This window comes from Ancylobacter lacus, assembly GCF_018390635.1.
Classification (GTDB): domain Bacteria; phylum Pseudomonadota; class Alphaproteobacteria; order Rhizobiales; family Xanthobacteraceae; genus Ancylobacter; species Ancylobacter lacus.
The window spans coordinates 1-54842 of the sequence record NZ_JAHBGE010000008.1; the positions used below are offsets into that span (position 1 = coordinate 1).

57 protein-coding genes and 1 tRNA gene (1 of these 58 running past the window's edge) are annotated in these 54842 nt (G+C 70.3%); 24 read left to right on the top strand and 34 right to left on the bottom strand.

Annotated elements, in window-relative coordinates; all coding sequences use genetic code 11:
* The 8 genes from KHC27_RS01390 to hisB all read right to left on the bottom strand — a co-directional run.
* On the bottom strand, positions 1–531 hold a 531-nt coding region (locus tag KHC27_RS01390; RefSeq protein ID WP_213334128.1), incomplete at its 3' end, for an alpha-ketoglutarate-dependent dioxygenase AlkB family protein.
* The gene (gene coaA, locus KHC27_RS01395; RefSeq protein ID WP_213334131.1) at positions 528–1487 is read right to left on the bottom strand and encodes a type I pantothenate kinase; all 960 of its coding nucleotides are present in this window, start codon (positions 1485–1487) and stop codon (positions 528–530) included. The genes KHC27_RS01390 and coaA, both read right to left, overlap by 4 nt.
* Positions 1488–1586: 99 nt before the next feature.
* Complete coding sequence (locus KHC27_RS01400) at positions 1587–1937, bottom strand: phosphoribosyl-ATP diphosphatase (RefSeq protein WP_213334134.1); 351 nt, start codon at positions 1935–1937, stop codon at positions 1587–1589.
* The gene (gene hisF / locus KHC27_RS01405; RefSeq protein WP_213334137.1) at positions 1934–2722 is read right to left on the bottom strand and encodes an imidazole glycerol phosphate synthase subunit HisF; all 789 of its coding nucleotides are present in this window, start codon (positions 2720–2722) and stop codon (positions 1934–1936) included. The genes KHC27_RS01400 and hisF overlap by 4 nt, the downstream gene beginning before the upstream one ends.
* Positions 2723–2733: 11 nt before the next feature.
* Positions 2734–3468, bottom strand: a complete 735-nt coding sequence (gene hisA, locus KHC27_RS01410) for a 1-(5-phosphoribosyl)-5-[(5-phosphoribosylamino)methylideneamino]imidazole-4-carboxamide isomerase (protein ID WP_213334140.1) — start codon at positions 3466–3468, stop codon at positions 2734–2736.
* Positions 3465–4115, bottom strand: a complete 651-nt coding sequence (hisH, locus tag KHC27_RS01415; protein WP_213334143.1) for an imidazole glycerol phosphate synthase subunit HisH — start codon at positions 4113–4115, stop codon at positions 3465–3467. Before hisH ends, hisA begins: the two co-directional genes overlap by 4 nt.
* Positions 4112–4618, bottom strand: coding sequence for a DUF2628 domain-containing protein (locus KHC27_RS01420; protein ID WP_213334145.1), 507 nt, complete (start codon positions 4616–4618; stop codon positions 4112–4114). Before KHC27_RS01420 ends, hisH begins: the two co-directional genes overlap by 4 nt.
* 30 nt (positions 4619–4648) lie before the next feature.
* Positions 4649–5242: an imidazoleglycerol-phosphate dehydratase HisB gene (hisB, locus tag KHC27_RS01425; RefSeq protein ID WP_213334147.1), complete on the bottom strand. Its 594-nt coding sequence runs from the start codon at positions 5240–5242 to the stop codon at positions 4649–4651.
* A gap of 177 nt (positions 5243–5419) precedes the next feature.
* On the opposite strand from hisB, the gene KHC27_RS01430 reads away from it, so the two are divergent.
* The 4 genes from KHC27_RS01430 to hslU all read left to right on the top strand — a co-directional run bounded on the left by KHC27_RS01430 (position 5420) and on the right by hslU (position 9769).
* A complete protein-coding gene (locus tag KHC27_RS01430) occupies positions 5420–6775 on the top strand; it encodes a hypothetical protein (RefSeq protein ID WP_213334149.1) in 1356 nt (451 codons plus the stop codon).
* Positions 6776–6845: 70 nt separating this feature from the next.
* Complete coding sequence (hslV, locus tag KHC27_RS01435) at positions 6846–7394, top strand: ATP-dependent protease subunit HslV (protein ID WP_213334151.1); 549 nt, start codon at positions 6846–6848, stop codon at positions 7392–7394.
* A complete protein-coding gene (locus tag KHC27_RS01440) occupies positions 7391–8449 on the top strand; it encodes a hypothetical protein (protein WP_213334153.1) in 1059 nt (352 codons plus the stop codon). The genes hslV and KHC27_RS01440 overlap by 4 nt, the downstream gene beginning before the upstream one ends.
* Positions 8450–8461: 12 nt before the next feature.
* Positions 8462–9769, top strand: a complete 1308-nt coding sequence (hslU, locus tag KHC27_RS01445) for an ATP-dependent protease ATPase subunit HslU (protein WP_213334155.1) — start codon at positions 8462–8464, stop codon at positions 9767–9769.
* Between the two features lie 30 nt (positions 9770–9799).
* Here hslU and KHC27_RS01450 read toward each other — a convergent pair whose 3' ends face one another.
* From KHC27_RS01450 to KHC27_RS01465, 4 genes are read right to left on the bottom strand one after another with little or no spacing between them, the layout of a single operon-like run.
* Positions 9800–10171 (bottom strand): helix-turn-helix domain-containing protein, encoded by a 372-nt coding sequence (locus tag KHC27_RS01450; RefSeq protein ID WP_213334157.1) that lies wholly within the window; start codon positions 10169–10171, stop codon positions 9800–9802.
* On the bottom strand, positions 10168–10755 hold the full coding sequence (locus KHC27_RS01455) for a Smr/MutS family protein (RefSeq protein WP_213334160.1): 588 nt from the start codon (positions 10753–10755) through the stop codon (positions 10168–10170). The genes KHC27_RS01450 and KHC27_RS01455 overlap by 4 nt, the downstream gene beginning before the upstream one ends.
* Positions 10752–12071, bottom strand: coding sequence for a murein transglycosylase A (gene mltA, locus KHC27_RS01460; protein ID WP_343210801.1), 1320 nt, complete (start codon positions 12069–12071; stop codon positions 10752–10754). The genes KHC27_RS01455 and mltA overlap by 4 nt, the downstream gene beginning before the upstream one ends.
* A 12-nt stretch (positions 12072–12083) precedes the next feature.
* Positions 12084–12809, bottom strand: a complete 726-nt coding sequence (locus KHC27_RS01465) for a Tim44/TimA family putative adaptor protein (protein ID WP_343210802.1) — start codon at positions 12807–12809, stop codon at positions 12084–12086.
* Between the two features lie 407 nt (positions 12810–13216).
* Here KHC27_RS01465 and secB point away from each other — a divergent pair, with 407 nt between their 5' ends.
* Positions 13217–13681: a protein-export chaperone SecB gene (gene secB / locus KHC27_RS01470; RefSeq protein ID WP_213334164.1), complete on the top strand. Its 465-nt coding sequence runs from the start codon at positions 13217–13219 to the stop codon at positions 13679–13681.
* A gap of 43 nt (positions 13682–13724) precedes the next feature.
* On the opposite strand, the gene dnaQ is transcribed toward secB, so the two are convergent.
* From dnaQ to KHC27_RS01495, 5 genes are read right to left on the bottom strand one after another with little or no spacing between them, the layout of a single operon-like run.
* On the bottom strand, positions 13725–14438 hold the full coding sequence (gene dnaQ / locus KHC27_RS01475) for a DNA polymerase III subunit epsilon (protein ID WP_213334166.1): 714 nt from the start codon (positions 14436–14438) through the stop codon (positions 13725–13727).
* A gap of 8 nt (positions 14439–14446) precedes the next feature.
* Positions 14447–15058 carry a dephospho-CoA kinase gene (gene coaE / locus KHC27_RS01480; RefSeq protein WP_213334168.1) on the bottom strand — a complete coding sequence of 204 codons (612 nt, stop codon included), beginning with the start codon at positions 15056–15058 and terminating at the stop codon, positions 14447–14449.
* A complete protein-coding gene (locus KHC27_RS01485; protein ID WP_213334170.1) occupies positions 15055–15900 on the bottom strand; it encodes a shikimate dehydrogenase in 846 nt (281 codons plus the stop codon). The genes coaE and KHC27_RS01485 overlap by 4 nt, the downstream gene beginning before the upstream one ends.
* Positions 15897–16523, bottom strand: coding sequence for a Maf family protein (locus KHC27_RS01490; RefSeq protein WP_213334172.1), 627 nt, complete (start codon positions 16521–16523; stop codon positions 15897–15899). Before KHC27_RS01490 ends, KHC27_RS01485 begins: the two co-directional genes overlap by 4 nt.
* A complete protein-coding gene (locus KHC27_RS01495) occupies positions 16523–17377 on the bottom strand; it encodes a pyruvate, water dikinase regulatory protein (protein ID WP_213334174.1) in 855 nt (284 codons plus the stop codon). The genes KHC27_RS01490 and KHC27_RS01495 overlap by 1 nt, the downstream gene beginning before the upstream one ends.
* A 311-nt stretch (positions 17378–17688) precedes the next feature.
* Between KHC27_RS01495 and hemE the strand changes: the two genes are divergently transcribed.
* The 4 genes from hemE to KHC27_RS01515 all read left to right on the top strand — a co-directional run bounded on the left by hemE (position 17689) and on the right by KHC27_RS01515 (position 21105).
* Positions 17689–18741, top strand: a complete 1053-nt coding sequence (gene hemE / locus KHC27_RS01500) for a uroporphyrinogen decarboxylase (RefSeq protein WP_213334178.1) — start codon at positions 17689–17691, stop codon at positions 18739–18741.
* A gap of 75 nt (positions 18742–18816) precedes the next feature.
* Positions 18817–19242 carry a protoporphyrinogen oxidase HemJ gene (hemJ, locus tag KHC27_RS01505; protein WP_213334181.1) on the top strand — a complete coding sequence of 142 codons (426 nt, stop codon included), beginning with the start codon at positions 18817–18819 and terminating at the stop codon, positions 19240–19242.
* Positions 19243–19469: 227 nt separating this feature from the next.
* Positions 19470–20735, top strand: coding sequence for a transcription termination factor Rho (gene rho, locus KHC27_RS01510; protein WP_213334184.1), 1266 nt, complete (start codon positions 19470–19472; stop codon positions 20733–20735).
* Between the two features lie 13 nt (positions 20736–20748).
* On the top strand, positions 20749–21105 hold the full coding sequence (locus tag KHC27_RS01515) for a hypothetical protein (protein ID WP_213334187.1): 357 nt from the start codon (positions 20749–20751) through the stop codon (positions 21103–21105).
* 452 nt (positions 21106–21557) lie between these two features.
* On the opposite strand, the gene KHC27_RS01520 is transcribed toward KHC27_RS01515, so the two are convergent.
* Entirely contained in the window at positions 21558–23576 is a 2019-nt protein-coding gene (locus KHC27_RS01520; protein ID WP_343210804.1) for a thioredoxin domain-containing protein, read from the bottom strand.
* Between the two features lie 139 nt (positions 23577–23715).
* On the opposite strand from KHC27_RS01520, the gene mnmE reads away from it, so the two are divergent.
* The 5 genes from mnmE (at position 23716) to KHC27_RS01545 (ending at position 29767) form a co-directional block, all read left to right on the top strand.
* Positions 23716–25104 carry a tRNA uridine-5-carboxymethylaminomethyl(34) synthesis GTPase MnmE gene (gene mnmE / locus KHC27_RS01525; protein ID WP_213334189.1) on the top strand — a complete coding sequence of 463 codons (1389 nt, stop codon included), beginning with the start codon at positions 23716–23718 and terminating at the stop codon, positions 25102–25104.
* A 228-nt stretch (positions 25105–25332) separates the two neighbouring features.
* Entirely contained in the window at positions 25333–27276 is a 1944-nt protein-coding gene (mnmG, locus tag KHC27_RS01530) for a tRNA uridine-5-carboxymethylaminomethyl(34) synthesis enzyme MnmG (protein WP_213334191.1), read from the top strand.
* Positions 27277–27333: 57 nt separating this feature from the next.
* Positions 27334–27984: a 16S rRNA (guanine(527)-N(7))-methyltransferase RsmG gene (gene rsmG / locus KHC27_RS01535; protein ID WP_213334193.1), complete on the top strand. Its 651-nt coding sequence runs from the start codon at positions 27334–27336 to the stop codon at positions 27982–27984.
* A gap of 29 nt (positions 27985–28013) precedes the next feature.
* The gene (locus tag KHC27_RS01540) at positions 28014–28859 is read left to right on the top strand and encodes a ParA family protein (RefSeq protein ID WP_213334195.1); all 846 of its coding nucleotides are present in this window, start codon (positions 28014–28016) and stop codon (positions 28857–28859) included.
* Positions 28860–28882: 23 nt separating this feature from the next.
* The gene (locus tag KHC27_RS01545) at positions 28883–29767 is read left to right on the top strand and encodes a ParB/RepB/Spo0J family partition protein (RefSeq protein ID WP_213334510.1); all 885 of its coding nucleotides are present in this window, start codon (positions 28883–28885) and stop codon (positions 29765–29767) included.
* A gap of 6 nt (positions 29768–29773) precedes the next feature.
* Here KHC27_RS01545 and holA read toward each other — a convergent pair whose 3' ends face one another.
* The 5 genes from holA to KHC27_RS01570 form a co-directional block, all read right to left on the bottom strand.
* Complete coding sequence (holA, locus tag KHC27_RS01550; protein ID WP_213334197.1) at positions 29774–30802, bottom strand: DNA polymerase III subunit delta; 1029 nt, start codon at positions 30800–30802, stop codon at positions 29774–29776.
* Between the two features lie 2 nt (positions 30803–30804).
* Positions 30805–31434: a hypothetical protein gene (locus tag KHC27_RS01555; protein WP_213334199.1), complete on the bottom strand. Its 630-nt coding sequence runs from the start codon at positions 31432–31434 to the stop codon at positions 30805–30807.
* Positions 31421–34051: a leucine--tRNA ligase gene (leuS, locus tag KHC27_RS01560; protein WP_213334200.1), complete on the bottom strand. Its 2631-nt coding sequence runs from the start codon at positions 34049–34051 to the stop codon at positions 31421–31423. The genes KHC27_RS01555 and leuS overlap by 14 nt, the downstream gene beginning before the upstream one ends.
* 144 nt (positions 34052–34195) lie before the next feature.
* Positions 34196–35884 (bottom strand): sensor domain-containing diguanylate cyclase, encoded by a 1689-nt coding sequence (locus KHC27_RS01565; RefSeq protein WP_213334203.1) that lies wholly within the window; start codon positions 35882–35884, stop codon positions 34196–34198.
* Between the two features lie 90 nt (positions 35885–35974).
* Positions 35975–36388, bottom strand: a complete 414-nt coding sequence (locus tag KHC27_RS01570; RefSeq protein ID WP_213334206.1) for a VOC family protein — start codon at positions 36386–36388, stop codon at positions 35975–35977.
* 57 nt (positions 36389–36445) lie between these two features.
* Here KHC27_RS01570 and KHC27_RS01575 point away from each other — a divergent pair, with 57 nt between their 5' ends.
* A complete protein-coding gene (locus KHC27_RS01575; protein ID WP_213334208.1) occupies positions 36446–37111 on the top strand; it encodes a YggS family pyridoxal phosphate-dependent enzyme in 666 nt (221 codons plus the stop codon).
* 3 nt (positions 37112–37114) lie between these two features.
* Here KHC27_RS01575 and KHC27_RS01580 read toward each other — a convergent pair whose 3' ends face one another.
* A complete protein-coding gene (locus KHC27_RS01580; RefSeq protein WP_343210805.1) occupies positions 37115–37612 on the bottom strand; it encodes a L,D-transpeptidase family protein in 498 nt (165 codons plus the stop codon).
* Between the two features lie 249 nt (positions 37613–37861).
* Between KHC27_RS01580 and KHC27_RS01585 the strand changes: the two genes are divergently transcribed.
* From KHC27_RS01585 to KHC27_RS01605, 5 genes are all read left to right on the top strand, one after another.
* Positions 37862–38548, top strand: a complete 687-nt coding sequence (locus KHC27_RS01585) for a response regulator transcription factor (RefSeq protein ID WP_213334212.1) — start codon at positions 37862–37864, stop codon at positions 38546–38548.
* Between the two features lie 76 nt (positions 38549–38624).
* Positions 38625–39227, top strand: a complete 603-nt coding sequence (locus KHC27_RS01590; protein ID WP_213334214.1) for a cyclic nucleotide-binding domain-containing protein — start codon at positions 38625–38627, stop codon at positions 39225–39227.
* Between the two features lie 2 nt (positions 39228–39229).
* Positions 39230–39661, top strand: a complete 432-nt coding sequence (arfB, locus tag KHC27_RS01595; RefSeq protein ID WP_213334216.1) for an alternative ribosome rescue aminoacyl-tRNA hydrolase ArfB — start codon at positions 39230–39232, stop codon at positions 39659–39661.
* 199 nt (positions 39662–39860) lie between these two features.
* A complete protein-coding gene (locus tag KHC27_RS01600) occupies positions 39861–40625 on the top strand; it encodes a glutamine amidotransferase (RefSeq protein WP_213334218.1) in 765 nt (254 codons plus the stop codon).
* A 215-nt stretch (positions 40626–40840) separates the two neighbouring features.
* Positions 40841–41329, top strand: a complete 489-nt coding sequence (locus tag KHC27_RS01605) for a GNAT family acetyltransferase (RefSeq protein ID WP_213334220.1) — start codon at positions 40841–40843, stop codon at positions 41327–41329.
* Between the two features lie 332 nt (positions 41330–41661).
* Here KHC27_RS01605 and KHC27_RS01610 read toward each other — a convergent pair whose 3' ends face one another.
* Together KHC27_RS01610 and KHC27_RS01615 are read right to left on the bottom strand one after the other, a co-directional pair.
* Complete coding sequence (locus KHC27_RS01610) at positions 41662–43650, bottom strand: methyl-accepting chemotaxis protein (protein WP_213334222.1); 1989 nt, start codon at positions 43648–43650, stop codon at positions 41662–41664.
* Positions 43651–43866: 216 nt separating this feature from the next.
* Positions 43867–43942: transfer RNA gene (locus KHC27_RS01615), tRNA-Ala, on the bottom strand.
* Between the two features lie 245 nt (positions 43943–44187).
* Here KHC27_RS01615 and KHC27_RS01620 point away from each other — a divergent pair.
* Both KHC27_RS01620 and KHC27_RS01625 read left to right on the top strand, forming a co-directional pair.
* Complete coding sequence (locus tag KHC27_RS01620; protein WP_213334224.1) at positions 44188–44466, top strand: YggT family protein; 279 nt, start codon at positions 44188–44190, stop codon at positions 44464–44466.
* 16 nt (positions 44467–44482) lie between these two features.
* A complete protein-coding gene (locus KHC27_RS01625) occupies positions 44483–44830 on the top strand; it encodes a DUF167 family protein (RefSeq protein ID WP_213334226.1) in 348 nt (115 codons plus the stop codon).
* 51 nt (positions 44831–44881) lie between these two features.
* Here the strand turns inward: KHC27_RS01625 and KHC27_RS01630 are convergent, their stop codons facing one another.
* From KHC27_RS01630 to KHC27_RS01645, 4 genes are all read right to left on the bottom strand, one after another.
* Positions 44882–45391, bottom strand: a complete 510-nt coding sequence (locus KHC27_RS01630; protein ID WP_213334229.1) for a GNAT family N-acetyltransferase — start codon at positions 45389–45391, stop codon at positions 44882–44884.
* Between the two features lie 179 nt (positions 45392–45570).
* On the bottom strand, positions 45571–47397 hold the full coding sequence (gene typA / locus KHC27_RS01635) for a translational GTPase TypA (protein ID WP_213334232.1): 1827 nt from the start codon (positions 47395–47397) through the stop codon (positions 45571–45573).
* Positions 47398–47532: 135 nt separating this feature from the next.
* A complete protein-coding gene (locus tag KHC27_RS01640; RefSeq protein ID WP_213334235.1) occupies positions 47533–47763 on the bottom strand; it encodes a hypothetical protein in 231 nt (76 codons plus the stop codon).
* 110 nt (positions 47764–47873) lie between these two features.
* Positions 47874–48989 (bottom strand): site-2 protease family protein, encoded by a 1116-nt coding sequence (locus tag KHC27_RS01645; RefSeq protein ID WP_213334237.1) that lies wholly within the window; start codon positions 48987–48989, stop codon positions 47874–47876.
* Positions 48990–49124: 135 nt separating this feature from the next.
* Between KHC27_RS01645 and KHC27_RS01650 the strand changes: the two genes are divergently transcribed.
* Positions 49125–49622: a pyridoxamine 5'-phosphate oxidase family protein gene (locus KHC27_RS01650; RefSeq protein ID WP_213334239.1), complete on the top strand. Its 498-nt coding sequence runs from the start codon at positions 49125–49127 to the stop codon at positions 49620–49622.
* Between the two features lie 234 nt (positions 49623–49856).
* Here KHC27_RS01650 and KHC27_RS01655 read toward each other — a convergent pair whose 3' ends face one another.
* The 4 genes from KHC27_RS01655 to KHC27_RS01670 all read right to left on the bottom strand — a co-directional run bounded on the left by KHC27_RS01655 (position 49857) and on the right by KHC27_RS01670 (position 53915).
* Positions 49857–51086 (bottom strand): argininosuccinate synthase, encoded by a 1230-nt coding sequence (locus tag KHC27_RS01655; RefSeq protein ID WP_213334241.1) that lies wholly within the window; start codon positions 51084–51086, stop codon positions 49857–49859.
* A gap of 98 nt (positions 51087–51184) precedes the next feature.
* On the bottom strand, positions 51185–51844 hold the full coding sequence (locus KHC27_RS01660; protein WP_213334243.1) for a hypothetical protein: 660 nt from the start codon (positions 51842–51844) through the stop codon (positions 51185–51187).
* A gap of 10 nt (positions 51845–51854) precedes the next feature.
* On the bottom strand, positions 51855–53078 hold the full coding sequence (gene rlmN / locus KHC27_RS01665; RefSeq protein WP_246518668.1) for a dual-specificity RNA methyltransferase RlmN: 1224 nt from the start codon (positions 53076–53078) through the stop codon (positions 51855–51857).
* Positions 53079–53153: 75 nt separating this feature from the next.
* Entirely contained in the window at positions 53154–53915 is a 762-nt protein-coding gene (locus KHC27_RS01670; RefSeq protein WP_213334247.1) for a GyrI-like domain-containing protein, read from the bottom strand.
* A 314-nt stretch (positions 53916–54229) separates the two neighbouring features.
* Between KHC27_RS01670 and dapF the strand changes: the two genes are divergently transcribed.
* Positions 54230–54842, top strand: partial view of a diaminopimelate epimerase gene (gene dapF, locus KHC27_RS01675; RefSeq protein WP_213334249.1) — the 5' portion only. Its footprint extends 251 nt past the window's final position; 613 of the gene's 864 nt are visible here — the first part of the coding sequence; its start codon is at positions 54230–54232; its stop codon lies beyond the right edge, outside the window.

Sequence of the window (54842 nt, forward strand, 5' to 3'; positions counted from 1 at the left end):
GGAACGGTGGCCGGATAATGATTGGAATAGGTGGCCGGTTACGTCGGAATCCGCAGGGTCGCTGCGGCTGGAGCCGCCGATGCGGAACACCGCGGTGTCGCCGAGCGAGAGCGACAGGACCGGCGCGCCGAATTCCAGCTCGTCACGGTCCTGGTGCAGCCCCATGCGGGCTCCTTCGCCATACCAGTTGATGAGACAGGCTTCGGGCGGTGGCGAGGCGGGCGCGAGGCGGCGCCAGCTGTCGAGCAGAACCTCGGGCATGGCCGGCCAGCGCCGCCCGGTCTCGGGATGGTGCGGCTGGTAGCGATAGCCTGTCACATCCGACACCCAGCCCAGCGGACCGCAATTCGACATCCGCACCGAGAAGGGCTTGCCGGTGCGCGGCATGCGCGGCGTGAAGAGCGGCGCCTCGGCGAGAACGCCGCGCAATTCGGCGACGAGCGCCTCCTGCGCCTCGCGATCCAGCCAGCCCGGCCACCACAGGCAGTCCGGCGCGATGGCGACCGGAGCGGGGCCGGCGGCGCCGCTCACAGCTTGCGCAGCGCGACCGCCTCGACCTGGTGGTCGCCGCCCTTGCGCAGGATGAGGTCGGCGCGCTGCCGGGTGGGCAGGATGTTCTCGCGCAGGTTCACCAGATTGATCGTCCGCCAGATCGAGCGGGCAATGCTGTCCGCCTCCTCGGCGGAAATGCCGGCGTAGCGGTGGAAATAGGCCGCCGGGTCGCGGAAGGCCGTCTCCCGCAGCCGCATGAAGCGCTCGACATACCAGCGCTCCAGGATGCTCTCGTCGGCGTCGATATAGACCTTGAAATCGAAGAAGTCGGATACGAAGGGAATGCCCTTGCCGTCCTTCGGAGGACGACTGGTCTGCAGCACGTTGAGCCCTTCGACGATCAGTATATCGGGCTGATCGACCTCCACGGTCTCGTTCGGCATGACGTCATAGTCGAAATGCGAATAGACCGGCGCCCGCGCCGGGCGCTTGCCCGCCTTTACGTCGGTGAGGAAGTGGAGCAGCGCCGGTAGGTCGTAGCTCTCGGGAAAGCCCTTACGCTGCATCAGCTCCTCGCGCTGGAGCACGGCGTTGGGCAGCAGGAAGCCGTCCGTCGTCACCAGCGCCACCTTCGGGGTGTTCGCCCAGCGCGCGAGCAGCGCCTGAAGCACGCGGGCGGTGGTCGACTTGCCGACCGCCACGGAGCCCGCCACGCCGATGATGTAGGGCTTCTTGCCGCCTTCCTCCGGGCCGAGGAATTTCTGCATCGATCGGAACAGCTTCTGCGTCGCTCCGACATACATGGAGAGCAGGCGCGACAGCGGCAGATAGATCTGCTCGATCTCCGCCGCCGAAAGCCGGTCGTTCAGCCCCTGCAGCCGGGCGATCTCCTCGGCCTTCAGCGGCTGGGGCGTGTCGTCACGCAACGTCGCCCATTCCGCCCGGGTGAAATGGCGAAAGGGCGAGAGAGCCCCATTGTCGACCCGTGCTTCCATCGGCGTATTCCTCGACCCCGTCTCGCCCAGGCATTTCTCGCCAAGCGTTGGTCGACCGTATACCACGACGGCCCCGCCCGAATCACGCCGAAAAGTCGGCTAAACGCCTTTGCGTCCGGCCTTCTCTTCGAGACCGGACTGCGCGGTGCGCCGCCCGAGCTCGGCATACACCGCGTCCAGCGGAATATCGCGGACATGGAGCAGCACGGCGAGATGGTAGAGGAGATCGGCGGCCTCGGAAACCACGGCTTTCGAATCACCCGCCACCGCTGCGAGCGCCGTCTCGATCGCCTCTTCGCCAAGCTTCTGGGCGCATTTCGCCACCCCTTTGCCGAGCAGGGCGCGGGTGTAAGAGGGCTTGTCGCCCGCCTCGCCGCCACGGGCGCGCTGGTCGACAAGGGCGACGAGCTCCTCGAGGCTGAGCCGGGCCGGCGCGGGATCGACAGTCATGGCCGGGCTCCGGGTGTCGCGCGCACCGGCAGGCCGGCGGCGGCAAGGCGCTGCTTGGCGGCGCCGATGGTGAAGGTTCCGAAATGGAAGATCGAGGCCGCCAGCACCGCGGACGCGCCACCCTCGCGGATGCCGTCCACCAGATGGTCGAGCGTCCCGACCCCGCCCGAGGCGATGACCGGCACCGGCACCGCGTCGGAGATCGCCCGCGTGAGGGCGAGATCGAAGCCGCGCCCGGTGCCGTCGCGGTCCATGGAGGTCAGGAGAAGCTCGCCCGCCCCCAGCGCCACCACCTCGCGGGCATAGTCGACGGCGTCGATGCCGGTGCGGTTGCGCCCGCCATGGGTGAAGATTTCCCAGCGCGGCGGCTCGCCCTCGGCAGAGACCTGCTTGGCGTCGATGGCGACGACGATGCACTGTTCGCCGAACTTTTCCGCCGCCTCCCGCACGAATTCACGCCGCGACACCGCCGCGGTGTTGATCGACACCTTGTCGGCCCCGGCATTGAGCAGCGCGCGGATGTCCTCGACCTTGCGCACGCCGCCGCCGACGGTGAGCGGCATGAAGCACTGCTCGGCGGTGCGGCTGACGACGTCGATCAGCGTGCCGCGCGCCTCGTGGCTGGCGGTGATGTCGAGGAAGCACAGCTCGTCGGCGCCCGCCGCGTCATAGGCGCGGGCGGCCTCAACGGGATCGCCGGCATCGCGCAGATCGACGAACTGGACGCCCTTGACCACCCGGCCGTCCTTGACGTCAAGGCAGGGAATGACGCGCACCTTCAGCATCGACGCCTCGCTCACAACGGCAGCCCCGCCAGCACCGACAGCGCCTCACGCGGATCGATGCGCCCATCATAGAGCGCGCGCCCGGTGATGGCGCCCTCCAGCCGCAGCGCCCGCGGCTCGGTCAGCGCCCGGACGTCGTCGAGCGAGGCAAGCCCGCCCGACGCGATGACGGGGATCGACACCGCCTCGGCCAACGCGATGGTCGCGTCGAGATTGAGGCCCTTCAGCAGCCCGTCGCGGGCGATGTCGGTGTAGATGATCGCGGCGACCCCGGCATCCTCGAAGCGGCGGGCAAGCTCCAGCGCCGAGAGCTCGGAGGTCTCCGCCCAGCCCTCCACGGCGACCCAGCCGTCCTTGGCGTCGAGGCCGACCGCGACACGCCCGGGAAAGCGGCGGGCGGCCTCCCGCACGAAGCCGGGATCGCGGACCGCCGCCGTGCCGAGGATCACGCGGGTGACACCCTTGCCCAGCCAGCCCTCGATGGTTGCCATGTCGCGGATGCCACCGCCGAGCTGCACCGGCATCGCCACCGATTCGAGAATGCGGTCGACCGCGAAGGCGTTGACGGGCTTGCCGGCGAAAGCCCCGTCGAGATCGACGATGTGCAGGTAGCGGAAGCCCTGCGCCTCGAACATCGCCGCCTGCTGGGCAGGGTCATGGTTGAAGACGGTCGCCCGGTTCATGTCGCCCTGCTGCAGGCGCACGCACAGGCCGTCCTTGAGGTCGATGGCGGGAAAGAGGATCACGGCGTCCACGCGAGGAAGTTGGCGAGAAGGGCGAGGCCGAGGCGCTGGCTCTTCTCCGGATGAAACTGGGTACCTGCGACATTGCCGCGGGCCACGACGGCGGTGACCGGCTGCCCGTAATCGCTGACGGCGACCACGTCCTCCTCGTTCCGCGCGGCAAGGTGATAGGAATGCACGAAATAGGCGTCGAGCCCGTCCGGCCCGGTGGCGATGCCGGCGAGCAGCGGGTGCTCGCGGCGCAGCGTCAGCGAATTCCAGCCCATATGGGGAATCTTCAGCGCGGGATCGGCGGGCGCCAGCTTCACGACATCGCCGGCGATCCAGCCGAGCCCCCGGGTGACGCCGTGCTCGAGACCGCGCTCGGCCATGAGCTGGAGCCCGACGCAGATGCCGAGGAAGGGACGCTGCTTTTCCCGCACCACCTCGGCCAGCGCCTCGACCATGCCGGGCACGGCGTCGAGCCCGCGGCGGCAGTCGGCATAGGCCCCGACGCCGGGCAGCACCACCCGGTCGGCCTGCCGTACCACGGCGGGATCGTCCGTCACCACCACGCTGGCGCCGCCGCCTCCCTCGCGGGCGGCGCGCTCCAGCGCCTTGCCGGCCGAATGCAGATTACCCGAGCCATAATCGATCAGAACGACGTTCATCGCCGGTCAGCCTCCGGGAACAGCCCGAGCACGGGCACGAGAGCGGCCCGGCCATGGGCCGGCGCGACGAAGGGCGCCGCCGGCCGCGTCCCGGTGGCCGGGACCGGGACGAGCCCGCCTGCCAGCGCGCCTTCGAGGAAGCGCCGCTCGGCGGCCGCAAGCGCGGGCGCGACCACGGCGCCGACCTCCTCATAGCCGAGCCGTTCCAGCTTCAGCCGCCGCAGGTCCGCCAGCAGCAGGCCGGCCAGCAGATTGGGGATGAGGTGCAGCAGCACCGCCGCCATTCCATCCAGGAACATCGGCACCACGACGGCGAGCGCGGCCTCGGCCACGGCATAGCCGAGCAGGCCGAGCCAGAGCCGGTGCCACAGCAGGACGAGCGGCGAGAAGAAGAACGCGCTCCAGGCAAAACCCTCGCGCACAAAGACCACGCGGTCCGACCAGCTTGCCAGAGCCCGCGCCGGCTTCTCATCCTCGGGCTGGAAGACCGTCCAGACCGCCATATGCCTTCCTTTCCGTCCCGAGCCCCCGGCTCAGGCGCCGAGGCTGCCCTTGGTCGAGGGAATCTCGCCCGCCGCGGCGGGGTCGACCGCCACCGCCGCCCGCAGCGCCCGCGCCAGCCCCTTGAAGCAGCTTTCCGCAATGTGGTGGGCGTTGAGCCCGTACAGGGTTTCGACGTGGAGGGTTACGCCGGCATTGATCGCGAAGGCCTGAAAGAACTCCCGCACCAGCTCGGTGTCGAATTCGCCGATCTTGGGCGCCGGGAACTCCACCTTGAAGACAAGGAAGGGGCGGCCGGAAATGTCCAGCGCCACCCGGGTCAGCGTCTCGTCCATCGGCAGGTGCAGGCTGGCATAGCGGGTGATGCCGCGCATGTCGCCCAGCGCCGTCTTCACCGCCTGGCCGAGCACGATGCCGACATCCTCCACCGTATGGTGGAAGTCGATGTGCAGGTCACCTTTCGCTTCGACCTCCAGGTCGATGCGGGCGTGGCGCGCCAGCAGGTCGAGCATATGGTCGAAGAAGCCGACGCCCGTCGCGATCTTCCCCGTGCCGGTACCGTCGAGGTCGAGGGACAGGCTGATCTCGGTTTCTTTGGTGCCGCGGGTGAGGCTGGCCTTGCGCATGCTGAAGCTCCGGAAGTGGCGGCGTCTTAGCAGCTTAGACGTAGCGGCGCCATATCCGCGCTGCGGCGGCCGGAGCGCCTGCCCATGCGGCATTGCGGAATCGAATCCACTCGCCGCTGCAGCCAAAACGTCGTTTAAGTCTTATTCCAAGAAACTAATCCGCATGACACCAAGGGCATGGCGATGGAATCCACGCCACGGCAGGCACTGAGGCACACCGAACTCACGGACGCGCCGCGCGGGCCGGTCTTCGTGCATTCGAGCTTTCGGACCGCCAGCACCTGGGTGTGGAGCAAGTTCCGCGGCGATCCACGCTGCCTCGCCTATTGCGAAATCTTCCACGAGCAGCTCGCGAGCTGTACCGGCCCGCAGATCGCCGCTCTCCACGATGGCGGCTGGAATTCGCATCACCCGTCGGCAGCACCCTATTTCCTCGAATTCCTGCCGCTGCTGGAGCCGGAGGGGGGCGTGAAGCTCTATGGCCCGGAGATGGCATTCGAGCGGTTCCTGCCCGCGGGCGGGGTGGCCGGCACGCTGAGCAACGCCGAGGTGGCCTATGTGCGTGCCCTCATCGACCATGCCGAAGGCTGCGGGCGCATCCCCATCCTCACCGACACCCGTACGCTGGGCCGGGCAGGCGCGCTGAAGCAGGCCTTCGGCGGCACCAGCGTCGTGATCTACCGCAACATCTTCCACCAATGGGGTTCCTATTCCGCGCAGGCAGCCGGCGGGAACGGCTATTTCCTCGAAACGGTGAACGCCACGCTGCGGGCCTGCCGCCACGACCCCTTCATCCGTCAGGTCGACGACTTCTTCCACGACCGCACCACGAGCGAGGAGGACGAGCGCAGCTTCCTCGCCTTCGCGGCGCTGCACCTCTATCTCTACGCGCTTGCGCTGCCCTCGGCCGACCTGGTGCTGGACGTGAACCGGCTCGCCCGTGACCCGGGCGCGGCCGAGGATGCCCGGCAGCGACTGAAGGACCTGACCGGCCTCCCGCTCGATTTCTCCGACTGCCGCCTTGCCTTCGAAGGCTCGTTGTTCGCCACCCGCTCCCCGGTGGCGTTCCGCGACACCGTGCAGCAATTCGTCAAGCTCATCGGCGCCCATGTCGCGGATATCCGGGTGCTGGCGCAGGTGGAACGCATGCGTGACGAGATGCTGGAGGAGTGGGAGCGCTGCGAATTCTACGCCGCCCGAACCCGCGGGCTGCTGTCCGGACGCGCGGCCCGGCTCGCGGCCGAGCGCGATCGGCGGCAGGCTGACATCGACACCCTTCATGCGGACATCGACATCCTTCACGCCGAGCAGAAGGTGGTGCGGAGCGAAAACGAGGCGCTGCGCCAGAATCTGTGCGAGACCCAGCACGAACTCGGTGCGGCCCGCGACGCGCTGGACGGCGAACGCCGCCGGCGCGCCGGCGTGGAGGCGGAGATGGAGCGGCTGCGTGACCAGGCCGGCGCCCTCGGCCGCCGCAACGCCAAGCTCGAGCGTCGCGGCCTCAACGGGCTGAAGCGGCTCTGGCGGCACTGAGCGCGGGTGCATCGCCGGCTTGCGATCGGCGCTTTCGGGTTTAAGTAAGCTCCGCCCGACGGAGTCCTTCATGAAGCACGCCCCCGAAACGATCTACGGCACCACCATCGTCTCCGTCCGCACCGGCGGCACCGTCGCCATTGGCGGCGATGGCCAGGTGACGCTCGGCAACACCGTGATGAAGGCCAATGCGCGCAAGGTGCGCCGGCTCGGCCGCGGCGACGTGATCGGCGGCTTCGCCGGCGCCACCGCCGACGCCTTCACCCTGTTCGAACGGCTGGAAGCCAAGCTCGAGCAGTATCCCGGCCAGCTCCAGCGCGCGGCGGTGGAACTGGCCAAGGACTGGCGCACCGACCGCTACCTGCGCCGGCTGGAGGCGATGATGATCGTCGCCGATGCCCGCATCACCCTGGTGCTCACCGGCACGGGTGATGTTCTGGAGCCCGAGGGCGGCATCGCGGCCATCGGCTCCGGCGGCGGCTTCGCCCTTGCCGCGGCCCGCGCGCTGGCCGACAGCGGGCAGTCCCCGGAAGCGATCGTCCGCAAGAGCCTCGGCATCGCCGCCGACATCTGCATCTACACCAACGCCAATATCGTGGTGGAGACGATCGAGGGATGATCGGCGAACGCACCGTTTCCGTGGCGGTCGAACGCGGGATCATCACCGCCGGGCAGCTCGACCAGCTCCGGGCGCTGGAATCCGAACTCGGCGCAGCGGCGACCGAGCCCGGCGCGCCGGTGTCGCATGAGGATGAGCGGCTGCGCTTCGTCAGCGGCTTCGGCGACATCTTCGTTACCATCGGCCTTGCCCTGTTCCTGACCGCGGTCGCCTATTTCGCCGAAGACCGCTTCGGCGGCGCCGGCCGGTGGGTGGCTCTTGTCGCGGCGTGCTGGCTGCTGGCGGAATACTTCACCCGGCGGCGCCGCATGGCGCTTCCCAGCCTCGTGCTGCTCGTCGTCTTCGCCGGCTCGGTAATGGCGGCCGCGACGCTGCTGTTCGGGGGGCGGGTGTTCGGGTTGGGGCCGTGGGCGCCGGATCTGGCGGATGGCTCCAGCGCGCTGCCGCTGTTCGGTGCCGGGCTGGTCACGCTTGGCGCCACGTTCCTGCATTACCTGCGCTTCCGCCTGCCGATCACCGTGGCGGCGGGAACGGCGGCGCTGGTCGCCAGCGTGCTCGGTCTTGCCGCCACGCTGGCGCCGGGCCTGCTGGCGACGGCGCTCCAGCCGCTTCTTGTCGCCTGCGGCCTCGGCGTGTTCGCACTCGCCATGTGGTTCGACATGAGCGACCCGCAGCGCCGCACCCGCCGGGCCGACATCGCCTTCTGGCTGCATCTGCTGGCCGCCCCGCTCATCGTCCATCCCCTGTTCGAGGGGCTGGCGGGCGGCGGCCGCGGCGCCATCGCCGCCCTGCCGGTGCTGCTGACCTTCGTTGTCCTGGGTGGGGTGGCGGTGCTGATCGACCGCCGGGCGCTGCTGGTGTCGGGCCTCGCCTATGCCGGCTATGCCTTCGCCGCGCTGGTGCAGGACAGCGGGCTGTACGGCCTCGAGACGCCGCTGACGCTGCTCGTGCTCGGCGCCTTCGTCCTGCTGCTCAGCGCCGCCTGGCACCCGCTGCGCCGCGTCATCCTCTCCCTTCTGCCGGCCGAGCTTGCGCGCCGGCTGCCCCAGCCCTGAGTTGCCGACGTCATGACCAACTTCTCCCCCCGCGAAATCGTCTCGGAGCTTGACCGCTACATCGTCGGCCAGAACAAGGCCAAGCGGGCGGTGGCCATCGCGCTGCGCAACCGCTGGCGCCGCCAGCAGCTCGAGGGCCACCTGCGCGAGGAGGTTCTGCCGAAGAACATCCTGATGATCGGGCCCACCGGGGTCGGCAAGACCGAGATTTCACGCCGCCTCGCCAAGCTGGCGGGAGCTCCCTTTCTCAAGGTCGAGGCGACCAAGTTCACCGAGGTCGGCTATGTCGGCCGTGACGTCGAGCAGATCGTGCGCGACCTCGTCGAGATCGGCATCGGGCTGGTGCGCGAGGCCCGGCGCAAGGATGTCGAGGCCAAGGCCCACCTCGCCGCCGAGGAGCGGGTGCTGACGGCTCTGGTCGGCGCCACCGCCTCGCCCGGTACCCGCGAGGCCTTCCGCCGGAAGCTGCGGGACGGGCTGCTCGACGACAAGGAAGTGGAGGTCGAGGTGACCTCCCCCGGACAGGGCATGCCGATGTTCGAGATTCCCGGCATGCCGGGCGCGCAGATGGGGGCCATCTCGCTCGGCGACATGCTGGGCAAGGCGCTGGGCGGGCGCACCAAGACGCGCCGCGTCACCGTGAAGGAAGCCCACCCGCTCCTCCTCTCGGAGGAAGCCGACAAGCTGATCGACCAGGACGCCATCGTCCAGGAAGCCATTCGCGCGGTGGAGGACAACGGCATCGTCTTCCTCGACGAGATCGACAAGATCGCGGGGCGGGAGGGCCGTTCCGGGGCCGATGTCTCGCGCGAAGGCGTGCAGCGCGACCTGCTGCCGCTGATCGAGGGCACCACGGTCTCGACCAAGCACGGCCCGGTGAAGACCGACCACATCCTCTTCATCGCCTCCGGCGCCTTCCACGTCTCCAAGCCCTCCGACCTGCTGCCGGAGCTGCAGGGCCGGCTGCCCATCCGGGTCGAGCTGGAGGCGCTGAGCCGGGAGGATTTCAAGCGCATCCTGACGGAGACCGAAGCCAGCCTGGTCAAGCAGTCCATCGCGCTGATGGCCACGGAGGGCGTGACCCTCACCATTACCGACGACGCGGTGGAGGCGATTGCCGACGTCGCGGTGGAGGTGAACTCCACCGTCGAGAATATCGGCGCCCGCCGGCTGCAGACGGTGATCGAGCGGGTGCTCGACGAGCTTTCCTTCAGCGCGCCGGACCGGGCCGGCGAGGGCGTGACGGTGGATGGCGCCTATGTCCGCGAGCGGGTCGCCGACCTCGCCCGTAATGCCGATCTCAGCCGCTACATCCTCTAGCGCGCGGCGGAAACGGGGGAAGCGGGCGCCTCAATGCCCGCCGGGCCGGCTGAGGATCTTCAGCCGGCCGAGAAGCTCCGCCACCGCCTCGGGCGGCAGCGTCGCGATTTCACGGGCCAGGAGGTTGGCGAGCTCGGTCGCCTCCGGCGCCAGCCCGGCGGTATCGACCACCACCCGGGGGTCGGACATCTCCGCGAGCACGCGCAGCGATTCCGCTTCGTCCCAGATCACGTTGAAATAGGCCATGATGCGCTGGAGCATCAGCCAGGTCGGCTGGCCGCGCTTGCCATGTTCGAGCGCGGAGAGATAGGCGGCCGAGACCCCGAGCTCTTCGGCCATCTGCTTGAGGGTGACGCCGCGCTCGGCCCTCAGCTCCCGCATGCGGCGGCCGAACGGCGTCATGCCGGGCCCCCGCGAAGCCGGCGGATGCGGACATAGAGCGCGCCTTCCCCGCCATGGCCGCGTGCCGCGGTCTCGAAGCCGACCACCACCGGCCGCATGGCGGGTTCGGCGAGCCAGTGCGGCACCACGCGCCGCAGCACGCCCCGCCCTTCCGTGACGAAGCCCGGCTCCGGTGATCCCTTGCCGGTGATGACCAGCACCACGGAATGGCCCGCGCTCTGGGCGGCGATGAGGAAGGCGTGGAGGCGGTGATGCGCCGCCGCCTGGGTCATGCCGTGCAGGTCGATCCGGGCCTCGACCTCGTGGCTGCCGCGCGACAGCCGGCGGCGCAGCTTCGGCTCCAGCGGCGCCAGCGGCGGGGGCGACGGCCTCGCCGGAGTGGCACGTGCCGGCCGCGCCTCCACCGGAGGCGGCGGCTCCGGGGCGGCAGGCGGCTCCTCGCGGACGGGCTCGGACGCCGGCGCCTCCACCGGCGCCGCCGGCTTCAGCCGCGCAATGTCGCGGGTCACATAGCTCCAGAGCGCGCGTTCCTCGGGGTCCAGCGTGCGCCGGCCACGCCGGCCCCCGCCCGATCGGGCGCTCATGGCGTCCCGCCCGCGCCGGAAGACGCCTCGGCGGGCAGGTGCGCGGGGCGGCGCGGCGGCCGGGGTGGTGGCGGCGCGCGGGTCGGGTCGAGCCGGCGCGGCAGCAGCATGATGAAGCGGCCGCGGTTCTGGATGCGGCCGGCCACCGACCCCGCCTCCGCACCCGCGCCGAGGAAGAGATCGGCACGGGCCGGGCCGACGATGGCCGAGCCGGTGTCCTGGGCGATCATCAGCCGCTGGAAGGTGTTGGACGTACCCGGCCCGTCCAGCGGCAACCGCGCGTCGATGAAAAAGGGCGTGCCGTAGACGTGAAGGCGCCGATCCACGGCGATGGAGCGTCCCGCCGTCAGCGGCAGGCCCTGGGCCCCCACCGCCCCATCGGTGGCCGAAAGCTCGGTCGCGAGGCGAAAGAAGACATAGGACTTGTTCTGCCGCATCAGCTCGCGCCCTTCCGCCGGATGGTCGGCTATGTAGGCGCGGATCGCGTCCATGGAAATCTTCTCGCGCGGCACGATGCCCCGCTCCACCAGAATCCGCCCGACCGGGGTGTAGGTCTGGCCGTTGTGGCCATCGTAATTGAGCCGAAGCACGGTGCCATCGGGAAGCCTCACCCGGGCCGAGCCCTGAATCTGGGTGAAGAACACGTCTGCCGCGCTCCGCACCCAGACGATTTCGAGCCCACGGTCCTTCAGCGCGCCGTCGTCGATCGCGGCGCGGTCGTAATAGGGCACGAGCCGGTCGCCCTCGCGCCGGAACGCCTGGCCCCTGTTGGCGGGCACGCCGGGTGCGGGGGATTCGAGGATGAGGTCCGCCGGCCGGCGGTAAATCGGAGTGGTGAATTCCGCCGTAGGGGTGAGCGAGCCTTCCAGCTCCGGTTCGTAATAGCCGGTGAGAAAGCCGGTCGGGGATTCGATGGGCGAGATCAACACCGGCCGGAAGGCCTGCTCGAAGAAGCGGCGGGCTCGCGCCTCGCTGGTGTGGCGGGGAAGGCGCAGCGCCTCCCGGCAGATGGGGCGCAGCGCGAGAAACACCGGCCGCGGCGGGGTCACCTCGTCGGTGCCCCGCAGGATGGGGCCGCAGCTCGCCCGGAAGGTCGCCAGCGCGGCCCGATGGTCGTCCTGCGCCCAGCCCGGAAGGTTGGCGAAGCGCGCCGGCTCCAGCGCGGCCTCCGGCATGACGAACAGCGGCGCAGGGTGCGGCTTCTCGCGGGCGAGAGCCGGCCCACCCGCCAGCCCCGCGGCGAGGAGCAGCGCACAGGCGAGGCTGAGGGCGAGCGCCCGGCAGAACCGGGCAGAAGGAAGGATCGGGGTGCGCACCCCGCTACTCTGTCACGAAGCCGCTTCGGTCGCCACGAGCTTCCAGTTGGGATCGCGGGCGCCGAGATCGCGCGAGAAGGTCCACACGTCGGTCACGTCAACCACCGCCTCGGCGTCGCCGTCCACCGTCTCACCCGCCGCATTGCGGGTGACGGAAATGAGCTGGGAGACGAACCGCACCGTGATCTGCGCGGTCTTGCCCTTCACCTGCGCATCCACGATGTCCGACTTCGAGATGGCGACGAAGCTCGTCTGCATGGTCTCGCCGCGCGCCTCGCGTTCCGCGATCGCCGCCGAGAAGCCGTCGAACACGTCGCGGGCAAGCAGGTCCTTCAGCGCGCGGCGATCGCCGTTTGCGAAGGCGACGACGATCATCTCGTAGGCCGAACGGGCACCTTCGAGAAAGTGCTTCACGTCGAAGCCGCGTTCCTGCGCGGCGATGGCGTCAAGCCCATTGGCCACCGCCGAGCCGATCTCGGCGACGCCGGTCCAGCGCGGCTGGGCGGGGACATCCGGCTCCACCGGCTCGGGAACATGGCTGGGCTCGGTGCCGGGGAAGTTCACCACCTTGTCCGAGGCCCGCGGGTCGTTCGCCGCGGGCGCCTTGGCTGCGTCGCGACGCGAATACGGATCATAGGGCGGCCGCTCCCGCCCTGTGCGCTGGCCCAGCACGCTGCGCAGCCGGATGAAGATGAACACGGCCAGGGCCAGGAAGATGATCGTATAAATATCGAACACGTCGCTCTTGCCGCGTTTTGCCTGGACGGCGGACCAGCCCGCCATCCATGGACCGAGTTTAAAGACGCCCGCAGGCTGGCGCCGGAAAGCCCGCCTGCCGGTGTTCATGGCCTATTTACGCGCTCCGGGGGATTTCGCCAGCCCATTCGCTACCGTAACGTCAGTCACATCCGGGGCATTACGGCTCGCGAATGTGTCGTTTATGCCGGTGAGACTAGATCAAGTGGCATCGCCGCGCCATGAGGCGCGTTGCGGCGAGCGGGGGCGGCGGCGCCCGGCGCGGAGAGCCCGTGCGCGCCTTGTTCGTGGCGGCGAGGCATGTTAGCGACACGCCCGCCCGGGGCCTGCCGCGCCGGGCCAAGACGCCCCTGCGCCCACATCCGGCGGGCCACCACGGAGACTTCCCGATGACCGATGACGCCAACGCCGTGACCATGCCGACCCTGCATGTGGTCGCGCAGTACACCAAGGATCTCTCCTTCGAGAATCCCGGCGCGCCGGCCACCCTCTCGCCCTCGGGCCAGCCGCAGATCGGCATCCAGATCAACGTCAATGCCCGCCCGGCGCGTGACGGCGAGTTCGAGGTCGAGCTCAAGATCGAGGCGAAGGCCGAGGCCAGCAAGAAGCTGCTCTTTGCGGTCGAGCTGGTCTATGGCGGCCTGTTCCGGGTTCAGAACGTCGCCGAGGAGACGCTGCACCCCTTCGTCATGATCGAGTGCCCGCGCATGCTCTTCCCGTTCGCGCGCCAGATCGTGGCCGACACCGTCCGCAATGGTGGCTTCCCGCCCCTGATGATCGACCCGGTCGATTTCGTGACACTGTACCGCCAGCGCATGGCGCAGAACCCGCCGTCCTCGATCCTGGCGTCCTGATCCCGCGCGGGCGGGCGATCCCGGCCGCGGATCGCCCGCCGGCTCACGCCTGCGCGTCCGGCGCGGGCGGCAGATAGTCCTTCCAGATCGCCGCATCGCCAAGAGTCTTCACGAAGGCCTCGTGCGCGGCGATCTCGGCCGCCGACAGCCGGGGCGGCAGCGGCGCCGGCCGCGCCAGCGGGACGAGCGTGGTGCGCTCCTCGCGGCGGGCAACGGTTTCCGTGCTCATCAGCACCAGCGCCGCCTGGCGCCCGCCCGCCAGCTCGGCATAGACATCCGCCAGCAGCTCCGAGTCGAGCAGGGCCCCGTGCTTGGTGCGGCGCGAGCCGTCGATGCCGTAGCGCGCCATGAGGTCGTCGAGCCGGTTCGACGAACCGGGGTGCCGCCGCCGCGCCAGCGCCAGGGTGTCGATCACCCGGTCGAAGGTGAGGGGCGGACGGCCCAGCCGCGCCAGTTCGGCATTCAGGAAGCCAACGTCGAAGGCTGCGTTGTGGATCACCAGCGGGTCCTGGCCGATGAAGGCGAGGAACTCGTCCACCACCTTGGCGAAAACCGGCTTGTCCGACAGGAACTGTGCGGAAAGCCCGTGCACGTTGAACGCCTCGATCGGCATGTCGCGCTCGGGATTGATATAGACGTGGAAGGTGCTGCCGGTCGGAATCCGGTTCAGCAGCTCCACGCAGCCGATCTCGACCAGCCGGTCGCCCCGCAGCGGATCGAGGCCGGTGGTTTCGGTATCGAGCACGATCTCGCGCATCTGGTTCCTCAGGCTCCGGCCCGGCACGCCGCCAGGCGTTCCAGCAGTTCCGCCACCTGCGCCCGGGCGACGTCGAGACCGCCGCCGGTATCGATGACGAAATCGGCGCGCCGGCGTTTTTCCGCATCCGGCATCTGCTTCGACAGGATTGCCGCGAAGGTCTCGGCTGTCATGCCCGGCCGGGCGAGGACCCGCTCGCGCTGCACGGCCTCCGGTGCCGATACCACGGCGACGGCGTCGACGCGACCCTGCGCGCCGGTTTCGAACAGCAGGGGGATGTCGAGCACCGCCACGGCCGCGCCCTGCCGCGTGGCCTCCTCAAGGAACCGCGCCTCGCGGGCCCGAACCAGGGGGTGGACGATGGCCTCCAGCCGCGCCATGGCGGCAGGATCGCCCAGCACCCGCGGTCCCAGCCGGGTGCGGTCGATCACGCCGGCAACGGTGACGCCGGGAAAGGCGCTCTCCACCGCGGCGACGCCTTCATGACGGTAGATATCGTGCACCGCCGCGTCGGCATCGTGCACCGGCACGCCCCGCTCGCGGAAAAGGCCAGCGGTGGTGGATTTGCCCATGCCGATGGAGCCGGTCAGGCCCAGCCGGAACGGGCGCAGCGAGCTCATGCGAGCTGGCCCTTGGCGGCGAGGTCGGCGATGACCAGCGCGCGCAATTCGGCGGTGACCTGCGGGCGGACCCCGAACCAGCGCTCGAAGCCCGGCACCGCCTGGTGCAGCAGCATGCCGAGCCCATCCACGGTCGCGAGCCCACGGGCCTTGGCCGCGCGCAGCAGCGGGGTTTCCAGCGGCACATAGACCGCGTCGGTCACCACCGCGTCGGGCGAGAGCGCGGAGAGGTCGAGGTCGAGCGGCGGCTGGCCCTTCATGCCGAGCGAGGTGGTGTTCACCAGCAGCCGGCACCCTGCCAGCCGGCCGGCGAGATCGCGCCAGGCCACCGGCACCACCCGGGGGCCGAACTGCTCGCGCAGCGCCTCCGCCCGGGACAGCGTGCGGTTCGCGACCGCGATGCGGTCGATCCCCCGGGAGAGAAGGCCGTGGACAATGGCGCGCGAGGCGCCGCCGGCGCCCAGCACGACCGCATCGCCCAGCGCCGCCGCCCAGTCCGGCGCCCCGGCGTCGAGATTGGCGAGGAAGCCGTGCACGTCGGTGTTGGCGCCGTGCAGCCGGCCATCCTCCAGCCAGAGGGTGTTTACCGCCCCCAGCGCCGCCGCAACCTGATCGAGCTCGGCGCAGGCCCGGAAGGCGGCCTCCTTGTGCGGCACGGTGACGTTGCCGCCGACATAGCCCGATGTGGCGAAACCGGCGAGAAAGCCGTCAATGGCTTCCAGCGCGACGTCCTGCCGGCCGTATTCCCCGTCGATCCCATGCTGGTTCAGCCAGAAGCCATGCACCAGCGGCGAGCGGGAATGGGCCACGGGGTGGCCGATGATGCAGGCGCGGCGGGTCACGTCAGGCTTCCTTCCTGCCGCAGGAAAGCGAGCAGCGGCAGCAGCGGCATCCCCAGAATGGTGGAATGCGCCCCCTCCACCCGCTCGAACAGGTGAATGCCGAGCCCTTCGAGCTGATAGCCGCCGACACTGGCGAGCACCGCCTCTCCGGCCGCGTCGAGATAGGCCTCGAGCGTCGCCGGGTCGAGCGGGCGCATGGTGAGGTGAGCGCTGTCGACGGTGGAAAACAGCGTCTCGCCGTCGCGCGACACCGCGATGGCGGCATGCAGATCGTGGGTATGGCCGGCGAGGCGGCTGAGCTGCTCGCGCGCCGCCGCCCGGTCGACCGGCTTGTGGAAGGCGTCGTTGCCGAGCGCGAGCGTCTGGTCGGCCCCGATCACCAGCCGGCCCGGCGCCAGCGCCGCGCCGGCCAGGCTCTTTTCCCGGGCGAGCATCAGGGCGATCTGCTTCGGCCCAAAGCCGTTGGCATGGCCGCGTGCCTCGACGTCCCGCTCATCGATGTCGGCGAGGATCACCTCGAAGGGCAGTCGCGCGCTCTCCAGCATCGCGCGGCGGGCGGCGCTGCGCGAGGCCAGCACCAGCGGCGCCCGGCCGTGCCAGAGCCCGAGGGCCGAATCGGTCATCACATGGGTTCCTGCAGCTTGCGGCGGTGCTCCTTGAGCAGGCCGATGATCGCCGCCGCGGTTTCCTCAATGGAACGGCGGGTGACGTCGATGATCGGCCAGCCGGCGCGGGCGCAGAGCTGGCGCGAATAGGCGATCTCCTCGGCCACCGCCTCGCGGTCGACATAGGAATCATTGGGCTGGAGCGCATTGAGCCCAAGCAGCCGGTTTCGGCGGATCTCCACCACCCGCTCCGGACTCGCCACCAGCCCGACCACCAGCGGGTGCTTCAACCCGTGAAGGCCGGGGGGGACGGGCACGTTGGGAACCAGCGGGATATTCGCGGTCTTAATCCCGCGATTGGCGAGATAGATGCTGGTCGGCGTCTTGGAGGAACGGGAAATGCCGAGCAGCACCACATCCGCTCCCTCCAGCCGGTCGGTGTGCTGGCCATCGTCGTGCATGACGGTGAAGTTCATGGCGTCGATGCGGCGGAAATATTCATGGTCGAGCTGATGCTGCCCGCCGACACGGGGCGTCGGCTCGCCGCCGAGATAGGCCTGGAACAGCCGCACCACCGGCGCGAGGACGGAGAGCACCGGCAGGCTGTTCTGGGCGCAGAATGTTTTCAGCCGGTTGCGCAGCTCCAGCTCGGTGAGGGTGTAGAGCACGATGCCGGGATGCGCCTCGATCTCGGTAAGCACCCGGTCGAGCTGCTTCTGGTTCCGAACCAGCGGATAGATGTGCTCGATCGGCTTGGCGTGGCTGTACTGCGCCGCCGCGGCGCGCCCGACGCTGATCAGCGTCTCGCCCGTGGAGTCGGAGACGAGGTGGAGATGGAAGTAGCTCTCGGACGACGGGACAGGCTCGGTCACGTGTTATCCCCAGCCCTGTGCATGGCCTGTCGAAAAAGCCATGCCCTGCGGGGTCTGGCAAGGGTGCCCTGGGGATGGCGCCGGATTCCGTCCACAGGGGTGTCCGCTGTGGAAGATGGAAGGAGGCAGGCTCTGGGAATCGAGGATAACTCGTCGCACCCTTGCCAAGGGTCCGGCCACACTCGTTAATTCTTCGTTAACGCGCCCGGCCGGAGTCGGGGCGGCGTGGGGATTGGTTGTCGGATCGCCGGAACCCGGCTAATCCGCACCCACAGACTCTACAGACTCAATAGAAAAGAGATTTAGAAAGTATGAATGGGGCAGTGGAAGATCGTTCGGGGACGAGCACGCTGCTCCAGGCACTCACCGGCCGGGTGCCGGCCCGGGTTCCGGTCTGGATGATGCGGCAGGCCGGCCGCTATCTCCCGGAATACCGGGCTTTGCGGGAGAAGGCGGGCGACTTCCTGACCCTGTGCTACACCCCGGAATTCGCCACCGAGGTGACGCTCCAGCCGATCCGCCGCTTCGGATTCGATGCGGCGATCCTGTTTTCCGACATTCTGGTGGTGCCCCACGCGCTCGGCTGCGACCTGCGCTTCGAGCCGGGCGAGGGTCCGCGCCTCTCCACCGTGACCTCGGCCGCCGACCTTGCCGGCCTTCGCGAAACCCTCGATCCCGCCCGGATCGGCAAGGTCTGCGAGGCGGTTTCCGCCATCCGGGCCCAGCTTCCGCGCGATGTCGCGCTTCTCGGCTTCTGCGGCGCACCCTGGACGGTGGCGACCTACATGGTGGCGGGCCGCGGCACCGACGACCAGATGCCGGCACGGCTGGCCGCCTTCCGCGATCCCGCCTTCCTCGAGGCCCTGATCGACCGGCTGGTTGAGACCTCCAGCGCCTATCTCATCGCCCAGCTCCGGGCCGGGGCGGACGCGGTGCAGATCTTCGACAGCTGGTCCGGCGTGCTCGATCCCGAGCAGTTCCGGCGGTGGACGATCAGGCCGATCGGGAGGATGGTGCGTGCGGTGCGTGCGGCCATTCCCGGCGCGAAGATCATCGCCTTCCCGAAGGGGGCGTCTCTCGCCGGGCTCACCGAGCTGGCGCTCGCCACCGGGGTCGACGCGGTGGGGCTCGACTGGACCGCCGACCGCCGCGGGGTGCGTGCCGCCCTTGGCGGGCGCTGCGCCCTGCAGGGCAACCTCGACCCGCTGCGGCTGATCGCCGGCGGCCGGGCGCTGGACGAGGGCATCGACGCGCTGATGGCCGATTTCCGCGGCGCGTCGCACATCTTCAATCTCGGCCATGGCATCCGGCCGGAAACGCCGATCGCCCATGTCGAGCACATGCTGAAGCGGCTGCGCGGCTGAGGCCGCCGCCGCTCCGGCCCGGCCGTGGCGCGCGCGCCGGCCGGGGCCTGCGCAGGCTCTAAGGGAGGAACCGGGATGGCCTATGAGTGGATCAAGGCGCTGCATGTCATCGCCATCATCTCCTGGATGGCGGCGATGCTCTATCTGCCCCGGCTGATGGTCTATCACTGCGCCGCGCCGGCGGGTTCCCCGCAATCCGAGACGTTCAAGGTGATGGAGCGGCGGCTGCTCCGTGCGATCGCCACCCCGGCCATGGTGGTGAGCTGGGTGGCGGGCATCGCCCTGGCCTGGCAGGGCGGCTGGTTCGCCAGCGGCTGGCTTCACGTGAAACTCGTCCTGGTGCTGGCGATGAGCGCGATGCATGGCCAGCTCGCCATGTGGGTCGGCCAGTTCGCCCGCGACGCCAACACCCGCAGCGCCCGGTTCTACCGCATCGCCAACGAGGTGCCGACCGTTCTGATGATCGGCATCGTGATCCTGGTGATCGTCAAGCCGTTCTGAAAAGCCGAAACCGGGCTTGCGGGGAATCGCCGGCTTGCCTATGGTGGCAGTGCTTTCCACAAAGCTGGCTGACGCACGCGTCTCTTCCGCCCTCCTTCCCCGAGGACGGCAATGCGTCGGATCCGGAACCGGCCTTCCCCGTTTCGTTCCACAGACCAGCGCCTCCCTGCCCTTCAGCCCGGACCGCCATCTGCTCCGGGCCTGTCCAACTTCCGAGGCCTTTTCCCATGGGGGAAATGAAGCTCCAGGACCTCAAGTCCAAGAATCCGGCCGAACTCCTCGTGTTCGCCGAAGAGCTCGAAGTCGAGAACGCCAGCACGCTGCGCAAGCAGGAGCTGATGTTCGCCATCCTGAAACAGCTCGCCGCCCGCGACACCGACATCATCGGTGAAGGCGTGGTGGAAATCCTGTCGGACGGCTTCGGCTTCCTGCGCTCGCCGGACGCCAATTATCTGCCCGGCCCCGACGACATCTACGTCTCGCCCTCGCAGATCCGCCGTTTCGGCCTGCGCACCGGCGACACGGTGGAGGGCCAGATCCGCTCGCCCAAGGATGGCGAGCGCTATTTTGCCCTGCTCAAGGTCAACACCATCAATTTCGAAGACCCGGACAAGATCCGGCACAAGATCAACTTCGACAACCTGACCCCGCTCTACCCCGACGAGCGCTTCAAGCTGGAGATCGAGGATCCCACGCGGAAAGACTTCTCCGCCCGGGTCATCGACGTGGTCTCGCCGATCGGCAAGGGCCAGCGCGCGCTGATCGTCGCCCCGCCCCGCACCGGCAAGACCGTGCTGCTGCAGAACATCGCGCAGTCCATCACCACGAATCACCCCGACTGCTACCTCATCGTGCTGCTGATCGACGAGCGGCCGGAGGAAGTCACCGACATGCAGCGCTCGGTGAAGGGCGAGGTCATCTCCTCCACCTTCGACGAACCCGCCGCCCGCCACGTCCAGGTGGCGGAAATGGTGATCGAGAAGGCCAAGCGCCTGGTCGAGCACAAGCGCGACGTCGTCATCCTGCTGGATTCCATCACCCGCCTCGGCCGCGCCTACAACACGGTGGTGCCGTCCTCCGGCAAGGTGCTCACCGGCGGTGTCGACGCCAACGCCCTGCAGCGGCCCAAGCGCTTCTTCGGCGCCGCCCGCAACATCGAGGAAGGCGGCTCGCTCACCATCATCGCCACCGCGCTGATCGAGACCGGCTCGCGCATGGACGAGGTGATCTTCGAGGAGTTCAAGGGCACCGGCAATTCCGAGGTCATCCTCGACCGCAAGGTGTCGGACAAGCGCGTCTTCCCGGCGATCGACATCACCCGCTCCGGCACCCGCAAGGAAGAGCTGCTGGTTCCCGCCGACGTGCTCAAGAAGATGTACGTGCTGCGCCGCATCCTCAACCCGATGGGCACGGTCGACGCCATCGAGTTCCTGATGGACAAGCTGCGCCAGACCAAGACCAACGCCGACTTCTTCGATTCCATGAACACCTGACGGGGAGCGGGGCATGGGCGCGCGGCGGCTGGTTCTGATCCTCCTCGCGTGGCTCCTGCCGGTTCTTCCCGCCAGCGCCGGCGTGGCCGAGCGGGAGCCGCCCTCCAGCGTGCTCTGGCTCGGCCTGCTGCTCGTCATCGCCTGGAGCTGGGTGATGGCGTATCGGCGCTGGTGGCTGCCCCTCGCGCTCTGGCTGCCGGTGGCGCTGCTGGTGGCCGGGCTGATCGCCCCCCTCGCCGACCCCGCGGTGGCCGACGCCGTCCGCGCCGAGCTTGGCGCCGGCTATGTCTTCCAGCTCGATCTGTGCTGCGCGGTGGCGGTGGTGGTGCCGCTGATGTTCGCCGACCTGCGCTATCGCGGCTGGTCGTGACGGCGCGTCCACAGCCGAACGCAGACGGAGCCGCCGGCCTTCCCGCCGTGCCGCGTCGTCCGCTGCTGCCGGCGTGATGCAGGCGGAAGGCTGGTCCCGGACATTGTGAAGAGTCTGCAACCAGTGCGCGATAAAATGACGGTTTCGCCCGCGAAACGGCCGTCCCCATAAATGACTCGTGGCGGCCGATCGCGGGTCGATCCGATCTCCACATCGTCAAAGGGCAAAGTACGGCCAGCGGGCATTTCTGCCCATTTGCAGGGTCCTGGCGGATTTCACCCCCAGCTTGTCCACAGCCTGCTCACAAACCCGCCGACACGCCGGGGCGGAGCCCGCCGGCCGAAAGCCGGCGCCGCCTTCAGGCGGTAGCGATGGCCGGCGACCGTCGCGCGAGGGCGCCTATCCCCGCCGGCCGCCGCCCTGCCCGGAAGGGCGAGCCCGGCCCCTCGCCCTCAGCCTGTGGCGCCACGCTGGGGAACGGCCTTCGCCAATTGATTCGGGTCCGTGACAGGCAGCGAGCACACCTGCCCCGCGCAGACGAAGGCGGCGGCCTGCGTGCTCGCCCGCGCCTTCTCCCGCGCCGGGTGATCCTCGGCGAGATCCTCGGCCGCGCTCACCCGGGTCAGCGCGATGTCGAGCCGGGGCAGCCGCGCGGCGGCCTGCCACAGCGCGTCGGCGACCTCGCCGGTGCCGACGACGACGATCTCCGGCGCCCGCAGCCGGGTGTCGAGCGCGTTGAGCAGGCCGGCATGGCTGTAGAGCTGCGGCGCCGCGCGCGGCAGCAGGCCGGCCATCAGCCGGTCAAGTCGTTCCAGCCAGCGGGCCTCGCCGGTGACGGCGTGGAGGCGGGCGAGGTTGCGCGCGGCGAGCGCGTTGGGGTTGGTGACCGCGTCGTCGACCGTCGCGTCCGGCCGCAGGATCAGGCCCTCGGCGTCGTCGGCGGTCATGTAGTAGCCGCCATCCTCATGGCGGTGATGGGCATCGAGCGCGTCCATCCAGCCGATGGCGCGGCGGAGATAGGCCTCCTCGCCGGTGGCCTTGTGCAGCGCCAGCGCCGCGCGGGACATCGCGGCATAGTCCGCCGACAGGCCGGGCAGCACCAGCCGGCCGTCGCGGTAGCTGTGGCCGAGCCGGTCGCCGCGCGTCATCGATTCGGCGATGAAATGAAAGGCCCGTGCCGCGGGATCGAGCCATTCCGGGCGGTCGAGCCGCAGCGCCGCCTCGGCCAGCGCCGCGATCATCAGCCCGTTCCAGTCGGCGAGGACCTTGTCGTCCCGGCCCGGCCGCACCCGGCTCTCCCGCACCGCCAGCAGCCGGTCGCGCAGCACGGCGAGGCGTACCTCGTCGGCGCCGGAGCGCTCCATCGCCTTCAACCGATTCGGGATCGAAACCCCCTCCCAGTTGCCGAACGGGGTGATGTCGTAGTGCCGGGCGAAGAACTCGGCGTCCGCCGCGCCGAGCGCCGCCAGCAGCTCCTTCAGCGTCCAGACATAGAACCTGCCCTCGTGGCCTTCCGAATCGGCGTCGAGGCTGGCGGCGAAGGCGCCTTCCGGCGTCACCATCTCCCGCAGCAGCCAGCCCACCGTCTCCTCGGCGCGGGTGCGGAACAGCGGGTGGAAGGTCTCGTTAGCGGCGAGCGCCAGCAGCTCGAGCAGCTGGGCGTTGTCGTAGAGCATCTTCTCGAAATGCGGCACCAGCCAGCGCTCGTCGACGGAATAGCGGGAATAGCCGCCGCCGACATGGTCATAGATGCCGCCCTCGCTCATCGTGTCGAGCGCGTGCAGCGCGGCGTCGCGGAAGCGCTCGCGCCCGGTGCGCTCCCAGGCCCGCCACAGCAGCTCCAGGAACGGCGTGTTGGGGAATTTCGGCGCGCCCTGCACCCCGCCATTCTGCGGGTCCATGATGCCGAGGATGCGGGTCGCGACATCGTCCAGCTCGTTCAGGCCGATGCTCACCTGCCCCGCCGGCCGCGCCTTCTCCCGCAGCCGGTGCAGCAGCGCCTCGCGGTTGCCGGCGATGCGGGGATCGCCCGAGGCGTAGGCGCCGGCCATGGTGCGCAGCACGTCGGTGAAGGCGGGCTGGCCGTATTTCGCCTCCTTCGGGAAATAGGTGCCGCCCCAGAATGGCGCGCCGTCCGGGCCGAGGAACATGGTCAGCGGCCAGCCGCCCTGCGCGCCGAGCTGCTGCAGCGCCGACATGTAGATCTGGTCGATATCGGGCCGTTCCTCGCGATCGACCTTGATGTTCACGAACAGCTCGTTCATCACCGCCGCCGTCGCGGGGTCCTCGAAGCTCTCATGGGCCATGACATGGCACCAGTGGCAGGCGGCATAGCCGATGGACAGCAGGATCGGCCGGTTGCTGGCGCGGGCTTCGGCGAGGGCGGCCGGGCCCCATTGCCACCAGTCCACCGGGTTGTCCTTGTGCTGGAGGAGATAGGGGCTGGTGGCGTCGGCGAGGCGGTTCGTCACGTCGGGCGTCCTCTGTCTGTCGCCGGAAGGCCGCGGCGCCGGGGCCGCGGGGGCGGAAGAGCGGGCATGGGTCGGTCTCGAACATAGGGCGTAGCGCGTGGAACGACAGCGGGAAAGCCGGCAGGAGCCGGGTGCGGCGATGGGTTCCGGCGAGCCGGCGGGCGGCGAGGAAGGCACCATCGCCGCGGTCTCGACCGCGCCGGGCCGGGCGGCGGTGGCGGTCATCCGGCTCTCCGGGCCTGACGCCGGGGCGGCGCTGACGGCGCTGGCGGGCCGGCTGCCGGAGCCGCGCCGGGCAACGCTGGCGACGCTGCGCGACGCCGCCGGCGACCGGCTCGACCAGGCGCTGGTGCTGTGGTTTCCCGCCCCCCGCAGCGCGACCGGCGAGGACATGGCGGAGCTTCAGCTCCATGGCGGCCGGGCGGTCGTCGCCGCGGTGCTGGAGGCGCTGTGGCGGTTGCCCGGCCTGCGCCCCGCGGGCCCCGGCGAGTTCACCCGCCGCGCCTTTCTCAACGGCCGGATGGACCTTGCCGCCGTGGAGGGCCTCGCCGACCTGCTGGCGGCGGAGACCGAGGGCCAGCGCCGCCTCGCCCTCGCCCACGCCTTCGGCCATCTCGGCGCCCGGGTCGACGACTGGCGCCGCCGGCTGGTGCGGGCGATGGCGCTGGTGGAGGCCGGCATCGATTTCGCCGAGGAGGAGGACATCCCGCGCGATGCCCGCGCCGCGGCCCGGCCGGATATCGAGGCGCTGGCGGCCGAACTCTCGACAGCGCTGGCCGACCGCCGTGGCGAGCTGGTGCGCGAGGGCGCCCACATCGCCATCGCCGGCCTGCCCAATGCCGGCAAGTCCTCGCTTCTCAACGCGCTGGCCGCCCGGGACATCGCCATCGTCTCGGACGAACCCGGCACCACGCGGGACCTGCTGGAGGTCGCGCTCGATCTCGGCGGCCACAAGGCCGTGCTGATCGACACCGCCGGCCTGAGGGAGGCGGGCGCCGGCAAGGTCGAGGCCGAGGGCATCCGCCGCGCCCGCGCCCGCATCGCCGCGGCCGATCTCGTGCTGTGGGTGCACGACGCCGCCGCCGGCCCGGCTCCGGCAGAGGCGCCGGACATCGCCCGCGCCCGGGGCGCGCCGCTCTGGCTGCTGGCGAACAAGGCGGACCGTGCCGAGCCGGTGCCCGGCCCTTCTGCGACCGCGCCGCCGGACTGGGCGGCGGCGGTGCTGCCGCTCTCGGCCCGCACCGGGCTGGGACTGGAGGCTCTCGCCGCCGCGCTGTCGCGCTGGCTGGCGGGGCGGGTGGATGCGGCGGGCGAGCATCCAGCCCTCCTCCGCGCCCGCCACCGCGCCGCGGCACAGGAGGTGGCGGACCGGCTCGGTACCGTGCTGGATAACTGGGACACGCTGGAGGACGAATTGCTGGCGGAGGAGCTGCGCCTCGCCGCCGCGGCGCTGGGGCGGATCACCGGCCGTATCGGCGTCGAGGATCTGCTGGATGTGGTGTTCCGGGAATTCTGCGTGGGCAAATGAGCGGGCCGGCAGGTAAGCCATCCGCCGGGCGCACTCGCGGCGTCCCTGGTTTCACGTGAAGCGGCGCGCGGCGCGGCGCCGCGGGCGCCGCCGGCTGGCCCCACCCCCGTGTTTCACGTGAATCACGCGAACCGATTCGCTTCCGGTCCAATCGGTCTTCCGCCGCTGCAACGCCGCCACCGTGGCTTGCCGCTTGACGCCCGCCGGCAAAACCGGTTTCCAGAGGGCATGACCCATTCCCTCGCACCTTCCCCTTCTCCGGCGCCGCCGGAGGCTGACGCCCGGCAACCCGCCGGCACGGCCGTGCACGGCCGGTTTGACGTCATCATCGTCGGCGGCGGCCACGCCGGTGTCGAGGCTGCCGCCGCGTCCGCACGGCTCGGCGCCCGCACCGCGCTGGTGACGCATGCGCGCGCCACGCTCGGCGCCATGTCCTGCAACCCCGCCATTGGCGGCCTCGGCAAGGGCCATCTGGTCCGCGAGGTCGATGCGCTCGACGGGCTGATGGGGCGGCTTGCCGACGCCGCGGGCATCCAGTTCCGGGTGCTGAACCGGCGCAAGGGGCCGGCGGTGCGCGGCCCGCGGGCGCAGGCCGACCGCGCGCTCTACGCCGCCGCCACCCGCGCGGCGATCGATTCGGTGCCGAACCTATCGGTCGTCGAAGCCGAGGTGGACGATCTCCAGCTCGCGCCCGGCCCGGGCCCGGCCGCCGTCACCGGCGTGGTGCTGGCGGATGGAAGCGTGCTCGGCTGCGGCGCGGTGGTTCTCACCACCGGCACCTTCCTCACCGGGCTTATCCATATTGGCGACCGCCGTGTGCCGGCCGGGCGCATGGGCGAGAAGCCAGCGCTCGGCCTGTCGGCGACGCTGCGCCGGCTCGGCCTCGCCGTGGGCCGGCTGAAGACCGGCACGCCGCCGCGGCTCGATGGCCGCACCATCGACTGGGGAGCGCTGGAGATGCAGCCCGGCGACACACCGCCGGAGCCCTTCTCCACCCTGACCGAGCGGATCGTGACACCGCAGATCGCCTGCGGCATCACCCGCACCACTCCGGCGACGCATGAGGTGATCCGGGCCAATCTCGCGCGTTCGGCGATGTATTCCGGCTCGATCACCAGTGTCGGCCCGCGCTATTGCCCCTCCATCGAGGACAAGATCGTCCGTTTCGGCGAGCGCGACGGCCACCAGATCTTCCTCGAACCGGAGGGGTTGGACGACCCCACGGTCTATCCCAACGGCATCTCCACCTCGCTGCCGGAAGACGCCCAGATCGCCCTGCTGCGCACCATTCCCGGCCTTGAGCGGGTCACGATGCTGCGGCCGGGCTATGCCATCGAATATGACCATGTCGACCCCCGCGAGCTGGAGCCGACGCTGGAGGCGCGCCGCGTCGGCGGCCTTTTCCTCGCTGGCCAGATCAACGGCACCACCGGCTATGAGGAGGCGGCGGCGCAGGGGCTGGTCGCCGGGCTGAACGCGGCGCGGCGGGCGGGCGGTGCCGCCGGCGTCACCTTCGACCGCGCCGAGGCCTATATCGGCGTGATGATCGACGACCTCGTGACCCGCGGCGTCAGCGAACCCTACCGCATGTTCACCTCGCGGGCGGAATACCGGCTGTCGCTGCGGGCGGACAATGCCGACCAGCGGCTGACCGCGCGGGGCATCGCGCTGGGCTGCGTCGGCGCGGCGCGGGCGGCCGCCTTCGGCGCCAAGCAGGCAGCGCTTCAATCCGCCCGGCGCTTTGCCGATTCCGTGGCGCTGACGCCGAAGGAGGCGGAGCGTTACGGACTCGTTTTGAATCAGGATGGCCACCGCCGCACCGGCTTCGGCCTCCTCGCCTATCCCGACGTGGACTGGGCCACCCTCACCCGGATCTGGCCGGAGGAAACCGCCGGCATTGCCCCGGCCATCGGCGAACAGGTCGAGATCGACGCCAAATACGCGGTCTATCTCGACCGCCAGGCCGCCGACATCGCCCGGTTCCGCCGCGACGAAGCGGCCGAGCTGCCGGCGGCGCTGGACTATCGCGGCCTTGCCGGGCTCTCCAACGAGATCAAGGCCAAGCTGGAGTCGATTCGGCCCCGTACCATTGGCCAGGCCGGGCGGATCGACGGCATGACCCCGGCGGCACTGGCGCTTCTGGCGGCGCATGCCCGCAAGGCGGCCGGTTGACCTCCGGTCCCGCTCGGCGAGGGTCGCCGTCCGGCGCGGGTGGCGCTATAACACGGCATGACCGCCGCTCCCGATTCGACCGCCGACCGTCGCGAGGCTCTTGCCCTCTGTCCTGTTTCACGTGAAACGGAAGAGCGGCTGGACGCCATCGTCGCCCTGCTGCTGAAGTGGCAGAAGACCATCAATCTGGTGGCGCCGGCGACGCTGCCGGAGGTGTGGACCCGCCATGTCGCCGATTCGCTGCAGCTGGTGCCGCTGGCGGGAGAGGTCTCGCGCTGGGTCGATCTCGGCTCCGGCGGCGGCTTTCCCGGGCTGGTGGTGGCGGCGGCTCTGGCGGAGCGGGAGAATGTCGACATCGTCCTGGTCGAGAGCGACACCCGCAAGGCCGCCTTCCTGCGTGAGGCGGCCCGGGTCGCCGATCTGCCGGTGACGGTGGTGCCGATGCGGATCGAGCAGGCGGCGCCGCGCATCGCGGCGGGAGTCGAGGTCGTCTCCGCCCGCGCGCTTGCGCCGCTGCCGAAACTGCTCGACCTCGCCGCGCCCTTCCTTGCGCAGGGCGCGCGCGGCCTGTTCCTGAAGGGACAAGATGTTGATAACGAATTGACCGAGGCCTCTAAATCTTGGAAGATTCAGGCCTCGACCGTGACCAGCCGCACCCACCGGGACGGGCGGGTCCTGATCGTCGAGCGGGCCGAGCCGCGAGGCTGAGCCATCACTGCTTCATCAGGGTCGAAGCCATGAACGAGCTTCCCTCCAGCGATCTTCCCTCGCCTTCCGCCGGAGCGCCGGGGCCACGGGTGCTGGCTCTCGCCAACCAGAAGGGCGGGGTGGGCAAGACCACCACCGCTATCAATCTCGGCACCGCGCTGGCGGCGATCGGCGAGCGCGTGCTCATTGTCGATCTCGACCCGCAGGGCAACGCCTCCACCGGGCTCGGCATCGAGCAGCGCAGCCGGCGGGTGTCGAGCTACGACGTCATGGTCGGCGACGCGCCGATGGCCGAGGCGCTGCTGCCCACCGCGGTGCCGCGACTCTCCATCGTCGCCTCCACCATGGACCTCTCCGGGCTGGAGCTGGAGATCGCCGGCTTTCGCGACCGTGCGTTTCGGCTCCGTAACGCTATTCGGTCGCTGACGCCGGAGGGCGGCGCGGCGCCGTTCGACTATGTGCTGATCGACTGCCCGCCCTCGCTGAACCTCATCACCATCAACGCCATGGCCGCGGCGAACGCGATCCTGGTGCCGCTGCAGTGCGAGTTCTTTGCCCTTGAGGGTCTGTCGCAGCTGTTGAAGACGGTGGAGCAGGTGCGCACCACGCTGAATCCCACGCTCAGCATCCACGGCATCGTCCTCACCATGTTCGACGCCCGCAACAACCTGTCGGGACAGGTGGTGGCGGATGTGAAGCAGTTCATGGGATCGAAGGTCTACGACACCATCATCCCCCGCAACGTCCGCATTTCCGAGGCGCCGTCCTACGGCAAGCCGGCGCTGCTTTATGATCTCAAATGCTCGGGCTCGCAGGCGTATATCCGTCTCGCTTCCGAAATCATCCAGCGCGAGCGCGAGCTGCGCGCCGCGTGACGCCGAGGGAGACGATGATGGCAATGCCCGATGAGAATGGACGCTCGCGCCTCGGCCGCGGGCTGGCGGCGCTGATCGGCGATGTCGGCCAGGAGAATGCCGGCGCCGAGCGGCCGGGCCGCTCCGGCCAGCGGCGGGTGCCGATCGCCTTCCTCCGCCCCAACCCGCACAATCCCCGCCGCAGCTTCGGCGTGGAGGAGCTTGCGGAACTGGCCGACTCGATCCGCGCCCGCGGCGTGATCCAGCCCATCGTGGTGCGGGCCGCGGGGCCGGAGGCGTTCGAGATCATCGCCGGCGAACGCCGCTGGCGCGCGGCGCAGACCGCCGGGCTGCACGAGGTGCCGGTCGTCGTCATCGAGGTGACCGATCGCGAGGCGCTCGAGATCGCCATCATCGAGAATGTGCAGCGCGCCGACCTCAACCCGCTGGAAGAGGCGATGGGCTACCAGTCGCTGGCGGAGCAGTTCGGCTATTCCCAGGCCGATGTCGCCCGCGTCATCGGCAAGAGCCGCAGCCATGTCGCCAACACGGTTCGGCTGCTGAAGCTGCCGGACGCGGTGAAGACCTATCTCGCCGATGGCCGCCTCTCCGCCGGCCATGCCCGCGCCCTGCTGACCCAGGACGACCCGGAGACGCTGGCCCGTGCCATCGTCGAACAGGGCCTGAACGTGCGCGAGGTCGAGGCGCTGGCGCAGGAGCTGAACGCGGTGCGGGCCGAGGCGGCCGGGCGGCCTGCCAAGGTGCGCACCCCGCCCGACGCCGACACCCGGGCGCTGGAACGCCGCATCGCCGACGCGCTGGGGCTGAAGGTCACGCTGAAGCATGACGGCGAAAGCGGGGAACTGCGCATCCGCTACAGTTCGCTCGACCAGCTCGACGAACTCGCCCGGCTCCTCGCCGGCGGCTGAGCGGCCTCAGCCGGCGCGGCGGGCGGTGGCGGCGAGCTGCAGCAGCGCCCGTTCGGCAATGGCGGGGCCGAGCCCGGCATGGCGCCGGGCGGCCAGCAGCGCGTCGTCCAGCGTCAGCAGGGCGGCGAGCAGCCGCGCCGCGCTCCACGAGCGCAAGGCCTTTTCCACCAGCGGCTTGCGGCGGAAATGGATCGCCGGCCGGGCGCTCTCGATCACCCGGTCGGGCGGCGTTCCGGCCTCGACCTGCAGCCGGAGCTGGTGCAGCCCCTGCAGCGCCCGCTGCACCGAGCCCAGCACGACATCCCCGCGCATCCCCTCGGCCATCGCCTTGGCATAGGCCTCCGCCATCGGCGCCGCCGCGCCGGCCAGCGCGGAATCGGCGATCTCGTCGAGCGCGAGGCTGGAGGCGTCGCCGACGATGGCGCGCACATGCGCGCTGGTGATGCGGGGCTCGCCGGCGGCATAGAGCAGCAGCTTGGCGATCTCGCCGCGCGAGGCCATCCGGTCGCCGCCGATGAGGCCGGCGAGTTCCGCCCGGGCGTCGCGGTCGATGGCGATGCCGGCTTCCTGGGTCATGGTATCGATCAGCCGGGCGATGTCGCGCTCGCCATCGGCGTAGCAGGCGATGGCCAGCGCCCGTGGCGAGGCCTCGCACAGCGCCCGCAGCGGCGCTCCCTTCTTCAGGTCGCCGGCCTCGATGACCACCACCGCCTCCGCCGGCGGGGCGGCGAGCAGCGCCTCGACCGCCGGCACCACGTTGCGCGAGCCCACCCGCAGCGAGACCACCCGGCGGCCGCCGAACAGCGCGATGGTGGAGGCTTCCTCGACGAGGCGTCCGGGGGTGCCGGCGATGTCGTCGCCGTCGAGCTTCACCCGGCCGAAGGGGTCGTCCGCGCCGGCCTCGGCGCGGCGCAGATAGGCCGCGGCGCGTTCGCGCACCAGGCCGGAATCCGGCCCGAACAGCAGCACCACCGGCCGCAGCGGGTCGATGCGGGAGAGGGCCGCGTCGACCTCCGCCGCCTTTACGGCGACCACGGTCAGCTCTTGGGCACGGCGGGGGCCGGCGCAGGGGCCGCGGCGGCGGAGGCCGGGGCGGCCGGGCCTGCGGGGTGGGTGACGAACCAGGCGGCGAGCTGGCTCTTGATGAGGTCCGCCGCGACATTGGCCGAGCGGTTCTGTGCGTCGCGCAGCGCCCGGGCCCGGGCGAAGCGCTGATAGCCGCTGTCGATCGAGGCCTTGCCGAAGGCGCGCCCGGTCGTCAGCGGCTTCTTGTCGTCGCCGGCGGCGAAGAGCTGCCAGGCCGCGTCCACCGTCACCAGCTCGACCTCGGGCAGGCCGGTGACGTTGTCGATGATCGTCGACGTCGTGTTGTCCGACACCTGCATCACCAGCCGGTAGGGCGCGCCCTTGGGGTTTCCCGCCCCGCCGGTGAGGGCGAAGATGAGATCGTTGCGGATCTCGTTGCCGATCCGGCCCTGGACGAACACGATCTCGACATTGGTGAGCTGCTCGCCGAGGCTGGGGCTGTCGGTCGTGCTCTCGGCATACATCGGCTTGAAGCAGCCGGCGGTGGCGAGGGCGAGAAGACCGGCCACGGCCAGGCCGAAGCCGCGGCGGGCGAGGGGTCGGGCGAATGCTTCGATGGCCGGGCGATCAGGCAACGACATTCACGATCCTCTGAGGAACGACGATGATACGCTTCGGCGGCCGCCCGTCGAGGGCTTTCACCACCGCATCGAGGGCGAGAACGGCGTGCTCCACCTCGGCGGGGCTCGCCGCCTTCGGCACGGTGATGTCAGCCCGGCGCTTGCCGTTGATCTGTATCGGCAGCGTAACGGTGTCCTCGGCGAGCAGTTCCGGGTCGCTGTCCGGCCAGGCGGCCTCGGCCGCGAGGCCCTCCCCGCCCAGCGCGGCCCAGCATTCCTCGGCGAGATGCGGCACGCTCGGGGCGATGGCGCGGACGAGGTAGCGCGCGGCCTCGTGCAGGGCGAAGGCGGTGTCGGCCGGCAGCGGCCCGGCCTCGGCGCTCTTGCGCGCCGCCACCACCGCGTCGCCGAACACATTGGCGAAGGCGTGGACGCGGGCGACCGCCACGTTGAAGCGCAGCCGCTCGACATCCTCGGCCATCTGCGCCGCCAGCTTGTGCGCGGCCCGGCGCAGGCCGAGCGCGGCCTCGCCGAATGCCGCGGGGGCCTCCGGCGCCTCGGGCACCAGCGCCAGCACCTCGCCGACCAGGCGCCAGATGCGCTGGACGAAGCGCCAGGCGCCCTCGATGCCGGCGCTGGTCCACTCGCTGTCGCGCTCCGGCGGGGTGTCGGAGAGCATGAACCAGCGGGCGCAGTCCACGCCATAGGTGTCGGCGACGACCTCCGGCGGAACCACGTTGCGCTTCGACTTCGACATCTTCTCCGGCGGCCCGATGGTCACCGGTTCGCCGGTGGCGACCGTCACCGGCGAGCCGTCCGCCGCCTTCTCCACATCCTCGGGAAACAGCCAGCGCCCGGCCGGGTCCTTGTAGGTCTCGTGGACGATCATCCCCTGCGTGAACAGGCCGGCGAACGGCTCCTCGATCGAGACGCGGCCGATCTTGTTCAGCGCCCGGGTGAAGAAGCGGGAATAGAGCAGGTGCAGGATCGCGTGCTCGATGCCGCCAATGTACTGGTCGACCGGCAGCCAGTGGTCGGCGGCGCCCTTCTGCAGCGGCGGCGTGTTCGGTTCGGAAGCGAAACGAGCGAAATACCAGGACGAGTCCACGAAGGTGTCCATGGTGTCGGTCTCGCGCCGGGCGGGGCCGCCGCAGTGCGGGCAGGCGACGTGCTTCCACGTCGGGTGGCGATCCAGCGGGTTGCCCGGCGCGTCGAAGGTCACGTCGTCCGGCAGCCGCACCGGGAGCTGGTCCTCCGGCACCGGCACCGGGCCGCAGCTCTCGCAATGGATGATCGGGATCGGGCAGCCCCAGTAGCGCTGGCGCGAGATGCCCCAGTCGCGCAGGCGGAAATTCACCGCCCGCTCGCCCACCGGCGCGTTGCCGAGCGTCTGCTTCTCCAGCCGCGCCGCCACCGCCTCCTTGGCCTCGGGAATGGAGAGCCCGTCGAGGAAGCCGGAGTGGTAGAGCGTGCCCTCGCCGTCATAGGCGATGTCGCCGACCGCGAAGCTGGCGGGGTCCGCCTCCGGCGGCAGCACCACCGGGGTAACGGGCAGGCCGTATTTGCGGGCGAAGTCGAGATCGCGCTGGTCGTGCGCCGGGCAGCCGAAGATGGCGCCGGTGCCGTATTCCATCAGCACGAAATTGGCGACGTAGACCGGCAGGTCCGGCCCGCCGAGCGGATGGCGCACCTTCAGCCCGGTGTCGAAGCCCATCTTCTCCTGGGTCTCGATCTCGGCGGTGGAGGTGCCGCCGCGGCGGCATTCCTCGACGAAGGCAGCGAGCGCGGGGTTGCCGGCGGCCAGCGTCTCGGTCAGCGGGTGGCCCGCCGACAGCGCCAGGAAGGAGGCGCCGAACAGCGTGTCCGGCCGGGTGGTGTAGACCTTCACCTCGCGCGGCAGTTCGGCCGCGGCGGCCGCGCCCGCCGCCAGCTCGAAGCGCACATGCAGCCCCTCGGAACGGCCGATCCAGTTGCGCTGCATCAGCCGCACCTTGTCCGGCCAGCGCTCCAGCGTGTCCAGCCCGTCCAGCAGCTCCTGCGCCAGCGCGGTGATGCGGAAGAACCACTGCGCCAGCTTGCGGCGCTCCACCAGCGCCCCGGAACGCCAGCCGCGTCCGTCGATCACCTGCTCATTGGCGAGCACGGTGTTGTCGACCGGATCCCAGTTGACCTCGCTCTCCTTGCGGTAGACGAAGCCGCCCTTCAGGAACTCCAGGAAGATGCGCTGCTGCTCGCCATAATAGGCGGGGTCGCAGGTCGCGATCTCGCGCGACCAGTCCAGCGAGAGGCCCAGCAGCTTGAGCTGCTCGCGCATGGTGGCGATGTTCTCGTAGGTCCACACGCCGGGGTGGGTGTTGCGCTCGATCGCGGCGTTCTCCGCCGGCAGGCCGAACGCGTCCCAGCCCATCGGGTGGAGAACGTTGAAGCCCTTCATCCGCTTGAAGCGGGCGACCACGTCGCCCATCACATAGTTGCGGCCATGCCCGATGTGGATGCGGCCCGACGGGTAGGGAAACATCTCCAGCACGTAATATTTCGGCCGGGGGTCGTCGTTTCGGGTGCGGAATATCCCGCGCTCGTCCCAGACCTTCTGCCAGCGGGGTTCGGCCTCGCGGGCATTGTAGCGTTCGGTGCTCATCGGATGTCTTTGCAAAGCCTGTCGGGGTAGCGAGCCTTCGGCCACGCGCGAGCCGACAGCGGCCCGCGCGCGGGCGCGGCGGATGCGGCGGGACTAGGCCACGACGGGCGCCCGCGGTCAACAGCGCCGTGCCGCCGCGCCGGGTCAGAGCGAACGGCTGGCCGGCAGCGCCCCGCTGTCATTGCCGCGCACCGCGTTGCGCCCCGCCGCCTTGGCGGCATAGAGGGCGCGGTCGGCCATCACCAGCAGCGTGGAGGGGCCGACGCCTTCCTCGGGGCGGCTGGCGGCGAAGCCGATGCTCACCGTGACGCGGCCGTGGGTGGAGCCGGCATGGGCGATGCCGATCTCCTCGATGGCGAGGCGCAGCCGGTTGGCGGTCTCGCCGGCCCGGGCGCTATCGGCGCGGGGCAGCAGCACCGCGAATTCCTCGCCCCCGATCCGCGCCACCAGATCCTCCCGGCGCACATTGGCCGCCAGCGCCGCCGCGACCCGGCGCAGCGCGCTGTCGCCCTCGGCATGGCCGTAGCGGTCGTTGAACTCCTTGAAGTAGTCGATGTCGATCATCAGCATGGCGACCCGCCCTCCGGGTCCCCGGAAGGATTCCACCGCCTCGTCGAAGGCCCGGCGGTTGGCGACGCCGGTGAGGGGGTCGCGATTGGCCAGCAGGTTGAGCTGCCGGTTGGCCTCCTGCAGCGCCGTCTCGCGCTCGGTCAGCCGGGCCGCCATGTCGGTGAAGGCGTCGACCAGCGGGTCCAGCTCGGAGATGCGCAGGGAGGAAGCCTCGGCCTGCGCCGGCTCCTGGCCGCGGCCGAACGCGGCCAGCCGCATCGCCAGTTCCTGCACCGGCCGCACCATCAGCCGCTCACCGGCGATCCAGAGGCCGATGAAGATGACCGCGCAGGCGGCGAGGAAGATCGCCACCGCCCGCAGCGTCGCGGTTTCGATCTCGGCCTTGAGCGTGCTGGCGCTGATGCCGACGGCAAGGCGCATATTGCTCTCGGGCAGGCGCTCGAAGCCGTAGATGCGCTCGACCCCGTCCGGCCCGGCGGTGGTGAAGGTGCCGGAGGAGCGGCTGAGCATATAGGACACCAGCGGGGTCCGGCGCAGGTCCTTGCCGGCCAGCGTGTCGCCATTGGGAGAGGCGTTTATGACGGCGCCCTCGGGGTCGATCATCAGCACCGCGGCGGAGAGGTCGAGATCGGAGATGATCGAGAGCGGGAAGATGAGGTCGAGCTGAATGCGCGCGACCACGACGGCGATGACGTTGCCCTCATCGTCCACCACCGGCTGGGCGGCGAAGATGCTGGGCAGGCCGCTGACATAGTTGCTGGACACGCTGGAGAGCGCGAAGTGCCCGCGCAGGGCGATCCGCATGTAGTCGCGCTGCGACAGGTCGAGATACATCGCCGTCGGCGCGGAGGCGCAGACCACCTGGCCCTGCGGCGTCGCCAGCGCGATCGAGCCGATCTCCGGCACCAGCTCGACGATGTTCTGAAGGCTGGCGCAGCCCGGCCCGCCCTGGATCGACTCCACCGCCCCGAGCGAGACCGCCTGAAGGGTGCCGTGCACCGTGGCGAGCACCTCGCGGTACTGCGCCAACCCGCGATTGGTGAGGTCCAGCACGTTCTTGCTCGCCGCCGCCAGCAGCTCGTGGCGCTGCGCGTTGATGCTGGCGACCCGCTCGGCAAGGAGGAAGGCGAGGCCGATGGCCACCAGCCCGATCAGGCGCGAACGCAGGCTGGTCCGGCGCCCCCGAGCCGGAAACAACCTCGATTGCCGCGCCTCCCCGGCCCGCCGCCCGGAAAAGCCTGTCATTTCGTCGGAAACGGACATGTATCCCGCCTGTCCGGCGCCTCCTCGTCCCGCCGATAAGCGCATGAAGCCGCGGCCGGCGCAATCGAGCAGACGGGCCTGCGCGCACGCTTATTGCGCCGGCGGGGTCGCGACGGCGTCGTAGCCCTGCGCGGAGAAGGCGATCAGGCAGAAGCCGTTGCCGAACGGGTCCGCCAGACCGGCGATCCGGCCCCAGGCCGCCTCGCGCAGCGGCGCCTCCAGCACCGCCCCCGCCGCCAGCGCCCGGGCGAGGGCGGGCTCGATGTCGTCGACCACGATGTCGAGATGGACCGGGGTCCAGTGCCGGCCATAGTCCCGCTCGCCGCCGGCCGGCGTCGCCCGGGAGCCGGCGGGCTTCACCAGCAGGTAGATCGCGCAGCTCGCGCCGAGCAGCTCCAGCCCCGCCCCGCCGAAGCGGCGGCCCTCGGCGAGACCGAAGGCCTCGACATAGAAGCGCCGCGCCGCCTCGAAATCCGGCACGTCGATGTTGACAAGCAGCCGCATGGTTTCCATTCCCTCGCTTGGCCGCGCCGGGCCGGCTCAACCCTAGAGGAACCTTGCATGAGCGTCGCCGACCGATTGGCCGAGGTGCGCGGGCGGATCGAGCGTGCCACCCGCGACGCCGGGCGTCCGGCGGGCTCGGTGCGGCTCGTCGCCGTGTCCAAGACCTTCGAGGCCGGGGATATCCTGCCGGCGCTGGAGGAGGGCCAGCGCCTGTTCGGGGAGAACCGGGTGCAGGAGGCCAGGGGCAAGTGGCCGGCGCTGCGCGAGCGGCATCCCGATGTCGAGCTGCACCTCATCGGCCCGCTCCAGTCCAACAAGGTGCGCGAGGCGCTGGCCCTGTTCGACGTCATCCATACGCTCGACCGCGAATCGCTGGCGGGCGCCCTCGCCCGCGAAATCCCCCGGCTGGAAGGCCGGCCGGCGCCCCGGCTGCTGGTGCAGGTGAACACCGGGGAGGAACCGCAGAAGGCGGGCGTGGGGCCGCTGGAGGCGGACGCCTTCATCGAGGCCTGCCGAACCCGCCACGGCCTCGCCGTCGAGGGGCTGATGTGCATCCCGCCCGCCGGGGAGCCGGCGGCGCCGCATTTCGCGCTGCTGGCCACCATCGCCCGCCGCCATGGGCTCGCCACCCTGTCCATGGGCATGAGCGGGGATTTCGAGACCGCGATCCAGCTCGGCGCCACCCATGTGCGGGTCGGCAGCGCCATTTTCGGCCACCGCTGAGCCTCAGCCGACCTCGATCCGCGTGCGCGGCCCCAGCCGCGCCAGCACCCGGCGCAGATCCGCCGGGCGGAAGGCGATGCAGCCGGCGGTCGGCGGAAAGCCCGGCCGCGCGATGTGGAGAAAGACCGCCGAGCCGCCGCGCGCGGTGCGCGGGCGCTGGTTGTGGTCGAGGATGACGACGAGGTCGTACAGCCCGTCCTGCCGCCACATCTCCTCGTGCGAAGCGCGGAACGGCCGCCGCACCGGCCTGTTGTAGCAGGCCGCCCCCGGCGCGTCGCACCAGCCATCGTCGGGGCGCATCGGCCGGGCCGGCAGCGCGGTGGCGGGCCGCCGGCCGCGGTCGGGCCGCCACCGCAGCTCCAGCGGATGCCAGCTCCCCGCCGGTGTGGCGCCGTCGCCCTCGCGCTTGGCGTGGCGGATGCCGGCCGGCCCGAGGGCGACGGGAAGGGCGCGCCCGTCCAGCAGCACCCAGCCGCGCGCCCGCGCGCCGGGGCGCGTCACCACACGCAGGCGTTGAACGGGCGGCCGGCCTGCAGCGTTTAAGCGGAGCTTGCCGGCGGGAAGGGGCTTCTTCTTTCGGCGTTTTGCGTTCACGATCACGTCACGAGACTGGCGGGCGTCGGCGGCGGTGACGCTGCGGCGCTTGCCGGAGGCGTCCCGCCCGTCCTAAGTCCGAAGGGCGCGAAGACGAGGGATCCTATATCAGGGATGGGCGCAGGCGCGGCACGCGGACGGTTGCAGGACAGGAATATGGCGAACGCCCAACGAATTCTGGTGGTGGACGACGACAACGAGCTGCGCGAGGCGCTGGTGGAGCAGCTGGCTTCGCTGGAGGAATTCGACACGGTGGCGGTCGATTCGGCGCAGGCGGCCATCGATCAGGTCGGCGCCGACCGGGTCGACCTGGTGCTGATGGATGTCGGCCTGCCCGACATGGACGGGCGCGACGCGGTGCGGGTGATGCGCCGCAACGGCTTCAAGGCGCCGGTCATCATGCTCACCGGCCACGACACCGACAGCGACGCCATCATGGGCCTCGAGGCCGGGGCGAACGACTATGTCGTGAAGCCGTTCCGCTTCGCCGTGCTGCTCGCCCGGGTGCGGGCGCAGATGCGCTCGCACGAGGCCAGCGAGGACGCGGTCTTCACCATCGGGCCCTATACCTTCCGCCCCGGCGCGAAGATGCTGGTGACCGAGCGCAATTCGAAGATCCGCCTCACCGAGAAGGAAACCGCGATCCTGCGCTATCTCTACCGCGCCGGAAAGAAGCCGGTGGCGCGCGAAATCCTGCTGCAGGAGGTGTGGGGCTACAATTCCGGCGTCACCACCCACACGCTGGAAACCCACATCTACCGGCTCCGGCAGAAGATCGAGAAGGATCCTTCGCATCCGAACCTTCTTGCCACCGAGGCCGGGGGTTACAAGCTGCTACCCTGACCGGTGATTCGCGCCGCCGCGCCTGTTGCGGCCGGCCCGTCCGCCGCCACCTCCCGCCCGAGCCCGCTGCCTGCGCATGAGCATCGACGACGACATCCAGCTTCTGGATCGCATCAAGACGCTGAATCTCCTCGGCCGTGAGGCGTTGCGCATCATCGCCATCGGCGCGGAATCGCGCGTCGTGCGCGGCGGCGACATCCTGTTCCGCGAGGGGCAGGAGGCGGATTCCGCCTTCGTCGTGGTAAGCGGCAGCTTCATGCTCACCCGCGAGGACGCGCCGAACGGGATCGCCGCGCGCAGCGCCATCACGGTCGGCCCGGGCACGCTGCTCGGCGAGATGGCGCTCATCACCCAGACCCTGCGTCCCGCTACCGCCACCGCCACCGAGATGTCGAGCGTGCTGCGCATTCCCCGCAGCATCTTCATGCGCACGGTGGAAAGCTTCCCGGACGCGGCGGTGCGGATCGCCCGCGACATCCGCCAGCGGCTCGGCGAGACGGTGGGCGGGCTGCAGCGGGTGCGCGGCCGGCTCGAGGCGATCGAGGGGCCGCAGGTCGACCTTTCCGCCGTGAACCTCGACACGCTCGACGTCGACGCCCTGCTCGGCGCGGCCCAGCCCGAGGGCGCGGCGGCCGCGCCGCCCGAGGCGGGCGCCATCCGGCCCGAACAGGCGGAATAGTCGTGGCGCTGGAGGTCACCGCCTCGATCGTCCTCGACGAGGCGGAGATCGAGGAAAGCTTCGTGCGCGCGTCCGGTCCCGGCGGGCAGAACGTCAACAAGCTGTCGACCGCGGTGCAGCTCCGGCTCGACGTGCGCAACTCCCCCTCCCTTCCCGAGGGGCTGAAGCTGCGGCTGGTGGCGCTGGCCGGCCGGCGGCTGACCCGCGACGGGGTGCTGGTCATCAGCGCCCAGCGCTTCCGCACCCAGGAGCAGAACCGCCAGGACGCCCGCGAGCGGCTGCTGGAGCTGCTGAAGGCCGCCGCGGTGGTGCCGGTGCGCCGGCGCGCCACCCGGCCCACCCTCGGCTCCAAGCTCCGGCGGCTGGAGGGCAAGGCGCGGCGCTCCGGCATCAAGGCCGACCGGCGCGGCCGCCCCGGCACGGACGAGGACTGAACGCGGCGTCCCCCCGGCGGGTCCCCGCCGGGCGCGGCGGCGGCTGCCAGCGGCCCGATCCTTGCCTCTTCGGATCCTTGCCTCTTCGAACGTCGCGTTCCCGCGAACGTCTTGAGACGGCGGACGTTTCGTAGTCATATGAAATTGCTGCGCTGCGGTAGCAGCCGCCCGCCGCCGGCGGGTCACCCGATGGAGAGCCATGAGCCCCGCGATCCTGATCGTGCTCCACCAGGAGCATTCCTCCCCGGGGCGGATCGGCCTCAGGCTGGTGGAGCGCGGCTTCCGGCTCGACGTGCGGCGCCCCTGCCTCGGCGAGCCGCTTCCCGCCACCCTGGCGGAGCATGCCGGCGCCATCGTCTTCGGCGGGCCGCAGAGCGCCAACGACGCCCATGACTATGTCCGCGCCGAGATCGACTGGATCGGCGTGCCGCTGGCGGAGAACAAGCCGTTCCTCGGCATCTGCCTCGGCGCCCAGATGCTGGCGCGCCATCTCGGCGGGCGGGTGGGGCCGCACCCGCAGGGTCTGGTCGAGATCGGCTATTACCCGCTGCGCCCCACCGAGGCCGGCGCCCGCCTGCTGCCGGGGGCGGCGGGGCATCTGTGGCCCGACCATGTCTATCACTGGCACCGCGAGGGCTTCGAGGTGCCGGCCGGCGCGGAGCTGCTGGCGCAGGGCGAGGCCTTCCCCAACCAGGCCTTCCGCTATGGCGCCCGTGCCTATGGCATCCAGTTCCACCCGGAAGTCACCCACCACATGATGTGCCGCTGGACGGTGCGCGGCAGCGAGCGGCTGGACCTGCCCAATGCCCGGCCGCGCAGCGCCCATTTTCTCGACCGGCTCCAGCACGACGCCCGGGTGCGGCTGTGGCTCGACGCCTTCATGGACCACTGGACCGGCGCGCATGCGGGCCGCCCTGCCGGCCTGAGGGTGGGCCTGCCGAACGGGCTCGCCCGCCACGGGTGAACCTGCCGAAGGTGCTCGGGAACCTTCCTTGCGCCGGCGGGTTCTCATGGGCGTGCCGGCCGGCCTGCGTGGCGGGCGGTTCGGCCGGGCTGTTCTTCTCCGAACCTGACGCGCGACCGGCCGCCGGCCCCGGCCGGCCGGCTGCCTTCCAGCATGGCGCGGGCCGGCGAGAGCGGGCGGGCCCGCCGCCCCGCCTCCCGCTTGCGGATCGTGCCATGAACCTGCTGATTCGCGCCGTCTTCGCCATCGGCGCCTGCGCGCTGGTGCTGGTGGCCGGCGCCCTCCTGCTCTCCGCGCCGTTCCAGGTGCTGGGCGCCGCGCTCTCGGGCGAGGTGCCGGCGCGCGAGGAGCTGCTGTCGATCGTCGGCTACCTCATCGTCGCCATGGCGCTGATCGACGTCGCCAAATATTTCTTCGAGGAGGAGGTGCCGGCGGGGCGGGACAAGCGCACCCCGGCCGATGCCCGGCGCGGGCTCACCAAATTCCTCACCACCATGATCATCGCCATCTTCCTCGAAGGGCTGGTGCTCACCTTCGAGACCGCGCGCAGCGACATGACGAAGCTGCTCTACCCCGCCCTGCTGGTGGGCGCGGGCTGCCTGGCGCTCCTTACGCTCGGCCTGTTCCAGCGACTCAGCACGCTGGCGGAACGCGAGGTAGGCCCGGCGGAGGCGGCCGAAGCCCGGCGCGACCCGGCGGGCTGAGAGCTGCGAAGCAGACGGCTCATATGCACGGCCACCGGCGGCGTGTCGCGGTCGGCTCGGACGGCGCCGGAATCGTCGCCGGAGGAACGAGGCGGCCTTCCCCTTTCGCCGAGGTTTTCATCACGCCGGAACGCGCCGGCCGGCCCAGTGCGACGCGACGACCCCAACCAGCGGCCGGGGCCGGTCGCACGCCCGGGCGGGTCGGCCGCCCGCGCGTGGAGCGAGCGGGGTTCGCCACCCCTCTCGCCTGTCCCCCGATGCCGGCGACGACATCCCACGAAGCCCGGCAGCGCGGCGCGGCAGCGTCTGGAAAACGCCCCAGCCCGCCGCGTTCAGCCCGCGCGCAGGTTCTGCACGAACTCGGCGACTTCGCGCTGCAGGTCGCTGGCGCGCGAGGACAGCGACGTCGACAGCGAGGAGAGCTGCGTCGATGCCGCGCCCGTCAGCTCCGCCGAGCGACCAACGCCGGCCATGTTGTCGTTCACCGCGCCGGTACCGCTGGCTGCCATATGCGTGTTGCTGGCGATTTCGCGCGTGGTGGCGGCCTGCTCTTCCACGGCGGAGGCGATGGCCGTGGTGACGTCGCGGATCCGGGTGATGATGCCGACGATCTTCTCGATCGAGCCGACGGTGCGGCCGGTCGACTGCTGGATGCCCTGCACCTTGGCGCTGATGTCCTGGGTCGCGCGGGCGGTCTGCTCGGCGAGCTGCTTCACCTCCTGCGCCACCACCGCGAAGCCGCGGCCTGCCTCACCCGCCCGCGCCGCCTCGATGGTGGCGTTGAGCGCGAGCAGGTTGGTCTGGCCGGCGATGTCGGTGATCAGGTTGATCACCTCGCCGATCTTGCTGGCGGCTTCGGAAAGCTCGCGGATTTCGCCGGCGGCGCGGGTGACCTCTTCCGAGCCCGAGGCGGCGAAGGCGGCGGCCTGTGTGACCTGGGAGCCGATCTCGTTGATGGACGAGCTCATCTCCTCGGTGGCGCTGGCGACCGTTTGCACATTGGTGGAGGCTTCCGCCGCCGCATTGGTGACGGCCATTGCCTGGCGCGAGGTCTCCTCGGCTGTATCCGACAGGTTGCGTGCCGCCGCTGACACCTCGTTCGAGGAGGAGGCGACATGGTTCACGATGTTTTCCATATTGGTGACGAAGGATTGCGCCAGCCGGTCGCGCCGGGCCATCGCCGCGCGCTCGGCCTCGGCGCGGGCGGTCGCCTCGCGGCGGGCGGCATCGGCTTCGGCAAGGCTATCGCGGAAGGTGAGCAGCGCGTTGCTGATGGCGCCGATCTCATCCTTGCGCTCGGTGTAATCGACGACCGTGGCGAAGTCGCCGCGGCGGATTCGATCCATGCCGGTCACCGTCGCACGGATCGGCAAGGCGATCAGCTTGTTGAGGACGAGGGCCGCACCGGCGCCGATGATGATGATGATCAGCACCGAGAATCCGACGGCGACTATGATCATGCGCTCGGCCGCGCGCATGTCGTCCTCGCGGACGGTAAGCAGGGACGCTTCGGCTTGGTTCAGTTCGGCGACAAGGCTACGGATCTTGTCGAAATAGGCCTTGCCCTTGCCGGCATATTCCACCTCACGGGCGGCCTCGGTGGACCCCGCCTTCATGAGATTGATGGCATAGGAGGAAACATCGCGCTGCCAGGCCTCGACGTGCTCCCGGACAGCATCGAGCCGCTTCTGCTGGATGGCATTGTCGCTGGTGAGCGACTTGGCGTCCTTCCAGTTGGCGGCAAAGGCGCTCTCGCCATTCCGGAGCGGCTCCAGATTTTCGTCCTTGCCGGTGATCAGATAGCCGCGGAGACCGGTTTCCTGGTCCACCATTGCGGCCATCATCCTGTCGACACGGTCCAACACCTCATAGGTGTGGACGGTCCAGCCGACATTCTGACTAACGGTCGACTGCGCTGTCAGGATGACCCCGCCGGTTGCAAGGCTGGCAATGAGGACAAGGCCGAATGCCAGCATGATCTTGGTGCGGATCGCGAGATTCTTCACGTTCATAAGGGGCCACCGAGAAGGAAATGTTGCCGAGAGCCTGAAGCAACAGGCGTTTTGTATCTTCGGCTGGCGCTCCAAAGCGGGTGCCGCTTCGGCTTGCCGGACGACGATGCCGGGAGTGTCGAACCGGAAATTCAAACGATGGTAAGCTTGCTTCAGGCTGAGGGCCGGCTGAGCTTCAGCCGGCCGAGGAGGCGCCGCCGTTCCGCTCCGCGTGCCACACCGCATGTCGATGGCAAGCGGCTCGAACGCCTCGATACCCGATAGCTCGGCACTGCGGGCAGCCGTGATCGCGCGTGTCGCCGCCGTCACCGCCGCCCTCGATCACGCTCGGGTCGCTCTCGCATGGGCCCGTTTGAAGGAGGCCAGGCGCCCTTGGGGGGATCGGCGAGTGTGGCGGAGAACCGGCGAAGCGGCGGGCGTTCACGTCGACATTCGCCGGCGTTCGCTGAAATCCGCGTCAGATGTGGGGGTAATGTCGGGGTGAATCGCGAAACAGCGAAGTCACGAGAAATTCAGGCAGAAGGCTGGTGGAGCCGAGGGGATTTGAACCCCTGACCTCTGCAGTGCGATTGCAGCGCTCTCCCAACTGAGCTACGGCCCCAGCCTCAGGCCGCGCCTTGTACGTTTGGCGCCACGGCGCTGTCAAGCGGGTCGGCGCGCCGTCAACCGAAGCTTCGCATCGGCGGCCGCCCCGCGGCCCGCAAAGGCGTGAAGAACACGCTGCCGCAGGGGGTTGCCGCGATCCCGCCGGCCCATTAAGCATCGTGCCAGCGGCGCCGCCGGCGGCTCCGTTCCCTTCCGCACGGCGCACGGCCCTTCCGCCACGGCCCCCGATCGAGGATCGCGATGAATTCGCTTCTCTGGCTGATCGATACGCTGATTTCGCTCTATGTCTGGATCCTGATCGCCTCCGCCGTCCTGTCGTGGCTGGTGGCGTTCAATGTGGTCAACCCGCACAACCCCTTCGTCCGCAATGTCGGCGAGTTCCTGTGGCGGGTCACCGAGCCGGTGCTGGGGCCGATCCGCCGGCTGCTGCCCAATCTCGGCGGCATCGACATCTCGCCGGTGATCCTGATCATCGGGCTCTATTTCATCCGCAACCTGCTGTTCGAGTTCCTGGTCTGAGCGGCGGGGCGCCGGGATGAACGCGCCGCCGGACGCGCCGCCGGACACATCGCCGCCCTGGACCCTGCGGCCCGACGGGGTGCGGCTGACGGTGCGCGCCACCCCGCGCGGCGGGCGCGACGCCATCGACGGCGTGGCGCAGCTCGCGGACGGGCGCAGCGTGGTCAAGGCGCGGGTGGCGGTGGCGGCAGAGGACGGCAAGGCCAATGCCGCGCTCGGGCGACTGGTGGCCGAGGCCGCCGGTGTCGCGCCTTCCGCGGTGAGCCTTGCCCAGGGCGCGACGGCGCGGCTGAAGACCTTCCACATCGCCGGTGAGCCCGCAGCGCTGGCGGCGCGGCTCGGCGCCCGTCTCGGCCTCGGCTGAGGCCGCACACCGGCCGCGCCGGATTCGGCCCTCCCGGCCCTGCGCAGGCCCTCAGGCGTGCCAGCCGAAGGCGATCTTCTCCAGCGTCTTGCCGCCGAAGGTTTCCGAGGAGCGGGCGACGGGGCGGCCGCCCAGCGCCCGGTAGAACCCGACCGCCGGCTCGTTATCGGCCAGCGCCCACACCGCGATCCCCTCGAAGCCGGCGCCGGAGAGTTCCTTACGGGCATCGCGGAACAGCCGGCGGCCGAAGCCGAGGCCCTGATATTCCGGCTTGAGGTAGATCTCGTAGATCTCGCCCTCGAAAGGCAGGCTGCGGGCGCGGTTGCGGCCGAAATTGGCGTAGCCAGCCAGCGCGTCGCCGAAGGTGAGCACCAGCACCCGGGAGCCGCGGTTGAGCGCGGACTGCCACCACGCCGGGCCGCGGCGGTGGATCATCTTTTCGAGGTCCGCGCCGGGGATCACCCCCCGATACGCCGCGCGCCACGCGGCATCGTGGATCTCTGCGAGTTCCGCTGCGTCGGCCGGCTGGGCCCGGCGGGTTTCGATCAGGAGCGTGCTCATGACTGAATGGGAGCAAATGCGCCGCCCGCGATCAAGAGGGCAGTTTGCGCTATCCGCCGTGATGGCCTGGACGTGACCGCGCGGACACGACAATGAAAGCCCCGGCGGGCAGGCGCCGCGCCGGGGCTTTCGCAGAGGAAGGACGGAGCGGGCCCTTGCCGGGCCGCGCGGGCCGGGGGTCAGACGCCCTCGGCTTCCTTGCGGCGCTCCTCGCGCTTGCGCTCGTTGGGGTCGAGCAGGCGCTTGCGCAGGCGGATCGACTTCGGCGTGACCTCGACCAGCTCGTCGTCCTGGATCCAGGCCAGCGCCCGCTCCAGCGTCATGCGGATCGGCGGGGTCAGGCGCACCGCCTCGTCCTTGGAGGTGGTGCGGATATTGGTGAGCTTCTTGCCCTTGAGGACATTGACCTCAAGGTCGTTGTCGCGGGTATGAACGCCCACCAGCATGCCCTGATAGACCTTCCAGCCCGGCTCGATCATCATCGGGCCGCGGTCTTCCAGGTTCCACAGCGCATAGGCCACCGCCTCGCCGGCCTCGTTGGCGATCAGCACGCCGTTGGTGCGGCCGGCGATCTCGCCCTTGTGGGGGGCGTAGGCGTGGAACAGCCGGTTCATGATGGCGGTGCCGCGGGTGTCGGTCAGCAGCTCCGACTGGTAGCCGATAAGGCCGCGGGTCGGGGCGTAGAACACCAGCCGCACGCGGTTGCCGCCGGAGGGGCGCATCTCGACCATTTCGGCGCGGCGCTCGCTCATCTTCTGCACGACGACGCCGGAGAACTCCTCGTCGACGTCGATCAGCACTTCCTCGATCGGCTCGAGGATCTCGCCCGCCTCGCTCTTGGTGAACACCACGCGCGGGCGCGACACCGCGATCTCGAAGCCCTCGCGGCGCATGGTCTCGATCAGCACCGCGAGCTGGAGTTCACCGCGACCGGAGACGTAGAACGAATCCTTCTCGGTGGATTCCTCGATCTTCAGCGCGACATTGCCTTCCGCCTCGCGGAACAGCCGGTCGCGGATGACGCGGCTGGTCACCTTGTCGCCCTCGGTGCCGGCGAGCGGCGAATCGTTGACGATAAAGGTCATGGTGACGGTGGGCGGGTCGATCGGCTGGGCCTTCAGCGGGGTTTCCACCGAGGGGTCGCAGAAGGTGTCGGCCACGGTGCCCTTGGAGAGGCCGGCGATGGCGACGATGTCGCCGGCAACGCCCTCCTCGATCGGCTGGCGCTCGATGCCGCGGAAGGCGAGGATCTTGGAGATGCGGCCCTGCTCGACCAGCGAGCCGTCCTGCGCCAGCACCTTGATGGCCTGGTTCGGCTTGATCGAGCCGGAGGTGATGCGCCCGGTGATCATGCGGCCGAGGAAGGGGTTCGCCTCCAGCAGCGTGCCGATCATCTTGAAGGGGGCTTCCTCCACCGTCGGCTCCGGCACGTGCTTCAGCACGAGGTCGAACAGCGGCGCCATGCCCTGGTCCTGCGGGCCTTCCGGGGAATGCGCCATCCAGCCGTTGCGGCCGGAGCCGTAGAGGATGGGGAAGTCGAGCTGTTCGTCATTGGCGTCGAGCGCGGCGAACAGGTCGAACACCTCGTTGATGACCTCCTGGGCGCGGGCATCCTGGCGGTCGACCTTGTTGATCGCGACGATCGGACGCAGCCCGACCTTGAGCGCCTTGCCGACCACGAACTTGGTCTGCGGCATCGGGCCCTCGGCGGCGTCCACCAGCACGATGGCGCCGTCCACCATGTTCAGGATACGCTCGACCTCGCCGCCGAAATCGGCGTGGCCGGGGGTGTCGACGATGTTGATCCGGGTATCCTTCCAGACCACCGAGGTGGCCTTGGCGAGGATGGTGATGCCGCGCTCCTTTTCGAGGTCGTTCGAATCCATCACCCGCTCGGCGACGCGCTGGTTTTCGCGGTAGGATCCGGACTGCTTGAGCAGCTCGTCCACCAGCGTGGTCTTGCCGTGGTCGACGTGAGCGATGATGGCGATGTTGCGCAGCTTCATAGATGAACACCAAAAAGCGGGTCCGAGGGGGTTCGGACCCGCGTGAATTTCGCGGCGCAATATACCCGCAAACGTCGGAAGATCAACGCATCAGGCGGGGCGGCGCCGGGCGCGGGCGCCGGAGGTATCCCGCGGTCACGCCCGGCGGAGCTGCCACAGCGCGAGGATGCCGGGATATTTGATCACCTCGCCGTCGCCGGTGCGCAGCCAGGCGACCTCGCGGTGGGAGGGCGACTGGGTCATGGCGAAGGCGACGGCGTCGTCGACGCTGTCGAATTCGTAGCTGTCCGGCCACTGGTCGGGCGCGTCCACGCTGTGGGAGGCCGGCCAGTACTGCAGCCGGACCGGCGTCTGCTGGTTCATCATGGTGTCCTCCTCGGCTCGGGGAGGCGAGGCTGCGCGGCGGGCGCAGCCCGGCCCCTGCCGGGGATCAATGCCCGCCGGCGGCGCCGGTTCCGGCCGCGCGTGCCGGCCCGTCAGGCGCCGGGCTTGCGGCCCCACGGGCCGAAGCGGCCTTCCGGCCGGGCGGTGCGCAGCATCATCATCTCGCCGATGTTCTCCGGCGACAGCAGCCCGACGAGGCGCCCCTCGGCGTCCAGCGCCCCCACCACCGGGGCGCGGCTGCGGGTGAGCAGGGCCAGCGCCGCCTCCAGCGGGCTGCGCAGCGAGACGGTGGGAATGTCGCCCTGCATCGCCTCCAGCACCGGGGCGTCCGGCCCGCCGGCCTGCAGCGCGCGGATCATGGCGTCGCGGGTCAGCACCCCGCGCAGATGGCCGGCGCCGTCGACGATGGGGAATTCCTTCTGCGTGGTGCGGATCAGCGCCTCGGCGGCGTCGCCGACGCTGGCGGTGGGCCCCAGCGTCTCGAAATGGGTGATCATCGCGTCCTGCACCAGCATGCCGCGCGCCACCTGCCGCATCTGGACATGGCCGGCCTCGCCCGAGGCGGCGAGGAACACGAACACCGCGATGATGATCAGCATGGGATTGCCGAAGATGCCGAGCAGCCCGAGGCCGACCGCCAGCGTCTGGCCGATCGAGGCGGCGGTCTGGGTGGCCTGGGCGTGGCCCATCCGCATCGCCAGCAGCGCCCGCAGCACCCGCCCGCCATCCATCGGGAAGGCGGGGATGAGGTTGAACACCACGAGGAAGATGTTCGCCCCGGCGAGCTTGGCCAGCATGCCGACCTGCGGGTTCTCGATGTCCTGCAGGTGCTCCACCCCGGTGGTGCCGCCGAGCAGCAGGATCAGCACCAGCGCGATGACCACGTTCACCGCCGGCCCGGCGAGCGCCACCACCAGCTCCTCCGACGGCTTTTCCGGGATGCGTTCGAGATTGGCGATGCCGCCGAACGGCCACAGCACCACCTCGGGCGTCTTCACCCCATAGCGCCGGGCCGCGAAGATGTGGCCGAACTCGTGCAGCAGCACGCACAGGAACAGCAGCGCCACGAAGGCGACCCCCTCCCACGCCGCGCTGGCGCCGCCGCGCTGGTAATAGGCGGCCCAGATCCACACCAGGAACAGCAGGAAGGTGACGTGGATGCGGACCGCCGTTCCATAGACATATCCGATGGTGAGCGACCAGGGCATGGGATTCTCCTTGCGTAAGCGCCGGCAGCATAGCCGCACCGTCGCGGCAGGACAGCCGATTCGGTCCTCCGCGCCGCGGCGGGGGAACCCGCCCCGGGCCGCCGTGTTGCTGCTGTGAACCCACAGGAGGCCTTCATGGACGACAAGAACACCGCCGAGGCGATCGACCAGGTGTGGCAGATGATGGAAAGCATCCGCACCTGCATGCTGGTGACCAAGCAGGGCGAGACCCTGCGTGGCCGGCCGATGCACGCCTTCCCCGCCCGGGAGGAGGGCTGCATCTGGTTCCTCACCGACCGCCGGGGCCATGCCGACGACGAGCTGAGCCGCGACCCGCAGGGCGCGCTGACCTTCGCCAACGGGGCGAAGAACGACTTTCTCTCCGTCTCCGGCGAGTGCGAGGTGCTGGACGACCGCGCCAAGGTCGGGGAGCTGTGGAACGACGCGGCGCGGGCCTACTGGCCGCAGGGCAAGGACGACCCCAACATCCGCGTGCTGCGCTTCCTCCCCGCGGAGGCCGAATACTGGGACGGCACCGCCAGCTCGATCCTGATCACGCTGAAGATGGTCGCGGCGCGGATCAAGGGCGAGCGGGCCAACCTCGGCGACAACCGGAAGGTGCCGCTCGACTGATGGACATGTTGGGGTGAGGGTCCGCCGGCGGCGCCAGCGGCATCTGCCGTCGCGGCCGGCCCGCCGCTGTGCCGCCCCGGCGGCTTTCGTCGGTCTGTGCCGCCCCGGCGGCTTTCGTCGGCAGGCTCGACCGCGCCGTACCGCCGGGGGGACGCCGCCTGCGGGAGCGGCCAGAACCGCAAGAGCCGGCGGCCGCTTGGGGCCGCCGCCGGCCTGGCCGGGTGCAGGGCTGTCTCAGCCGGCGATCTTGCGGGTGCGGCTGCCCAGCGTGCGCAGGCGCAGCGCGTTCAGCTTGATGAAGCCGGCGGCGTCGCGGTGGTCATAGGCCACCGCGCCTTCCTCGAAGGTCACGAGGTCCTGGTTGTAGAGCGAATAGGGCGAGCTGCGCCCCACCACCTCGACATTGCCCTTGTAGAGCTTCAGCCGCACCTCGCCGGTGACCAGCTCCTGGCTCTTGTCGATGAGCGCCTGCAGCATCTCGCGCTCCGGCGAGAACCAGAAGCCGTTGTAGATCAGCTCGGCGTAGCGCGGCATGATGTCGTCCTTCAGGTGCGCCGCGCCGCGGTCGAGCGTGATGCTCTCGATGCCGCGATGCGCCTTCAGGAGGATGGTGCCGCCCGGCGTCTCGTAGACGCCGCGCGACTTCATGCCGACGAAGCGGTTCTCGACGAGGTCGAGCCGGCCGATGCCGTTTTCCTTGCCCAGCGCGTTGAGCCGGGTCAGCAGGGCGGCGGGGGAAAGCGCCTCGCCGTCGATCGAGACCGCGTCGCCCTTCTCGAAGCCGACGGTGATGTAGGTCGCCCGGTCCGGGGCGTCCTCGGGGGCGATGGTGCGCTGGTAGACGAATTCCGGCGCCTCGATCGCCGGGTCCTCCAGCACCTTGCCCTCGGAGGAGGAGTGCAGCAGGTTGGCGTCGACCGAGAAGGGCGCCTCGCCGCGCTTGTCCTTGGCGATCTGGATCTGGTGCGATTCGGCGAAGGCGATGAGCTGTTCGCGCGAGCGCAGGTCCCATTCGCGCCACGGCGCGATGATCTTGATGTCCGGCTCCAGCGCGTAATAGCTCAGCTCGAACCGCACCTGGTCGTTGCCCTTGCCGGTGGCGCCGTGGGACACCGCGTCGGCGCCGACCTTGCGGGCGATCTCGATCTGCTTCTTCGCGATCAGCGGGCGGGCGATCGAGGTGCCGAGGAGATAGAGCCCCTCATAGAGCGCGTTGGCGCGGAACATCGGGAAGACGTAGTCGGCGACGAACTCTTCGCGAACATCCTCGATGAAGATGTGCTCGGGGCGGATGCCGAGCAGTTCGGCCTTGCGGCGTGCGGGCTCCAGCTCCTCGCCCTGGCCGAGATCGGCGGTGAAGGTCACCACCTCGCAGCCATAGGTGGTCTGCAGCCATTTGAGGATGACCGAGGTGTCGAGTCCGCCCGAATAGGCGAGGACCACCCGCTTCACGTCGCTAGCCATGTCGAATTCCGCGCTGAGAAGGCATTCATGCCCTGCCGAAGGGCGCGCGGACTATAGGCGCGCCGGCGGGTGGCGCAAGAGCCGGCACGAATGCCGGCTCAGGAGGAGCCGGGCTGGCGCGGCGTGGCGGGGACGGAGCGCAGCCCCATCGGCACCGGGGAGTCCGGCGGCAGGATTTCGGCCTCCACCACCCGGCTCTGGCCGGGGAAGGGCGCGCCGGCGCCGCCCGGGCCGCCGGGACCGCCCGGGCCGGTGAGGAACCTGGCCGGGATGACCGGCGCCGGCGCCGGCTTCGGCCGCCGCGGCATCCGCCCGCCATCGATCGGCTTCCAGAAGCCGGAGGTCCAGCCGGCGATGATCCAGTAGACCACCCCGCCGCACAGGCCGGCGGCGAGCGGGTAGAAATCGGCGCCATCGACCGGCATCGACCCGAACGGCGTCAGCATCTGCCCGGCGATCCAGCCGGCGAGGCCCACATTCAGCGTGTGGTACAGCAGCGAGCGGACCGCGAAGACCTCCGCGAACAGCATGCCGACGCTCGCCAGCCCCCAGGCGGTCAGCGCCAGCCCGGACAGCGCGGTCATCACCTTGATGACGGCGTCGACGATGCCGGGCAGGTCCAGCGTCATCAGCCGGGGCAGCGCGTGGCTCAGGTCGAACAGGCCCATCGTCATCACCACCAGCATGGCGAGCATGCCGGCGAGGTAGCCCAACGGCACGACCAGGACACGCAGCAGCAGGCGGAGCAGCCGATCCATTTCCGGCGCCCTATTCCGCGGCCGCCATGGCCCGCAGGGCGAGCCTTTCGCGCGCGGAGAGACGTTCGGTCTCGCTCTTGAGCTGGCCGCAGGCGGCGAGGATGTCGCGCCCGCGCGGGGTGCGCACGGGGCTCGAATAGCCGGCGCGGAAGACGATGTCGGAAAACTGCTCGATGGTCTCCCAGTCCGAGCACTCGTAGCGGGTGCCGGGCCAGGGGTTGAACGGGATGAGGTTGATCTTGGCCGGGATGCCGGCCAGCAGCCGCACCAGCGCCCGCGCATCGGCCGGGCTGTCGTTCACGCCCTTCAGCATCACATATTCGAAGGTGATGCGCTTGGCGTTCGACACCGGGGGGTAGGTGCGGCAGGCCTCGAGAAGCTGCTTCAGCGGGTACTTCTTGTTGATCGGCACCAGCTCGTCGCGCAGCTCGTCGCGCACGGCATGGAGCGAGATCGCCAGCATCGGCCCGACCTCGCGGCCCAGCCGCTCGATTTCCGGCACCACGCCGGAGGTCGAGACCGTGATGCGGCGCTTGCCGATGCCGAGGCCCTCGCCATCCGCCAGGATCTCGATCGATTCGGCGACGGAATCATAGGCGTAGAGCGGTTCGCCCATGCCCATGAAGACGATGTTGGTGAGAAGCCGGTCGCCTTCGGTGGGCAGGCCGGGGCCGGTGGCGCGGGTGGCGCCGGGGTAGTCGCCGAGCCGGTCGCGCGCGACCATCACCTGCGCCACGATCTCGGCGGCGGTCAGGTTGCGCACCAGGCGCTGGGTGCCGGTGTGGCAGAACGAGCAGTTCAGCGTGCAGCCGACCTGGCTGGAAACGCAGAGCGTGCCGCGGTCGCTCTCCGGGATGTAGACCATCTCGACGTCGTGGGGCCGGTCGCCGGCGATCTCCGGCGGCAGCCGCAGCAGCCATTTGCGGGTGCCGTCGGCGGAGACCTGCTCGACCACCACCTCGGGCCGGGCCAGCGTGAAGCGCTCGGCGAGCCGGGCGCGCAGGCCCTTGCCGACATTGGTCATCTCGTCGAAGGAGGTGACGCCGCGCAGGTAGATCCAGTGCCAGAGCTGCGCCGCCCGCATGCGCTGCTCGCGTTCGGGCAGGCCGAGCTCCGCCAGCGCCGCCAGAAGGCGGGCACGGCTGAGGCCGGCGAGCGAGGGCAGCCCTGCACGCGGCGGCGAGGTGGTTGCGTCGGCCGGCGCGGTGCGCGGCGCGGTGTCGATCACGGTCATCATCGGTCTGTGAAAGTTGCTTGCGCGGGTTTTAGCACGAATGCTGCGCCATGGCGAATGGCCCGCGCCGCAGGCTCACTTCAGCGGTACGTAGATGTCGATCACGAGATCGTCGGGCGAGGTGGAGCGGGGATCGGAGCGGTATTCCTCGATGTAGAGGTCCTGCGCCTCGAGGTCTTTTGCGTCCAGCAGGTTTGCGATCTGCTCATAGGTCGGGTCCATCGCGTCATAGGAGCCGCGATGGGTGAAGCGCATCGCCCGGCCGGCGGGGGAGGCGGAGAAGGTGAGGCCGCCCAGCGGCTTGTCCGTGGTGGCCCCGGCGAAGGGCAGCGCCACCTCGAAGTCGAAGCCGGCATCGTCGGTGGCGGTGTAGACGACCATGGGCGGCCCGGCGGGCTTCAGCTTCATCCGCGCCAGCTCGGCGTCGGTCTCCTTCACCGCGTTGACGATGCTGACATAGCCCTCCTCCCAGCTCGACTGGCCCTTCCGGGTCAGCACCGCGCGGGGCTGCAGCTCCACCAGCTCGCCATAGCCATCCGGCCGGTTCTGCGGGTCGCGGTTGCCGTCGGCGGTGGTGACGCCATCCGGCGCGGCGGGCACGGGCTGGGTGTCGACGCCCTTGGGGTCGACCACCGGCGGGCTTGAGAGTGCATCGTCGTCGTCGCCGGGCAGGGCGGGCGCGGCGGCGGGCGGGCTCGCCTCCGGCGCGGTGCCGGCGGGCGGGGTGGCCGGCGCCTGCGCGCGCACGGCGGGAACGCCCGATCCGAGCGCCAGCAGCGCGAGGCCGGTGGCGGCGGCGCAAGGACGAAACAGGCGGCGAAGAGAGCGCAGATCCATGGGTCACCCTGCCGGCGCGGAGCGGACCCGGTTCTAGCACTGTCCTTCCGCCGTCGCGATGGCAGATGTAAGCCGATTTCGCGGGGAGGAAAGCGTCGCCGCCCGGCAAACCGTGCGGGAAGGGTGCCGCAAAGGGAAGGCTGGCCTTCGCGCCGGCCCTTGCCCTATAAGGGCGCGAGCCGGCCGCCGGCACCCGGCCGCGGCGGGCGTGACCTTTCGACCCCGTGCCGCCGAGGCGCGGCCCCTTCGACCCCCCTCGCCGCCGCGCGCGGCCCTGTTCGACGACGTCCCGGTGCGACGCGGAAAGCTGCTTCATGGCCCTGCTGGCGAACCGCCCCTTCGTGAAGATGAACGGCCTCGGCAACGAGATCGTGGTGCTCGACCTGCGCGCCGCCCCGGTCGCCGTGCCGCCGGACGAGGCGCGGGCGCTGGCCCGCCCGCAGGCGCTGCCCTTCGACCAGATCATGGCGCTGTACCCCGCCCGGACGCCGGGCACCGACGCCTTCGTGCGCATCATCAATGCCGACGGCTCCGAGGCCGGCGCCTGCGGCAACGGCACGCGGTGCATCGCGCTGTATGAATCCGGCCGCACCGGCCGCGACCATCTGGTGTTCGAGAGCGTGGCCGGGCTGCTCGACTGCCGCATCGTGGCGGAAGGCGTCACCGCCGACATGGGCGCCCCCCGCTTCGGCTGGCAGGACATTCCCCTCGCCCACGCGGTGCCGCACACCGGCGCGGTGGAGCTGACGCTGGAAGGCCTCGCCGCCCCGGCCATGGCCAATGTCGGAAACCCCCACGCCACCTTCTTCGTCGCCGACCTCGCCGCCCATGATCTCGCCCGGCTCGGCCCGCGGCTGGAGCACCACCCGATCTTTCCCGAGCGCGCCAATATCGGGCTGGCGCAGATGCTGGCGCCGGACCACATCC

Bases quoted from the DNA above. Each gene is read 5' to 3' on its own strand.
- coaA (WP_213334131.1), bottom strand. From the start codon at position 1,487: ATGGAAGCACGGGTCGACAATGGGGCTCTCTCGCCCTTTCGCCATTTC.
- KHC27_RS01400 (WP_213334134.1), bottom strand. From the start codon at position 1,937: ATGACTGTCGATCCCGCGCCGGCCCGGCTCAGCCTCGAGGAGCTCGTC.
- hisF (WP_213334137.1), bottom strand. From the start codon at position 2,722: ATGCTGAAGGTGCGCGTCATTCCCTGCCTTGACGTCAAGGACGGCCGG.
- hisH (WP_213334143.1), bottom strand. From the start codon at position 4,115: ATGAACGTCGTTCTGATCGATTATGGCTCGGGTAATCTGCATTCGGCC.
- KHC27_RS01420 (WP_213334145.1), bottom strand. From the start codon at position 4,618: ATGGCGGTCTGGACGGTCTTCCAGCCCGAGGATGAGAAGCCGGCGCGG.
- hisB (WP_213334147.1), bottom strand. From the start codon at position 5,242: ATGCGCAAGGCCAGCCTCACCCGCGGCACCAAAGAAACCGAGATCAGC.
- KHC27_RS01430 (WP_213334149.1), top strand. From the start codon at position 5,420: ATGGCGATGGAATCCACGCCACGGCAGGCACTGAGGCACACCGAACTC.
- hslV (WP_213334151.1), top strand. From the start codon at position 6,846: ATGAAGCACGCCCCCGAAACGATCTACGGCACCACCATCGTCTCCGTC.
- KHC27_RS01440 (WP_213334153.1), top strand. From the start codon at position 7,391: ATGATCGGCGAACGCACCGTTTCCGTGGCGGTCGAACGCGGGATCATC.
- hslU (WP_213334155.1), top strand. From the start codon at position 8,462: ATGACCAACTTCTCCCCCCGCGAAATCGTCTCGGAGCTTGACCGCTAC.
- KHC27_RS01450 (WP_213334157.1), bottom strand. From the start codon at position 10,171: ATGACGCCGTTCGGCCGCCGCATGCGGGAGCTGAGGGCCGAGCGCGGC.
- KHC27_RS01455 (WP_213334160.1), bottom strand. From the start codon at position 10,755: ATGAGCGCCCGATCGGGCGGGGGCCGGCGTGGCCGGCGCACGCTGGAC.
- secB (WP_213334164.1), top strand. From the start codon at position 13,217: ATGACCGATGACGCCAACGCCGTGACCATGCCGACCCTGCATGTGGTC.
- dnaQ (WP_213334166.1), bottom strand. From the start codon at position 14,438: ATGCGCGAGATCGTGCTCGATACCGAAACCACCGGCCTCGATCCGCTG.
- coaE (WP_213334168.1), bottom strand. From the start codon at position 15,058: ATGAGCTCGCTGCGCCCGTTCCGGCTGGGCCTGACCGGCTCCATCGGC.
- KHC27_RS01490 (WP_213334172.1), bottom strand. From the start codon at position 16,523: ATGACCGATTCGGCCCTCGGGCTCTGGCACGGCCGGGCGCCGCTGGTG.
- hemE (WP_213334178.1), top strand. From the start codon at position 17,689: ATGAATGGGGCAGTGGAAGATCGTTCGGGGACGAGCACGCTGCTCCAG.
- hemJ (WP_213334181.1), top strand. From the start codon at position 18,817: ATGGCCTATGAGTGGATCAAGGCGCTGCATGTCATCGCCATCATCTCC.
- rho (WP_213334184.1), top strand. From the start codon at position 19,470: ATGGGGGAAATGAAGCTCCAGGACCTCAAGTCCAAGAATCCGGCCGAA.
- KHC27_RS01515 (WP_213334187.1), top strand. From the start codon at position 20,749: ATGGGCGCGCGGCGGCTGGTTCTGATCCTCCTCGCGTGGCTCCTGCCG.
- mnmE (WP_213334189.1), top strand. From the start codon at position 23,716: ATGGGTTCCGGCGAGCCGGCGGGCGGCGAGGAAGGCACCATCGCCGCG.
- mnmG (WP_213334191.1), top strand. From the start codon at position 25,333: ATGACCCATTCCCTCGCACCTTCCCCTTCTCCGGCGCCGCCGGAGGCT.
- rsmG (WP_213334193.1), top strand. From the start codon at position 27,334: ATGACCGCCGCTCCCGATTCGACCGCCGACCGTCGCGAGGCTCTTGCC.
- KHC27_RS01540 (WP_213334195.1), top strand. From the start codon at position 28,014: ATGAACGAGCTTCCCTCCAGCGATCTTCCCTCGCCTTCCGCCGGAGCG.
- KHC27_RS01545 (WP_213334510.1), top strand. From the start codon at position 28,883: ATGCCCGATGAGAATGGACGCTCGCGCCTCGGCCGCGGGCTGGCGGCG.
- KHC27_RS01555 (WP_213334199.1), bottom strand. From the start codon at position 31,434: ATGTCGTTGCCTGATCGCCCGGCCATCGAAGCATTCGCCCGACCCCTC.
- leuS (WP_213334200.1), bottom strand. From the start codon at position 34,051: ATGAGCACCGAACGCTACAATGCCCGCGAGGCCGAACCCCGCTGGCAG.
- KHC27_RS01565 (WP_213334203.1), bottom strand. From the start codon at position 35,884: ATGTCCGTTTCCGACGAAATGACAGGCTTTTCCGGGCGGCGGGCCGGG.
- KHC27_RS01570 (WP_213334206.1), bottom strand. From the start codon at position 36,388: ATGCGGCTGCTTGTCAACATCGACGTGCCGGATTTCGAGGCGGCGCGG.
- KHC27_RS01575 (WP_213334208.1), top strand. From the start codon at position 36,446: ATGAGCGTCGCCGACCGATTGGCCGAGGTGCGCGGGCGGATCGAGCGT.
- KHC27_RS01585 (WP_213334212.1), top strand. From the start codon at position 37,862: ATGGCGAACGCCCAACGAATTCTGGTGGTGGACGACGACAACGAGCTG.
- KHC27_RS01590 (WP_213334214.1), top strand. From the start codon at position 38,625: ATGAGCATCGACGACGACATCCAGCTTCTGGATCGCATCAAGACGCTG.
- KHC27_RS01600 (WP_213334218.1), top strand. From the start codon at position 39,861: ATGAGCCCCGCGATCCTGATCGTGCTCCACCAGGAGCATTCCTCCCCG.
- KHC27_RS01605 (WP_213334220.1), top strand. From the start codon at position 40,841: ATGAACCTGCTGATTCGCGCCGTCTTCGCCATCGGCGCCTGCGCGCTG.
- KHC27_RS01620 (WP_213334224.1), top strand. From the start codon at position 44,188: ATGAATTCGCTTCTCTGGCTGATCGATACGCTGATTTCGCTCTATGTC.
- KHC27_RS01625 (WP_213334226.1), top strand. From the start codon at position 44,483: ATGAACGCGCCGCCGGACGCGCCGCCGGACACATCGCCGCCCTGGACC.
- KHC27_RS01630 (WP_213334229.1), bottom strand. From the start codon at position 45,391: ATGAGCACGCTCCTGATCGAAACCCGCCGGGCCCAGCCGGCCGACGCA.
- typA (WP_213334232.1), bottom strand. From the start codon at position 47,397: ATGAAGCTGCGCAACATCGCCATCATCGCTCACGTCGACCACGGCAAG.
- KHC27_RS01640 (WP_213334235.1), bottom strand. From the start codon at position 47,763: ATGATGAACCAGCAGACGCCGGTCCGGCTGCAGTACTGGCCGGCCTCC.
- KHC27_RS01645 (WP_213334237.1), bottom strand. From the start codon at position 48,989: ATGCCCTGGTCGCTCACCATCGGATATGTCTATGGAACGGCGGTCCGC.
- KHC27_RS01650 (WP_213334239.1), top strand. From the start codon at position 49,125: ATGGACGACAAGAACACCGCCGAGGCGATCGACCAGGTGTGGCAGATG.
- KHC27_RS01655 (WP_213334241.1), bottom strand. From the start codon at position 51,086: ATGGCTAGCGACGTGAAGCGGGTGGTCCTCGCCTATTCGGGCGGACTC.
- KHC27_RS01660 (WP_213334243.1), bottom strand. From the start codon at position 51,844: ATGGATCGGCTGCTCCGCCTGCTGCTGCGTGTCCTGGTCGTGCCGTTG.
- rlmN (WP_246518668.1), bottom strand. From the start codon at position 53,078: ATGACCGTGATCGACACCGCGCCGCGCACCGCGCCGGCCGACGCAACC.
- KHC27_RS01670 (WP_213334247.1), bottom strand. From the start codon at position 53,915: ATGGATCTGCGCTCTCTTCGCCGCCTGTTTCGTCCTTGCGCCGCCGCC.